We start from the raw sequence: 57,671 nt of genomic DNA, 5'->3' as shown, positions 1-57,671 counted from the left end.
TCCGGCTATCAGAAGTTCCGGATCGTGACGCTGCCGTTTGTCCTGTTCGCTACCGCACCGATTCTGATTACGCAGTTTGCGGGCAATATCAATAACTTCAACCTGATTTTCCTGCTGACGAACGGCGAACCGCTGAACGGCAATTATCAATACGCGGGCAGCACGGATCTGCTTGTAACGTGGCTGTACAAATTGACGCTGAACAACAGCCAATTCAATATGGCTTCGGCGATTGGCATTATTATTTTCATCATTATCGCAACGTTCTCGATTATTAACTACCGTCGCACGAAGTCGTTCAAAGAGGAGGATATGATCCAATGAGGGCTGGTCAATCGAGGAGCCGCTTTATTCGGCTGACGCTTAGCTACGTGGTGCTGACTGTCATCGCGATCTGTTGTCTTTATCCTGCTCTTTGGGTGCTGCTGTCTTCGTTCCGGCCGGGCACCTCGCTGTACAGCGATTCGTTTATTCCAAAGACGTTTACGCTGTCGCACTATACGGAGCTGTTCCATTCGAAGGTATTCCTATACGGCAGATGGTATTTGAATACGCTCAAAATTGCTTTCCTGTCCATGATCTTCTCGACGATTCTGTCGACGATGAGCATGTACGCGTTGTCGCGCTTCCGGTTCAAGGGGCGGAAAACCCTGCTGACAACCTTGCTTGTCCTGGGCATGTTCCCCGGTTTCATGAGCCTGGTGCCGGTGTATATTTTCCTGCTGCAGCTTAACCTGCTCGATACCCATACGGCGATTATCATCGTTTATTCCGCGGGTTCGGTATTGATGAACGGGTTTGTGATAAAAGGCTTCTTCGATACGATCCCGCGCAGCCTCGACGAGTCGGCAAGGATTGACGGCGCGAATCATTTGCAGATTTTCTACCGGATCATGCTGCCGCTTGCCCGTCCGATTCTGATCTATGTGGCGCTGACGACGTTTGCGGGAGCTTGGGTCGACTTTATTTTCGCCCGGCTGGTGCTTCGTTCGAAAGAGAACTGGACGCTTGCCGTCGGCATGTGGGATCTGGTCAGCTCGTACCAGAACTCGAACTTTACGATGTTTGCCGCGGGCGCCGTCTTGATTGCGGTTCCGATTACGCTGCTGTTCGTCTTCCTGCAGAAGTTCCTTGTTCAAGGGCTTACGGCAGGCGCTTCGAAAGGATAAAGGGCGATTATGGCTTATAGAGGTTGGTGCGCCCGTGCTGCGATTGCTGCCGCTTTGGCAGCTTCGCTTGCGGGCTGCTCGGCGAATAACGCTGGCGGCGGGAAGGTTGAGAGTGAGCCTGTTGCCTCGGCATCGCCGACGGCTGCCGCTGCTGTGAAGGAAGCTTCTGCGGAGCCGGTGGATGAACAGCCGGGCACCGTTTATTACGAGATTTTTGTCCGGTCCTTTTATGATTCGAATGGGGACGGGATTGGCGATCTGAACGGCGTAACGGCCAAGCTGGACTATTTGCAGCAGCTCGGCATCGGCGGGATTTGGCTTATGCCGATTAATCCTTCGCCAAGCTATCACGGTTACGACGTGACGGATTACCGGGCGGTCAATCCGGATTACGGAACGCTTGATGATCTGAAGAAGGTGACGGATGAGGCGCATAAGCGCGGCATTAAGGTCATCATGGATCTGGTTGTGAATCATACGAGCACGGAGCATCCGTGGTTTAAGGAGGCGCTTGCGGATCCGGATAGTCCTTATCGGAGCTGGTATCATTTTGTCGGGGCCGATGAGGATGCGAAGGCGGACGGTGCGGTTGGCGGCAATCCGTGGCATCTGGCGGCTGACGGGAAAAGCAAATATTTAGGCGTGTTCTGGGAAGGCATGCCGGATTTGAATTTTGACAATTCAGACGTAAGGGAAGAGCTTGTGTCCATCGGCCAATATTGGCTGGAGCAGGGACTCGACGGCTTCCGTCTGGATGCGGCCAAGCATATTTACGGCGATTATGCTTCCACCATTAATAGTACCGAGATTCAAGGAGCGAATAAAAAATGGTGGCAGGAGTTCCGCAGCGGCTTATCCGGCGTGAAGCCGGATGCGTACCTGGTAGGCGAGGTATGGGATTCGCCGGTTGTTATTGCCCCTTATTTGAATAAGGCGCTGGACTCGGCATTTGATTTCGATCTCGCCGGCAAGCTGATCAGCGCGGCTGACCGGGAGCGGGACTCGGATCTGGCCTTTACGCTTGGCAAGGCTTACGGGTTGTACGAGAAATCCTCCGGCGGAACTTATGTGGACGCGCCGTTTCTGAGCAACCATGATCAGACTCGGGTGATGACCGCATTGAACGGCAACGTTTCGCATGCCAAGATGGCTGCTGCCATGCTGCTTACCCTGCCTGGAAATCCGTTTATTTATTACGGCGAAGAGATTGGCATGGCCGGCGCCAAGCCGGATGAGTATTTGCGCGAGCCGATGGTCTGGTATGCGGATCCCGCTGGCGGGGAGGGGCAAACCAGCTGGGAAGCGAGCAAGTACAATACGGCCGGTTCGGCCGTATCGGTGGAGAGCGAGCAGCGGGATGCCCAGTCGCTGCTCGCTTGGTATCGGATGCTGCTCAAGTGGCGCAGCGAGGAGCCGGCTTTGCGCGATGGGGGAATCATCGCGTACAGCTTGAAGAACGCGGTACCGCAAGTATCCGCGTATGTGAGGGCAACAGCAGACGAGCGCGTGCTCGTGCTGCATAATTTGTCAGGCCAGCCGCAGAAGGCGGAGCTGGCCGAAGAGCACGGCTCATTCGCGAAGCTGAGCCGTAAGAGCGACAACGCCGCCGAGCTAAGCGGCGGCGTCGTGACGCTGCCGCCATACAGCAGCGTTATATTGAAGTAGACGAATCCGGTGCCTGAGGCACCGGATTTTTTATTGCTTAGGCGCGGGTGCCTCGCTAACCAATTGCCGCATTGGAAGTAGCAGGCAAAAAGCCTGCTGCCGCCCGGTCCGAGGTGCATGGCGGACAGCGGGAGAGCGAATAGCAGGCAAAAAGCCTGCTGTAACCCGGTCCGAGGTGCATGGCGGACGGGGTGAGGGCGAATAGCAGGAAAAAACCGAGTTACAGCGGTTGGGGCGAGAAGGCGTAGGGTAGAAGTAGCGAAATAGCAGGAAAAAACCGAGTTACAGCGGCTGGAGCCGGAAGGCGTAGGGGAAAAGTAGCGAAATAGCAGGAAAAAACCGAGTTACAGCGGTTGGGGCGAGAAGGCGTAGGGTAAAAGTAGCGAAATAGCAGGAAAAAACCGAGTTACAGCGGTTGGAGCCGGAAGGTGTGGGGTAAAAGTAGCGAAATAGAAGGCAAAAACCATGTTACAGTGGTTGGAGCGAGAAGGCTTGGGGTAAAAGTAGCGAAATAGCAGGAAAAAACCGAGTTACAACGGTTGGAGCCGGAAGGCGTAGGGTAAAAGTAGCGAAATAGCAGGAAAAAACCGAGTTACAGCGGATGGAGCGGGAAGGTGTGGGGTAAAAGTAGCGAAATAGAAGGCAAAAACCATGTTACAGTGGTTGGAGCGAGAAGGCTTGGGGTAAAAGTAGCGATATAGCAGGAAAAAACCGAGTTACAGCGGTTGGGGCGAGAAGGCGTAGGGTAGAAGTAGCGAAATAGCAGGAAAAAACCGAGTTACAGCGGCTGGAGCCGGAAGGCGTAGGGGAAAAGTAGCGAAATAGCAGGAAAAAACCGAGTTACAGCGGTTGGGGCGAGGGTGACAGGGGACGAAGTTAGCGGCAATGGTTTTAGGTGAGCGGCTGTCGGGTAAGCAGGCAGAAGGCTCCGAGGAGGAAACCGAACTAACTGGGGTTTGAAGCAACCGTTAGAGCGGTACAATAGTAGTCTGCGGGAAATGGCGCGAGACTCGGCGTGGGCTGTGGGAGGTGGCGAGCATTGAATACGAAAGCATTGCGGATTGTGACGCTCATTGTGTTCTTGATTAATGTTATTCTTATTTTTCTTGTTGATCTGTTTACGATTGAGATGATCCCGGATGGTACTTCCGGCAATGGGAATCCGGCGGATATCCTTTGGTTTGTTGAGCTGCCGATGTATCTGCTCTTATTGGCCGGTATAGCTTTGATCGTACATAGGGAACGGTATCTGGTTCAATACAATAGAGTCCGGGTATTGCTTATCCTGCTTGTCTTTTTTGCGGTATCGGTCCTGCTTCAAGTGGATAAAGCCCAGCGGATACGTGATCAGATAGACGGCCGAATTACGGAATTCGGCTGGTTAAACCAATATACCAACACGATCTATATCAACTTTTATTCCTTTCTTAGCGGCATCCTGCTGCTGCTTCTGATTCAAACGGTCGTTACCTTAATCCGCAATCGCTTCTATCGGGCAAGCAAGCCTGATAAAAAATAAGACGGACCAGCATGATGCTGTGTCCGTCTTTCCGCTTTAAACAAGCTGCTTCCAAATGCCGTAGCCGTACCCCGGGAGCCGCAGCCGCAGCTTCCCCGCTGCCGGCTCAAGCCGCTGCTCATCGCCGAGCAGCGACACCCAGGTGCCGCCGGCTGGCACGGCGGCAACAGCCTCGCGTCCTCGCGCATTCATCGCGACGAGGATGCGCTCGTCCCCATCGCGGCGTTCGTACACGATAACGCCGCCATCTTCGCCATCCGCTGCCTGCAGGAAGCGGATGTCCGCGCTGCGCAGCGCGGCGTGCTTGCGCCGAAGCGCAAGCGCCTGCTTGTAGAAAGCGAGCAGCTCCTGATTTTGCTGCTCCGGCTCCCACACCATGCATTTCCGGCAGTCGGGATCGCCCTCGCCGTTCATGCCCACTTCATCGCCGTAATAGATGCACGGCGTGCCCGGATAAGTCAGCTGGAACAGAGCCGCCAGCTTCATTGAATCGACTTCATCGCCGCAGATCGTCAGAAGACGCGGCGTATCATGGCTGTCCAGCAGGTTAAACGCCGTCTCCGTCACCTGCTGCGGATAAGCGGCCAGCTGCCGGCCGATGGCGTCGGCGAAAGCCTTCGCGCCAATCGTCTGATGCCCGAAGAAGTCCAGCACCGCGTTCGTAAACGGATAGTTCATCACCGCGTCGAATTGGTCGCCCTCCAGCCACATTATCGCGTCATGCCAGATCTCGCCGAGGATATACGCATCCGGCTTTACGGATTTCACCGCTTGACGGAACTCCCGCCAGAACTGGTGATCCACCTCGTTGGCCACGTCAAGCCGCCAGCCGTCGATTCCGATTTTTTCGATCCAATAACGCGCCACATTGAATAAGTAGGCCTTCACATCCGGATTTTCCGTATTCAGCTTCGGCATCATCGGCTCAAAGGCGAACGTCTCGTAAGTAGGGATGCCGTCCTCCACCCGAAGCGGCCATTCCCGTACATGGAACCAATTTGCATAGACGGATTTCTCGCCGTTTTTCAACAGATCCACAAACGGCGGGAACGTCCGGCCCGCATGGTTAAACACCGCATCCAGCAGCACCCGGATTCCGCGCTTATGACATTCCTCAACTAGCTCCTTCAGCTTCTCGTTTGTGCCAAAATGACGATCGACCTGCATATAGTTCTCGGTATCGTATTTATGGTTCGTTGTTGCTTCAAACAGCGGGGTGAAGTAGACGGCGTTAATGCCGAGCTCGGCCAAATAATCCAGATGGTCCAACACGCCTTGCAGATCGCCGCCGAAGAAGTTCGTAGGCGTTGGTTTGCCGCCCCATTCTTCCGTTAACTCCGGGTTCAGCGAAGGATCGCCGTTTGCGAATCTCTCCGGGAAGATCTGATAAAACGCCGCGTCCTTCACCCAAGCCGGAGGGGAGAACACATCCACCGGATTAATATAAGGGAAGTCAAAAAACGTATTCGGATTATCCGGCAGCTCGGCCGGAAAGCCGGTTTCCGTCAAGATCACCGTTTCATCGCCGTCCGTCAGGCGGAACGCATAACGAAGCCGGCGGAAGGGAGGCTCGATGGAAGCTTCCCAGTAATCAAAAAGCGCGTCGGAGGAGAGCACGGTCATCTGGACAACGGCAAACGTGCCGGCCCAGTTGTATTTGTCTCCGGCAATGAGCTCCACGCGCTCCGCGTCATTGCGTTTCGTACGAATCCTAATATGTAACGTCGTTTTGTCATAAGCGTAAGCCCAATTTTGTTTGGGTCTGTGATAGATCGCTTCGAGCAGCATAAAGGTAAGATCACTCCAATCGAATAATGGGGTAAAACAAGAAAAAGGCACAACCGGCTAATTATAAAAATCAGCGAGGTTGTACCTTTATAGGTAGCATTGCCTTTAAATTGTCGTTCGAACTTCCCTCATTATACTATGAACCGTCCGAACGAGCCACAGGCAATTCCGAATTTTTAATTTTTAAGCATGAACCGCGTCATGGCTTTGCGCTTCCAGGAAGCGTTCTGCATCCAGAGCTGCCATGCAGCCGCTGCCTGCCGCCGTAATCGCTTGGCGGTATTGACGGTCCTGCACGTCGCCGCATGCGAATACGCCAGGAATGTTGGTTTCCGAAGTGCCGGGCTTCACGATAATGTAGCCTTGCTCGTCGGTGTCGATTTGGCCGCCGAGGAATTTCGTGTTAGGCGTATGGCCGATCGTGATGAACACGCCGTCCGCTTCCACGAATTCTTCTTCGCCGGTTGCGTTGTTGCGTACTTTCAGACCTTTCAGGCCCATTTCGCCGGGAACGATCTCAAGCGGAGTTTTGTTCAGGTTCCAGCTGATTTTTTCGTTCGCGCGTGCGCGGTCCTGCATGATTTTCGAAGCGCGGAGCTCATCGCGACGGTTAACAACCGTTACTTCGGAAGCAAAGCGAGTCAGGAATACCGCTTCTTCCATTGCGGAGTCGCCGCCGCCAACGATGATCAGCTTTTTGCCCCTGAAGAAGAAGCCGTCGCAAGTTGCGCAAGTGCTGACGCCGCGGCCGATGTTTTCTTGCTCGCCCGGAATGCCGAGGTATTTCGCGGAAGCGCCAGTCGAGATAATAACCGTCTCCGCTTGAATTTCGCCGATGCCTTCAACGTCAAGCGTATAAGGGCGTTTGCTGAAGTCGACGCTTTTTACGGAGCCGTTGCGGAAGGAGGCGCCGAAACGCTGCGCTTGCTTGCGCATGTTGGACATCAGCTCGCTGCCAAGAATGCCTTCAGGGAAGCCCGGGAAGTTCTCGATTTCCGTTGTTGTTGTCAGCTGACCGCCTGGCTGCCAGCCTTCAATTACGAGAGGCTCCATATTTGCGCGCGCCAGATAGATCGCCGCTGTTAATCCGGCAGGGCCGGTACCGATAATGACTGTTTTGTACATGAAGAATTCCTCCACTCTATCTATATGATGTTGGCTTATGTCGCAATTTCTAGTTTAAAATTATTACAATCTGTAAACTTTGTCAATACAGTTCATCTTATTTTCATCTAGATGTATTATTGTAGAAAGATAGTGAACGGGAGGTGCTCCATTATGCCGAAAATACTCGTCGTGGACGACGATCCGAATATACGCGAGCTGGTCAGCTTGTTTTTGCGAAGAGAAGGATATGAAGTGATTGAAGCAACCAACGGAGAAGATGCGTTAACCCGTTTGGAGGCGGTCAAACCGGATCTCGCGGTTATTGACGTGATGATGCCCAAAATGGACGGCTGGGCCTTATGCGCGGAGCTGCGAGAGTCGTTCGACATGCCGCTCTTGATGCTGACGGCCAAGGGCGAGACGGCACATAAGGTGAAAGGCTTTGAGCTTGGCGCCGATGATTACGTTGTGAAGCCGTTTGATCCGCCGGAGCTGATCGTCCGGGTTAAGGCGCTGCTCAAGCGCTACCGCATTGCTTCCTCGCAGGTGGTGGAGCTGGGCGGATTGTCGATGAACCGCTCGGACTTCCAGCTCGTTGCGAACGGCGATAAGATTCTGCTGCCGCCGAAGGAATTCGAGCTCCTCTTCAAGCTGGCAAGCTATCCGGGCAAAACCTTCACAAGGGAGCATCTGATCGAGCAGCTGTGGGGGATGAACTACGAAGGGGACGAGCGTACGGTTGATGTACATATTAAGCGGCTTCGCGAGCGGTTTCCGGAGGAGGATTTCGGCTTCCGCATCGTAACGATCCGCGGCCTGGGCTACCGATTGGAGGAGCGGGCATGATCCGCAGCTTGTATGTGCGAATAGCGGTGACTTTTCTGGTCATCGTATTAGTAAGTATTAGTATTGCCTATTATACGGCGAACCAGCTTTTCAAGCGGGATCTTCAGGGGCAGAACGGCCTGGAGGAAATGATGATTACCCGGCTGGAGAAGCTGTATAACGATTCGTCTCCGCGGTCCTTGCCGATGTTCCTCGAGCAGGTCTCTAGCCTTCAGGAAATGTCGATCGTTGCCGTCAACCGGAACGGATTTGTTATTCAGGTCGGCCGGACGAGCCGCGCGATTGTGAATCATTTGACTTACAAGACGGTCGAGAACATATTTGGAGGCAAAACGGAACGGGTAAAGTATACCGACGAACATCAGAGCGGTCCGCCTTCGCCTCCGGCATACGGCCGACTGGCCCAATTCGGCAACACGGAATGGGCCGTCTTTATTACCCCGGATCATGTCCGGCAGGTCCGCAGCTTCCAGCGGAATACGTTCACCATTCTCATTACGCTGCTGGTGGTCGGTTGTATCCTGATTTTGTTTGCTGCCCGTTATCTGGTGAAGCCGCTCAAAATGATGACGGCCGCCACAACCCGCATTGCCAAAGGCGACTTTGGCGTACAGCTTCCGATGTCGCATAAGAACGAGCTAGGAGAGCTTGCGGACAGCATTAACAAGATGGCGCATAGCTTGTCGCAGCTGGAGACGATGCGCCGCGATTTCGTATCCAACGTATCGCATGAAATCCAATCGCCGCTTACCTCGATCGGCGGTTTTGCGGAGGCGCTGCGCAGCGAGGATTTGACGGAAGGGGACCGGAATCGTTATGTTGGTATTATTAAGCAGGAGAGCAGCCGTCTTTCCCGGCTGAGCGAAAATCTGCTGAAGCTGGCGTCGCTCGATTCCGAGCATCATCCGTATAAGCCGGTCGCCTACCGGCTCGACAGGCAGCTTCGCGACGTCGTCTTGTCCTGCGAGCCGGCCTGGCTTGCGAAGCGGCTGACGGTAGAGCTGTTAATGGAAGAGACCGTGATTAAAGCCGACGAGGATCAGCTGAGTCAGGTATGGATCAACCTGCTTACCAACAGCATGAAATTTACGCCGGAGGAAGGCAAAATCTCGTTCCAGCTGTCGGAGAAAAACGGCTATGCCGTTGTCCGGATCTCCGATACGGGCAGCGGAATTCCGGAGGAGGAACGGGACCGGGTATTCGAGCGTTTTTACAAAATCGATCCGTCGAGGGACCGTTCCCAGGGCGGAAGCGGGCTTGGCTTATCTATTGTGAAGAAGATTATCGACATTCATGGCGGAACGATCGAGATTGAGGACGCGGAGCAAGGGGCGGTATTCGTCGTCCGGCTGCCGCTGAATCCGTAAACCGCCAATGTGAGATCGAAAGGGTGACGGCCATGTTTTATGAGAAGAAGAGGCAGCAGGTACGCAAAGCCATTATTCCGGCAGGAGGACTCGGTACGCGATTCCTGCCCGCCACCAAGGCGCAGCCGAAGGAAATGCTTCCGATTATCGATAAGCCGGCTATTCAATATATTGTGGAAGAAGCGGTGCAGTCCGGCATCGACAGCATCATTATCGTCAGCGGGCGGCATAAGCGGGCGATCGAGGACCATTTTGACAAATCTTACGAGCTGGAAAAAGAACTCGAGGAACGCGGCAACGAAGAGATGCTCGCCATCGTCCGGGATATCTCGCATCTGGCCGACATCTATTATGTCCGCCAGAAGGAGCCGCTTGGACTTGGGCATGCCGTTTTATGCGCGCGGCGTTTTATCGGCGACGAGCCGTTTGCGGTGCTGCTTGGCGATGACATTCTGCGTTCCGAGCCGCCTTGCCTGCAGCAGATGATCCATCAGTACGAGGAGACGGGCTCCTCGGTTGTCGCCCTGATGGAAGTGCCTTGGGATCAGACGCATAAATACGGCATTGCCGCTTTTGATCAGGCTGATCCTTCCCATAACCGCATTCTAGACCTCATCGAGAAGCCTGCCCCGGGGCATGCCCCATCCAATTGGGCGGTTGTTGGGCGGTATGTGCTGGATCCGGCGATCTTCGAGTTATTGGAGCAAGCCAAGCCGGGCAAGGCCGGGGAAATTCAGCTGACGGACAGCCTTCAGCAGCTGAATCGTATCGCTCCGATTTTGGCGCATCGTTTTATGGGCAAACGCCATGACGTCGGCGATAAGCTGGGATTCGTGAAGGCGACGATTGATTTCGCCCTGGAGCGGGAGGATCTGTCGGAGGAAGTCCGCAAATATTTGCGAGAGCGTCTCGTTTGAGGCCATGAACGTAAAACACGCTGCTGTGAAGGGGGAAACCTCTGCGCAGCGGCTTTGTTGCTATTGCGTTCAACAGCAGCGACCAGACCATTTACCGGTGATGAGGCACGGGAGGCTGCTTCTAAAGGGTTGCGATGCGAAGCGATGAACGAACGGGTATGTGTATGGTGCCGATTGGAGTAAAATAGGCGATTTGCGACGTGCCGGATCCTGCTGAAGCGGGGTTCGGCTTTTTTGATGTTAAATTTGGAAAGGGTTGGAGAAACTTTTTTTATTTTCCGTAAAGGAAAAATGGAGATCATTTATTTTTTCATATAGAATAGATAAGAGATATAAAGAGATGAACACTCAAGTTGGAGGAGAATGAAATTGTATTGCCATCATTGCGTTAGGGAGCATGATGCGGATGCCGTATACTGCAGCAGATGCGGCAGGCTGCTGGAGCCACAGCGGAATTTGCAGCAAGGAACAGATGATCAGGCGGCAGCGTTGGAAGAATGGGATATCGCAAAGGACCAGGCAAGCTCAGCATTGGAGACGTCGCAGCCACCTTTAAAGCAGACTGGCCGGGGCAATTTGTTTATCGGACTGATTCCCGTCATTTTGTTCGTTGGCATTGCAGCGGTGCTGTTGTCCTATTACTTATATGAAGCTAAATTAAATAACCGTGTTCTGGATTGGCAGAATGCTGCAAGACAAGAAGCATTGGCGGGCAAATACGAGGAGGCATTCCGGCAGTTGAACAAAGCGGCGGATGCACGCCCGGATTTTAAGCCGGTGCAGGCGGATTTGAAGGTTGTGGAGGAAGCTTTATCGCTTGACCGTACGTTGACGGAAATTCAGCAGCGTCTGGACGATCAGGATCTGGGCGAAGCTTCTGTCCAGCTGGAGCAGGTGAAGTCGAAGCTGCGCGGCCGTGAGGAGCCGATTTTCGGCAGAGTGCGGGATCAGGTTGACGAAATGTCGACGAAGGTGACGGTGCTTCAAGTATCGGCGGAATACGAGAGCATGAACGGCATTGACGACCTTGCGGGCGAGTATAACCAGGTGAAGGGCTTGTCCGGCGAGGAGGCGCTTGCGCTGCGTCAGAAGATTGAAGCGAAAATTGCGGATATCAGCTATAACGAGGCCGATGCGATGCGGAGGAAGAAGAATTTCTCGGCGGCTATTACGGCAGCGCAAAAAGGGCTCATCTACGCGCCTGACAACGAGAAGTTGACTAAGCTTTACGACCGTATCGTAGTGGAAAAGAAAAATTTCGAGGATGCGGAGCAGCAGCGGATTGAGCAGGCGATGCAAAAGGCGGCGGAAGAGGATCTAATCAATCAGACGGCAGCGGTTAAAGTAAAGCATATCGATGCGCAGTTTGATCTTTTCGGCGACTTTAACGTGAAGGGGGAACTGCTCAACGCAGCTACCCGGCCGATTTACTCCGTTGTCATTGAATATACGGTTCATGATTCGGAAGGAAAAGTGATTACGACGGGCAAGGTGGATGCAACCCCTTCTTATATTGAGGCGGGGGACACGTTCAGCTTCTCCTTTGTTGTTCATCATGTGCAGGATGAGAAGGCAACAGTGGCTATCGATCATATGACTTGGTATTTGGATTAGGGGAATAGGTCATGAAAAAAGGAACATGGATTAGTCTCATCGCGTCTGCGGCGGTGCTCTGCGCGGGAGCGGGCACCGCTGCGTATATACATGCGGAGGTGCCGAAGCAGCTGAGCGGCCTGCCGCTGCTCGCTGATGCAAACGCAGGTGCGCCTAAATCGTTAAAGGATATTATATACGCAACGCAAAAGCTGGTTGTCATGATCGAAACCGAGGACGGAACGCAAGGCTCGGGTTTCGTCTATAACGATAAGGGCGACCTGATAACCAATGCCCATGTGGTTGCCGGGGCCAGCAAGGTTACGGTAAAAACGGCCGATGCGCGTGAGCTTGAAGGAGATGTCATCGGCATAAGTACGGAGACCGACGTTGCGGTTGTGCGGGTTGCCGGACTTGCGGGAGTAGAGCCGCTTGCGATGGTTCGCAAGGAAAAAGCGGAGATTGGCGACGAAGTAATCGCGATCGGCAGTCCGCTTGGCTTCCAGAATACCGTTACAACCGGCATTGTCAGTGGCTTAGGCCGGAGCTTCGAGATCAAGCCTTACACGTATAACGATCTGTACCAGATTTCGGCGCCGATTGCTCCGGGCAACAGCGGCGGGCCGCTGGTCGACAAGAAGACGGGCGAGGTTCTCGGCATCAACTCCGCCGGAATCGAGCAAAGCTCGATTGGATTCAGCATACCGATCGTTAACGTACTGGATATGGCCGAGGCGTGGTCGGAGCATCCGATGAAGACCTTGCCGGAATGGAAGCCGGCCGAGGAGGACAGTAACGTTAAGAAGGATGCGTCGATTACCGAGTATGCGGAATATTTGGTTACCCACTTTTACGATAGTCTTAATAATGCCGACTATGTTTACGCTTATTCCTTGCTTGGCGGCAACTGGAAGCTTGGCACCAGCTACGAGGTGTTCCGTCAGGGTTACATGATGACCCGGAACGTGGTTATCGACAACATCCATGTCACGAAGGAAAGCAACGACGAGGCGATCGTAACGGCAATCATTTCGGTTGATGAACGGGTGGACGGGGAATACCGGCTCAGCAAATATCAGGTAACCTACGATGTTGGCTACGAGAACGATCAGCTAAAGCTGATCAGCGGCAAGGGCAAAGTCATTAAGCAAGGGGAAGAGCAGGATAAGCCTGCCAAGGCTAAATGAGATTGAACGGGTTGAAGGAAAGGCCGCGGAGCATGGTTCCGCGGCCTTCCCGCTGTGGATGCAGGATTTGTTTGTTAGCATAGCACGAAACCCCGGATACCCGCGCGGCCTCATTTGGGTATTGGGGTGATCGGGCATTCGACAGATTGGGACAATCGGCTAATCGGGGCAATAAGCGGTAATCAGCTAGTCGCTACAAAGACCGCTCCGACTACATTGCACGGAATACAGTATAATGGAGCATTTGCATGCAGTATCACGGAATATCCTGCACAGAGTGCAGGATATTGGGGTGGGAGTGGGCTATATAGATTCAAATTGTAAGAATATAGTGCACTTTGTGCAGCGTAATTGTATCAGCCCTAACCTAGGGGCTGATTATACTGCATTTCGTGCAATGTGCATCTTACGCTTAGGTATAGAACGGTGAAGCTTATCTTCAAAGGAGGGTACCCGACCTTCGGATGGGTAAATGGGTCAGAAAGTGTAGCCGATAGGCTGACAACGGCCTATCGGCGCGAGAACGGCGCTGAACCGGGGCAATGTTGATGCATGAAAGGCGGAAATCCGCCTTCAGTGGACGAAATAGTCAGAAAATGTACAGTTGAAGGCTGAAAACTGCTTTTTAGGGCAAGGACCGCGCGGAACCGCCCAAAAAAAGCTGCAAGGCCGAATAGGGCCTTGCAGCTCGGATAAATCATGATTTCTCTTCCTTATCATAGGTGGCGAAGTGTTCGGCAACGTTCAGATGGGCAATGTCCTTCAGTTCCTTCGGCAATTCATCCTCTTCGTCAGACCGTCCGGTTACGTTGAAAAACAGCTCGACTGCAACCGTATCAAAGCGCTGTACCGGGAATGTCAGCAGCGTTTGCGGTATGATACGGCCGTTCAAGCGGAGGACACACTGGATTGGTCCGCCGATCGGAATTCCGCTTACCGAAGCAATCTGGCCGTTAAAAGAGAAGCGTACAACGCCGGTTAGTGCAAGCGAATCGCGAATGCTCATGCCAGGCCGGAACGGTACGCGATAAGCGCTCGTCACGTTCGGGAAGAAACGTCCGCCGTTAATGACGACTGTTACAAATGCCGGTCCTGGCCCTGGCGGGAACGGCGGGAAGAACGGCGGGAACGGCCCCGGCCCTGGCGGGAACGGCCCCGGCCCTGGTGGGAACGGCCCCGGCCCTGGTGGGAACGGCCCAGGCCCTGGCGGGAACGGCCCTGGCCCTGGTGGGAACGGCCCAGGCCCTGGCGGGAACGGCCCAGGCCCTGGCGGGAACGGCCCCGGCCCTGGCGGGAACGGCCCAGGTCCAGGAGGTGGCGGAGGCGGTCCAGGCATTAACGTCCGCGTGCCCCCGCAGCCGCAGTTGCTCACAACGGTGTTGTTGCCTTTCCCTTCGATATACTTATAAGTATAGCTGCTCATGCGTTTTGTCAGACTCCTTCGTATGACAGATTAGGCAATCATCCTGATCCATCTTATGCGGCGGATGCCTATCCGTGTGCACGAAGCAGCTGCTGCGGGGAGCATATTGAGACAAAAATAAACAAGGCTGCCCCAAAGGGACAGCCTTGTTCTATTGGAACAACTGCTTATTTAACAGCTGCTTCGTAACGTTTGCCAACTTCAGCCCAGTTTACAACGTTCCAGAACGCTGCAATGTAGTCAGGGCGTTTGTTTTGGTAGTTCAGGTAATAAGCATGCTCCCAAACATCCAGACCAAGAATAGGCGTTTCGCCTTCGAAGATCGGGCTGTCTTGGTTAGGCAGGCTCGATACTTTCAGCTTGCCGTCTTTAACGGACAGCCAAGCCCAGCCGCTGCCGAAGCGAGTTGTAGCTGCTTTTGCGAATTCAGCTTTGAACGCGTCGAAGCCGCCCAGTTCGCTGTCGATAGCTGCAGCAAGTGCGCCGGTTGGAGCGCCGCCGCCGTTAGGGCCGATAACTTCCCAGAACAGGGAGTGGTTTGCATGGCCGCCGCCGTTGTTGCGTACAGCCGTTTTGATTGCGTCCGGAACGATTGCCAGGTTGTTAGCCAGCAGTTCTTCCAGGGACTTGTCTTGCAGCTCAGGAGCTTGCTCCAGAGCAGCGTTCAGGTTTGTAACATAAGTGTTGTGGTGACGACCGTGGTGGATTTCCATTGTCAGAGCGTCGATATGCGGTTCAAGAGCGTCTTTAGCGTAAGGCAAAGCAGGTAATTGATGAGCCATGATTAACAGCCTCCCATAAATAGGTTATGTAAAACTCTTCTCATATTATCCCTTATCCGAGTACATAAATCAACATTAATGTTGCGAAAGTCGAATGGTGACGGACAAAGTCGTACAAGATGTAGAATGTCACGTAAGTCATGGAAATATGCAAAAACGTTAGAAAACGAGCCGAATCCAGAGCAAACAGCCAATAAATACATGTAAGCGCTTAAAATAAAGCGTTTTCAACGTAATTTAGCAAATTTCTTTAAAATTTTTAAGTTATTTTTAAGACTAAAGGAGGATTTCGTTAAAAAATGTCGTAAAATATATAAATGCAGCACTATGACAAGGTATAGAAGGTGTATAATTAATGAACGTTCGTTCCTTCCAGTTGTCTGACTACAGACCTGTCACTACACTCCTTGAGGAAGTATTGTCTGAAGAGTGTTACGAACAAACGATGGAAGCTTTTGCGCGTCAATTGTCATGGGACAGTGAGCTTGTACTTGTCGCTGTCGAACAGTCGGAAATTGTAGGTATGATCATCGGCACGATTGATAATAACAAGGGTTATTACTATCGTATCGCTGTTCATACGGAGTATCGCCGCCAAGGAATTGGCAAGGGCCTTATACAAGCTTTGCGGCAGCGCTTCGAGCAGCGCAACGTTTCCAAAATATTAATTACCGCCGACGAGCATAATGAACCGGTGTTGCCGTTATATGAAGCGATGGGTTATGCTTCGAACGACTTTTTCCGTTCATTCCAAAAATTAAGTATTGTAGCAGGCTAAACGGCTTCCAAATTCAGCCTATTAGCCATATTGTGCAGGGCATATCTGCATCGCCATTGCTTTTGGCGGTCAGATATGCTTTTCTATTTAAAAGGACTATTGTTTGGAACATACGAATAGGGCGTTTGATCCGCCCTTGGCCCGTTTCACAATAAGTAAGGAGAGGCGTCATGGACATTTATCGGCACTGCGTTATCAAAAGCTTCAAGCACGACGGTCATATTCACCGAACATGGCAGCGCAACTACCTTGTGCCGGCGGAACGGCTTGCGCCGGTGCACCGGGATAACCAAATCATTGTGCTTATAAATCGTCAGACGCCAATATTGGAATCCGACGGCAAGCAATGGATCAGCCGCGTGCCCGCGGTATCGTTCTTTCTTCCGGGTGAATGGTTTAATGTCGTAGCGCTGCTGGAAGACAGCGGCATCCGTTACTATTGCAATATCGCATCTCCACCCTATTTGCAGGGGGATGTGCTTACTTATATCGATTATGATCTGGACGTGATCCGGACGACCGAAGGCAACCGTTATGTCGTGGATCAGGACGAGTACCAGATGCACAAGCTGGCTTACCATTATCCGCAGATGGTGGAGGACAAGGTTCAGCAAGGACTGGCAGCGCTGCTCAAACGGATGGATGAGGGAGCGGTGCCTTTCCACGATGACATTGTCCAAAGCTACTATGCTGACTGGCACGGCACTTGCGGGGAAAGTGAGGGGTAGGCTGTGAGTGTATCCCCTTCGGATCTGAATGAAACCGCCCCGCGGGAAGCTCGCGAAAAGCCGCATTGGTTCAAGGAAGTGCTGGAGTGGGCGAAGACCATTACGATTTCTTTTCTGATCGTTATGGTGCTGCACCTGTTTGTCTTTAATCTATCGACTGTCGAAGGTCATTCCATGGAGCCGACGCTTCAGGACCGGGAGTGGCTGTTCGTGAATAAAGCGGCTTATCTGATCGGTAATCCCAAGCTTGGGGATATCGTTATTCTCGAGGATCCTTCCGCTTACGGCACCGAAAAAGATTATTTGGTGAAGCGGGTTGTTGGCATGGCGGGCGACCGCATTGAAATTTACAATAAACAGCTGTACCGCAACGGGGAAAAGGTATCGGAGGCTTATACCGATGTCGAAATCGAGGATCTGGACTTTATGCCGGTTATTGTCCCGAAAGGGCAATATTTCGTTATGGGGGACAACCGCCATGCGAGAGCCAGCAAAGACAGCCGGATATTCGGCACCGTACCGCGTTCCATGATCCACGGCAGAGCGGATTTTATATTATGGCCTATCAAACAGGCAAAGGCGTTATAGGCTTTGAGAATTGCTCTTTAAGCATATGCTTTTCGAAGTAAGAATTGCTTCGCAATTCTTTAAGCGTACGCTTTCGAAGTAAGAATTCCTTCGCAATTCTTTAATCGTACGCTTTCGAAGTAAGAATTGCTTCGCAATTCTTTAAGCGTATGCTTTCGAAGTAAGAATTGCTTCGCAATTCTTTGTAGGAGATGGTCGAATGAAGGAAGTAACGATTTATACGGACGGCGCCTGCTCGGGGAACCCGGGGCCGGGCGGCTGGGGAGCGGTTCTGTTCTACGGTGTCCACCGGAAAGAACTTTCCGGGGGCGAGAAGCATTCGACGAACAACCGGATGGAGATTCAGGCGGTTATTGAAGCGCTGAGCCTTCTGAAGGAGCCGTGCAAAGCAAAGATATACAGCGATTCCGCTTATGTCGTGAACTGCTTCCAGAAGGGCTGGATTCATGGCTGGATGCGCAATGGCTGGAAGAACAGCAAGAAGGAGCCGGTAGAGAATCAGGATTTGTGGAAAATCCTATGGGATCTGATGAAGCGCCATCAGGTGGAATACATCAAAGTAAAAGGGCATAGCGACAACGAGTGGAATAACCGGTGCGACGAGCTTGCCCGCGAAGCGATTAGACGGTTGTGAATTTAAAGGAAGGGAGCCGGGTGCTGATGGACGGCAGCCGCTGGATATTGTTGAAAGAAGAATTACGCGAAGCGGCGGCAAGCCTTGGCATCGACAAGATTGGCTTTGCTTCCGCCGATCCGTTTACCGAGTTGAAAACAAGGCTGATCCGGCATCGCGAGCTTGGCCGCGAGTCGGGCTTCGAGGAGCCGGATTTGGACAAGCGGACCAATCCGGCTCTGCTGTTTGATAATCCGCAATCGATCATCGCGATTGCCGTCGCTTACCCGGCGAAGCTGCCTAATCCGCCAAAGTCGGAACCGGGAGCCCGGCGCGGTATTTTGTCGCGTTCCGCTTGGGGCGACGATTATCATAAGGTGCTGCGGGACCGGATGGCGAGGCTTGAGGCCTGGCTGAAGGAACGCGTTCCTGAAGCTCGGTTCGAGAGTATGGTCGATACGGGCGCCTTGTCGGACCGGGCGGTTGCCGAGCGTGCCGGAATCGGCTGGAGCGCGAAGAACTGCTCGATCCTAAGCGAGGACCTAGGCTCATGGATTTACCTTGGCGAGATGATCACGAATATTCCGTTCGAGCCGGATACGCCGGTGACGGAGGGCTGCGGGGAGTGCACCAAATGCATCGACGCATGCCCGACGGACGCGCTGGTTGGTCCGGGACAACTGGATTCGAATAAGTGCATCTCGTTTATTACGCAAACCAAAGGCTTTATCTCCGATGAATACATGCGCAAGATCGGCAACCGGCTGTATGGCTGCGATACCTGCCAGACGGTCTGCCCCGTGAACCGGGGCAAGAACTGGACCCATCAGCCGGAGCTCCAGCCGGATCCGGAGCTGGTCAAGCCGCTGCTCGTGCCGCTGCTGACGATCGGCAACCGGGAATTCAAAGAACGTTACGGCCACACTTCCTCCGCTTGGCGCGGCAAGAAGCCGATTCAGCGCAACGCGGTTATCGGTCTGGGCAACTTTAAAGAGAAGAGCGCCGTGCCGGATTTGATCGGCGTGCTGAAGGACGATACGCGTCCGGTGCTGCGCGGAACGGCTGCTTGGGCACTCTCCCGGATAGGCGGCGACGAAGCGATGGAAGCCTTGATCGAGGCGCTGCCGAAGGAGTCGGACGAGGAAGCCAGAGCCTATTTGGAGCGTGCGATTGCCAGTCTGGAGGCTGACCGCCTTAGAGCGGAAGAAGGAGCTTCCATCCCGCGCGAAAGCTAGGAAAATTTACTTCCGCGGGACGTTTGCGAATGCCTGCTTTACATGCTATTATAGGGGTCATTATAGACTATAGGCTGGATTAGTAGAAAGGGCCGGGTGAGTTCGTAATTATGTGGAACATCATTATTCCGATTGTAACTTTAATCGTAGGGGTTGCAGGCGGATTTTTTATCGGGGTATTCTACCTGCGCAAGCAGCTTGAGAAGATGCAAAGCGACCCTGAAATGATTCAAAAAATGGCCAAACAAATGGGCTACAACTTGAACAAACAGCAAATGAATCGTGCACAGCAAATGATGAAAAATCAGAAAATGCCACGAAAATAAAGTGCGGTCAGTTGGTAGTAGCCGGAGAGGTGGTACGAAATGGCGGGGATGAAAGACTACGTCAATTCGGCGGTATCGCGCAACCGGGAGCAAATCGAGCATCATGTTAAAGAAATCTTGAAGCTGGTTGGCGAAGACGTCGAAAGAGAAGGGCTGCTGGAGACACCGGCTCGCGTTACCCGGATGTATGAAGAGATTTTCGCGGGCTACGAGGTAGATCCGCGCGAGGTGCTGGGCGTTACCTTCGACGAGCAGCATGAAGAGCTTGTTATTGTCAAAGACATTGTTTATTACAGCCAATGCGAGCATCATATGGCGCCGTTCTTCGGGAAGGTGCACATCGGATATATTCCAAGCGGCAAAATCGCCGGTCTCAGCAAGCTTGCAAGACTGGTTGAAGCGGTATCGAGAAGACTCCAGGTGCAGGAGCGGATTACGACGCAGATTGCGGACATTATGCAAGAAGTGCTGAAGCCGCAGGGCGTGATGGTAGTCGTTGAAGGCGAGCATCTGTGCATGTGCGCCCGCGGCGTGAAAAAGCCGGGCAGCAAGACGGTTACGTCGGCCGTTCGCGGCGTGTTCTCGGACAGTGCGCTTCGTTCGGAGTTTCTGTCTCTGCTCAAGCAATAGCAGGTTTAAAAATAAAAGGCCACTGCGGCATCAAATTGTGTTTCGAACACTTGATGCTGCGGTGGCTTTTTTGAAATATAAGAAAGTATAAGTTTTTTTATACTGTGCTTATATTTCATTCGCGAAACGTAGGCTGCCCCTCCTAAGGACGGCACAGCCGTTTACGCTTGTCATCCTATAAGGGCTGTATGCTAAGTGGTTTTCGTATTGTCTTTGGCAGGATGTAATTCCTGGAACTGCTGATCAACCTGACCGAGGAAAAGGGCCGCGCGCTGGATGTATTCGGTTGGCGAAGCGCGGAAGAGCATTTCGTGCTGGCCGTTTGGTACGATCCAGGAGCGGGACAGCGGATTCGTCTGATCCGCCGCTATCTGCTCGGCTAACTGGTAAGGAGCTTTGGCATCGCTTGTGCCATGCATAATGTAGAGCGGTATATTAAAGGATTTCGTTAATATTTGATCAACCGGTACTTGCTTCAGGCTTGTGCCCGACCAGGTTGGGAGCAGCATTTCGATCAACTGCTTGGACGGGAACTTCGGAAGCGGCAAAATTTGCGTCACGTTATGGAACATCGTATCGGCCGTTGCCAGGAAGGTGCTGTCCAGAATCATCGCGTCGATATCCTTCGTCTGAAGCGCGGCCTGGAGAGCCGTGCCCGCTCCCATCGAGAAGCCCCATACGACTATCTCTTGGGCGCCCCGGGACTTGGCGAAGTTGACGGCTGCGAGCAGCTGCTGCGATTCTTCAATCCCTGCGGTAGCCGGCGCTTTGTATTTCTGCGAGGCATAGCCGTAATCAAAAAGCACCACATTATAGTGAAGCCCGTGAAGCAGCTTGGTCAGATCATACATGGGTACCCAATCTTCTTCGCGGTTCGCGCCGTAGCCGTGGCTAAAAATAACGGTGCGTTCCGATTTTGCCGTGGAGCTTGCCAGAACAGCGTCGGAATCATTGTCCGAGGCGGGTACATACCAGCCGCTGACAGTTGTTTTTCCGCTGGCGCTCGGGAATAAAATATCTTCGTAATCGAGGCCGGCAGCGGCCTTCGGGTTGGAAGTAAGCGGGGCTACATAAGGATAAGTCAGCATCCAGGCCACATATCCGTAGAAGACGAGAACAAGCAGTAAGCATAAAGCCGTGAATGAAGCAACCAGCGCGATGAAGAAATGCTTGCGCGTCTTCGCTTGCGGTCGCTGTTTCTGCAGTCCGCCATCAAGCGGAAAAGGCTGCAGCGTTTGAGGAAAGCCGGTTTCAAGCGGCATTGGTGTCATCATTGTTGTGCTCATCGCATCGTCCCTCCCTCACTACTAACTATGTAAGCGCTATTACATATCTAGTACTTTTATCGTAGACCCGTAGGGTTAGGCCTGTCAATTGATGTCGACGTAATGTTAAGCATTTGTAATCAGGCTGTAATGAAAGATCTTTTCTTTACCATTATCGCTGAATTAAGGTATACTGAATGATAATAAGTTTCATTGTACGAAACCAAAATTTGAGCGGATTAAGGGAGGGCGGACTGGATGGAAGAAGGCAAATCAAATGTACGTGCGGTTGAGCGGGCGCTGGATATTTTGCTCTGTTTCATAGAGGGAACGGATCTGGCAATGTCAGAGATCGCAGATAAGGTAGGCCTGCACAAAAGCACCGTCCACCGCATGCTGGCAACGTTGGAAGACCGCGGCTTCGTAGAGCGTGATCCGTCGTCCGAGCGTTATCACCTCGGGATGCGGATGTGGGAGCTGTCGGCGCATCTGTCCCGCTCGGATGACCAGTCCGTCATCTGGCAGCCGGAGATGGAGCGTTTGCGCGACCGGCTCGGGGAGACGGTTAGTATATATGTACGCGACGGATCGGAGCGCGTGCGGATTCAGGCGGTCCAAAGCAATCAGCCGGTTCGGCGGGTAGCGCCGGTAGGCGCAAGGCTGCCGCTTTATGCCGGTGCATCCAGCAAAGTGCTTATCGCGTATTCGGACCGCTTTGTGCAGGAGCAGATTTTTGGCGATCCGGCTTGGCTGCTCGCGATCGATCTTGACCAGTACAAGCAGCAGTTGGAGGAGATCGTGCAGCAGGGCTATGCGACCAGCTTCGAGGAACGCGAGCCGGGGGTAGCGGCGCTGGCAGCGCCAATCTTCAACCGGCATGGCCAGGTAGCCGCGGCATTGTCCGTGTCCGGACCATCCAGCCGTCTAACGATGGAGACGATGCGCGAGTATTCGACGGTTCTAATCGAATTCGCAAAGCGTATGGGCACTATGATCAAATAAATTTAAGATACGCAATATAATAAAACGGGCAGTCCATCCGGAGAAGATGGGCTGCCCGTCTTATTATATTGCGTGGTTACGTTGATAGGATTCCGCTTAAGCTTATTAAACTGCTAAAGTGCAGTTAAAAACCGCATTAAGGTAGTAGTAAGTCTGTCCTAATGCGAAAATGCAGGTAAAAATCAGAAATGGCGCTTGTGGGACCAGCATCATGCTGATTTACCTGCACTTTTACATCAGATAGGTGGGGAGAGGTTTTGGGCCTTAATAACCTGCACTTTTACAGGTTGATCAGCAAATAGAAGAGGCTGCCCCATCGCGGGGCAGTCCCTGAACTTTACGGGCGCGCGGCCAGTCCCTACATAATTTGGCGGAGCACGGTTTGCAGGATCCCGCCGTTGCGGTAGTAGTCGACGTCGACCATGGAGTCGAGACGGACGGTGACGTCGAACTCGGTTACCTTGCCGTCTTCGCCGGTCGCTTTGACATGGACTTTCTGACCGGGCTTCACGTCATTCGACAGACCCGAAATATCAATCGTCTCGCGGCCCGTCAGGCCAACGGTCTTCCAGCTTTGGCCTTCAAGAAACTGAAGTGGAAGCACACCCATGCCAACCAGGTTGGAACGGTGAATCCGTTCGAAGCTTTCGGCGATAACCGCTTTGACTCCTAGCAGCAAGGTGCCTTTTGCCGCCCAGTCGCGGGAGCTGCCCGTGCCGTATTCCTTACCCGCGATGACGACAAGGTTCGTTCCGTCCTTCTGATACTTCATCGAAGCGTCATAGATGGACATCACTTCGTTTGTCGGCAGATAGGTCGTAACGCCGCCCTCCGTACCGGGCGCGACTTGGTTGCGGATCCGGATGTTCGCAAACGTGCCGCGCATCATGACCTCGTGATTTCCGCGGCGGGAGCCGTAAGAGTTGAAGTCCGCCCGTTCAACATTGTGGTCGGTCAAATATTTGCCTGCCGGGCTGTCGGCTTTGATGTTACCCGCGGGGGAGATATGGTCCGTCGTTACGGAATCGCCAAGCAGAGCCAATATGCGTGCCGAAGGAATATTTTCAATGTCGCCGACATCCTCGCTCAGATTCTCGAAGAACGGAGGGTTCTGGATGTAAGTCGAATCCGGATCCCATTCGTAGCTTTCGCCCTTAGCTACTTCAAGTGCGTTCCAGCGTCCATTTTGCGTGAAGACGTTGGCGTATTTATCACGGAACATTTCGGGACGGACGGCCGATTTGATCGCTTCATGCACCTCTTCATTGGTCGGCCAAATATCCTTCAAGAAAATCTGCTTGCCGTCTGCGCCCGTGCCGATCGGGTCCTTTGACAGATCGATATTTACCGTGCCGGCAAGAGCGAAAGCGACGACAAGCGGCGGCGACGCCAAATAGTTGGCCCGGACCTGGGCATGAATGCGGCCTTCGAAGTTCCGGTTGCCGGAAAGCACCGCCGCCACCGTCATATCATTGTCGGCGATCGCTTTGCTCACCTCATCAGGAAGCGGTCCGGAGTTGCCGATGCAAGTGCCGCAGCCATAGCCGGTGAGGTGGAAGCCAAGCGCCTCCAGAGGCTCCATTAGACCCGCGCGCTCGAAATATTCCGTTACGACCAGCGAACCCGGCGTAAGAGAGGTTTTGACGTAAGCCGGCACTTTTAATCCGAGCGCTACCGCTTTCTTGGCGACAAGTCCGGCGCCCAGCATAACGCTTGGGTTAGACGTATTGGTACAGCTGGTTATGGCGGCAATGACAACGGCGCCGGTGCCCATTTCGCTCTCCCGGCCGTCTTTATGGTGAACCTTCACTCTTTGATTTTTATTTTCTTCGCTTAAGCCATAGCCGCCTTTATCAACGGACAGGTTGATAATATCGTTAAAAGCTTCCTTGAGATGAGTGAGCTCCACGCGGTCCTGCGGACGTTTTGGTCCCGCAAGGGATGGCACAACGGTGGATAGATCAAGCTCCAGCGTGTCCGTAAACACCGGATCCGGCGTTTCATCGGTACGGAACATGTCCTGTGCCTTATAGTAAGCCCGGACCAACTCAATCTGCTCTTCATCCCGTCCCGTATCCCGCATGTACCGGAGCGTTTCCTCATCCACCGGGAAAAAGCCGATCGTCGCCCCGTATTCAGGCGACATATTCGCCACCGTTGCGCGGTCGGCCAAGCTGATGTTCGACAGGCCGGATCCGTAAAACTCGACAAACTTGCCGACAACGCCTTTTTTACGAAGCATCTGAGTAACCGTTAAAGCCAGGTCGGTTGCGGTGGAGCCTTCGGCTAAACTGCCGGTCAGCTTAAAGCCGATAACCTCCGGCATGACAAAATAGAGCGGCTGCCCCAGCATCCCGGCTTCCGCCTCGATCCCGCCTACACCCCAGCCCACAACGCCAAGGCCGTTGATCATCGTGGTATGGGAGTCGGTGCCGACCAGAGAGTCCGGAAATACAACCGTGTCTTCGCCAATCTTCTTGATTGCGGCGACAGAGGCCAGATACTCCAGATTGACCTGATGCACGATACCGGTGTCGGGAGGCACCGCCCGAAAATTATCGAAAGCCGTCTGCGCCCATCGAAGGAAGCGGTATCGTTCTTCGTTGCGTTTGAATTCAAGCTTGATGTTGTATTCGAGCGCTTCCGGAGTACCGAAGGAATCGATCATAACCGAGTGGTCGATGACAAGGTCAACCGGAACGAGCGGATTGATCTTTTTTGGATCGCCGCCGGCACGCTTGACGGTATCGCGCATCGCGGCCAGATCGACGACGACAGGGACGCCGGTGAAATCCTGCAGGAGGATGCGCGCTGGAATAAACGGAATTTCTTTATCGATCCGGCCGTTAGCCCAAGAAGCAATCTGCTTCACATGCTCTTCGGTTATCGCACGGCCGTCGAATTGGCGGACAGCGGCTTCCAGCAGCACTTTAATGGAGAAGGGCAGCTTCGATACAGGGCCCAGCCCTTGCTTCTCCAGCCCCGCGATCGGGTAATACGCATAGGTTTTGCCGGCAGCATCCAGCGTGCTGCGCTGCGCAAAAGGGTTGTTCGTGGACATTTTCTTACCTCCTAAAAAAATGCGAAAATAGGCTGTGAGATGCTTTCGTAAGCATGCGCTGAAGTTGTACGCAATGCCGGATATTTTGCCGTCTCTGGTAGTGTTCCCAAGCCCCCTGGCGATTGTTACATGAAATCTTACATTTGCTCATATAATGAACCAGCAAATACAGGAATGGGAGGGGTAGCCATGTCTACGCGATCGGATCAATCAAGGAATCATCCCGACAAGCAGCGGCCAAGCAAAGCTCTAGTGCTCCAGCCGGCGGCGGTACGCACAAGTCAGCCGTCCGGGTTCTTAATGAAGGCGGATGAGCCGGAACCACCGCAGCGTCCTTCTGGCGAGGCGCCGGAATATGCCGCCCGTGAACAGCGGAGCAGCAATCATCAACTACCAACCGCCGGGCTACCCGTCCAGTCCGCACCTACAAAGTCTGCCCAGCCGTCTGCCGGACATACCGCCGGCAAGCAGGCCGGGGCGAAGCTTTCCTCATTGCTCCGTTCCACCGAGCAGTCGGTCGCCGGGAAAAGGGAGAAAGCCGGGGAGTGGAAGTCCGTTATATCCCAATATGTGAACTTATATAATAAAGCCGAGACAGATCAGCATTATGCCGCTCTCGATGATTATATCGAAGACAAAGACCACTGCCAGAGGCTTCGTTACCGGCTGGAGCGGCTGCGGGAGAGAGATCTGTACCGCGGCGTGCTTCCCGCGAGGGGAGAGACCAAAGCGGAGCTCATCAAAGTCAACGAATCTTTCGCCGAAGTATCCGTATTGGTGAAGCTTCATATTAAAAGGCAGATGGAGCAGTCAGGGCTTTATTATCTGGAGGAGCGGACCGAAGTCGAGCGGTTATGGCTGAATCAGTCGGGAGGCGCCTGGCGCATCTTCCGGATCGAGCCCGTCATTGCCGAGCGGAGGCCGCGGTTTGGCGTTTCCGAGTATACCGCAGCGATGGAGGAAGAGCTGGATCAGACCCATGAAGCCTCCGTCTTCCGTTCAACTCCTTTTTTAAATTTGGATCAATATCCCCAGTTGAAGCAGCGGGTCAAAGGCATTCCTTACCGCCGCGAGCTGGCCGCAGCTTATGCCGACAGATGGTGGAATGAAGGGAACCCGGCTTACGAGGAGTTCGAGGTGAATTGCACTAACTATATTTCCCAGTGTCTCTTTGCAGGCCACGCGCCTATGAACTATACTGGTAAAAGAGAAAGCGGCTGGTGGTACAAGGGCCGAAACGGCGGCAAGGAATGGTGGAGCTACAGCTGGGCGGTATCCAATGCGTTGACTAGTTACTTGTCTGGCAAACGCAGTTCCGGACTGCACGCAACCGTTGTTCATTCGGTGGAAGAGCTGCAGCTTGGCGACGTCATTACGTACGACTGGAACGGAGACAACCGCTATCAGCACAGTACCATTATTACCGCCTTCGATGCGGCCGGCATGCCGCTCGTGAACGCGAATACCGTTCCGAGCCGCCACCGGTTCTGGGATTATCGCGATTCCTATGCTTGGACCGAGCAAACGAGATACCGTTTTTTTCATATTGCGGACCACTTCTAAAAATAACATACCGGAGGATACCTAATGGGGCAGAAAGTACACTTAGGGTTGATTTACGGAGGGAAGTCGGGAGAGCATGACGTGTCGCTGCGGACGGCATTTGCGGTGATGGGAGAGCTTGATTACGCAAAATATGAAATAACGCCTTTTTATATTACCAGGCTAGGCGAATGGAGAGTGGGATCGATGCTTGGCGGGCAGCCGGGAGCAATCGACGAGCTTCGCCTTGAGCCGGTGGACGGGGCACCGGTGCCGGTTATACCGGACCTTCCGCTCGCCCCGCTCCTCGACCGCTTGGCCGGCGGTGCGCTGGCGGGCGGGGGACAGCCGATTGATGCTGTTTTCCCGCTGCTCCACGGTACCTTCGGAGAGGACGGGACGATTCAGGGTCTCCTCGAAATTGCGGACATCCCTTATGTCGGGGCGGGGGTTCTGGCCTCCGCTGCAGGGATGGACAAGATTACGATGAAGAAGATATTCGCCTACGAGGGTCTGCCGCAATGCGTCTTCCGGTATTTCAACCGGGCGCAGTGGGAGAAGGACGCCTCTTTTTTTATTATGGAATGCGAAGTAGCCTTAGGTTACCCTTGTTTCGTAAAGCCGTCCAACCTCGGGTCCAGCGTAGGCATAACCAAGGCCAAAAACCGCGAGGAGCTGATCGCGGCCATCGATTTCGCTTTCCGGTTCGACCGCAGGGTTATCGTAGAGGAGTTCGTGGATGCCCGGGAGATCGAGGTAAGCGTGCTTGGCAATGACGACCCGAAGGTATCCGTGCCGGGGGAAATTGCTCCGTCCAATGAATTTTACGACTACAAAGCGAAGTATGTGGACGGCAAGTCCACCATTCATATTCCGGCGAATATTCCGAACAAGACCGCGGAAGCGGTACGGGATATGGCGCTCCGTGCTTTTCTGGCGATTGACGGGGCTGGGCTGTCGCGAGTTGACTTTTTCCTTCGCAAGACGGACGGCCGGCTGTTCGTTAACGAAGTGAACACGATGCCGGGCTTTACGCCAATTAGCATGTACCCGCTTATGTGGAAGGAGTCGGGCCTGCCGTACAAGGATTTGCTGGATAAGCTGATCGAGCTGGCGTTCAAGCGTTATGCGGATAAACAGACGATCGATTACGGGGGCAGCGGCGGCAACTAAACGAATCTTTAGTTCAGACTATAAGGAAAAGAGGGATTGGGATGGGTTTCGCAACAGAGTTTAATTCCGTGTGCAAATTCAAATCGGAGCAAGAGCTGTATGAATTGCTTGAATACGGTAGGGGCAAAATGGTGAAGAGCGGGTTTCGCGTCTTCCCGACCGGCCAGAAAGTAATCGCGTATACGCCTAATAACGAAGCGATTGCGATCGTTCGCATCCTCGCCTCGATTGCGGAAATTAATTTCCAAGGCGAGGAAGTGACGGAAGTGGAGATGGAGCTGGTGCGCAAGCTGACGGAAGAGGAGGCGCGCATTCAGACGGCTCTCGCGTACGAGATGTTTTTCGGAGAGAGGGTATAATGGAATATGATCGTCCGGTTCGGATTTGTCGCCATGAGCACGATTATAGAGAATGCTTCACCTTCTCGGACGATGACGTTTGCGAACTTCAGCAAGCTCAATGACCGGGAAGCCGGAATAAGGAAGTTGGAGCGGATTGCGGAGGAAAATCTGCATAACACGCTTCGGATCATGAAGCATGCCAATGCCCATGATATCCATATGTACCGGTTCTCGTCCAAGCTGATTCCGCTCGCAACGCATGAGGATCTTCTGGACTGGGACCCGTTCCCCGTCCTTCGTCCGCCCTTGAAAGAGATTGGCGATTATGCGAAAAAGACGGGGATGAGGACTTCCTTCCATCCCGATCATTTCTGCGTATTCAGCACGAATCGGCCTGATGTCCTGGTCAAATCGGAACGGGATCTCGATTACCATATTCGGATGCTTGAAGCGATGGAGCTGCCGGAGACGGTGAAATGCAATATCCACATGGGTGGAGCCTATGGCGATAAGAAGCTGTCCGGCGAGCGTTTCGTCCAGCAGTTTGGCGCATTGTCTGAACGGTACAAGCATCGGGTTACGCTCGAAAATGACGATAAAACGTTTGATGTGAGGGAAACGATTGCGGCTGCCGAAGCCGTTGGCGTTCCCATGGTCCTCGACATCCACCATCATGCGGTGAACAGCGGGGATGTCGCAATGGACGAGCTGTCCGGCGGATTGTGGCCGCGGATTGCCCGTACGTGGACGCTGGAGGAGCAGCGTCTTGGCCTTGAAGAAGGCGGGCTTCCGCCCAAAATCCATGCTTCAAGCCCCAAAAGCCTATCCGATCCGCGGGGGCATGCCGATTACGTGGAGCCGGAGCCGCTGGTGCAGTTTCTCCGGAGCATTGCGGCTGCAACGCCGCGGATCGACTGCATGCTGGAGGCGAAGCACAAGGATGGAGCGCTGCTCAAGCTGATGGAGGACTTAAAGGAAATGGCCGCGCAAGGAAACGGAATCCGGATCCTGGACGGCGGTACCGTGCAGATCGACCCTTAAGCGATAACACCGTCAAGTACCGCCGGAACAGGACGGCATTGACGGTGTTATTTTGTGAACGGATGATACATAGTTTCTAGAGACATCATGAGCGGGAAAGCGGTGAAGGTTACGTGTTGGAATGGATTCTGCTGGTGCTGCTTGGCGTTGTTGCAGCGATGTTTGGCAGTATAGTCGGTCTAGGCGGCGGCATTATTATCGTACCGGTGCTTATGCTGCTGGGACCGCAGCTGACGGGAGGCGAGATTAGTCATGCAACGGCGGTGGGCACCTCGCTGACGATGCTTATTATTACGGCGCTTGCCTCTACGCTAAGCTATGCGAAGAAGAAGCTGGTAGATTTCAAGAGCGGCTGGATGTTTTTTATTACAAGCGGACCTGCGGCTATGATCGGTTCGGCGCTGACCAGCCGGTTTCAAGGTGCCGCTTTTTCGCTGTCCTTCGGTGTTTTTATGCTGCTTATGGCAGGGCTGCTCGTTGCGCGCGATTACTTAAAGCCCATCAACCGGGAATGGCCGATCCAACGTACGATAGTAGATGCCAAGGGGCAGGAGCATACGTACGGTTACGCGATTGTTCCCGCGCTGGCCATCGGGTTTGCGGTGGGGCTGATATCCGGTTTGTTCGGCATAGGCGGCGGCTCCCTGTTTGTTCCGCTTATGGTGCTCTTGTTCCGCTTCCCGCCGCATACGGCGACCGCAACGTCTATGTTCGTCATCTTTCTTTCATCGATACTGGGGAGCGGGATACACGGCTGGCTGGGAGAGATCAATTATTGGATCGTGCTGGCGCTTGTGCCGGGAGCATGGATCGGCGGCAAGCTGGGAGCGATGATCGCAGGGCAGATGAGCGGAAAAGGGCTGCTTTGGCTGCTGCGGATAACTCTTTTGCTGCTGGCCGCCCAATTAATCTACGAGGGTTTGACGAAGCTTTAACACTACGGTAATATTTTAAAAATATACGAAGTATACATTTTCTCTATACAACTTGCGCGAAACTTGCAGGGGAAGTCGTTCGTATAAGAAATGAACATGCAATTTTTTTAGAACCATTGAAAAGTTAAAAGGCTATGTTTGGTAAAATTATGATGAGAGTAGAGTGATGGACTGTGACTGTAAGTGATCAGCAGGGCACCGTCGTCGGAGGCAAAAGCTTCGCCGCCGTGGCGATTAACTGCGCGGCTAAAGCTGGAGAATGGATTAAGTCTAAGCTAGGAAACTATGAGAAGCTTGATATAAAGTATTCCGCTCATGATTTGGTGACGGAAGTGGACAAAGGCTCGGAGACGCTGATCAAGCGTCTTGTGCTGACGCATTTCCCTCATCATTCCTTCCTCGGCGAGGAAGGCGTTGAACCGGGGCCGGAAGCATCCGCACGCGCGCTGGAGGAAGTAAGCGAAGCCGAATATTTGTGGATTGTCGACCCGATTGACGGGACGACCAATTTTGTGCACGGCTTTCCGTTCTTTGTAGTCTCCATTGCGCTTGCCCATAAAGGCGAGGTTATTCTTGGCGTTGTCTACGATCCGATGCGCGACGAATTGTTTATTGCAGAGAAGGGCAAAGGAGCTTACGTGCACGGCAAGCGGATGAGCGTTTCCCAAGAGGATAGCCTGAAGACGAGCCTTATCGCTACGGGCTTCCCGGCGGATCTGGATTATGCGCTGCCGCTTAACATGAAAGGGCTGCAGGCGCTGGCGCCGCAAGTCCGCAATATCCGCTCGGGCGGTTCGGCAGCGCTTCATATGGCGTATGTCGCGGCCGGACGGTTAAGCGGCTTCTGGGAGATTGGCCTGAACAGCTGGGACCTGGCGGCAGGCGCGCTGCTGATTCAGGAATCAGGCGGAATCGTAACCGATACGCTTGGGCAGCCGTACAACTTAGGCGTCCGCAACGTCGCAGCGTCCAATGGCAAGGTGCATCAGTCTTTCCTTGACGCTCTTGCGGCAGCGGATGCGGTGAAATAACAGTTTGCAAAAACCGGCTATCGGCGATAGCCGGTTTTTTTCCTATGCACCGGCAGTGCCAGTGCCATTTCTTTAGCGGGATAAACCTGGACCGCCAGGTGTTTGAAACGCATGAAATCATTCACTTTTGGACACAGTTTATGAATAATGCCTATAATTTTTAGGACATCAAGGAGTGTAACCTTTTGCTTAAATCCTCCATGATTCGCAACTCGGTTCTCTATATCTTCATTGTAATCGTCATATCCATCCTGATATATGTACCCGCAACAATTGGGCTTGCCGACAATTCGGATTTTAACAGGACAATGAGAGCTTTTGGGCTGTCATCAATCAGTGGGATCAAGTATTGGAGTGCTGATTATCTGTACCAATTATCCAGCCCCGTCAGCGTTTTTCAATATTTCAAAAATATATTCTTACCCGTTAGAGATAACCCTGCGGAATATTACTCAACGCAATTTTTGTTTACGAAAATAGCGCTATTCTTTAACTCCTTAGCCAGCAAGCTTTTCCATCGTGCGCCTAACTTATTTCACCTATTCTTTCAGACCGTACAGTATATTCTCATTTACGCCTTTGCTTTTTTTTTGTTTTTGAAGGAAAAGTGGAAGGACAATGCGTACGCCGATATTGCAGTTAAAGCAATTTTTGCTTTGATTTTTCTAGATTGCGGCTATTTGGTTTATTTTAACTCTTTTTACGGAGAATCAACGACGCTTATTTTTCTTATTCTATCGTTTGCCTTGCTTCTGCATCTTGAAAAAAATAAGAACAGCTATTGGGTTTATATAGGCTTAATCCTGTCTCTTTTTATTTTTTCCGGATCCAAATCGGCCAACTTTCCTTCCACTTTGTTGCTGTGCGTTCCTCTTGTTTATTACGTGATCAAACATGAAGGATTGAAGAAGAAAATCGCGGTCTGCGTTCTAGTCATCGGCATGCTTATTGCATCCTACAGCTACGTTAAGTTAACGCCGCAATGGATGAAAAACGATACGTCCTTTCAATCTGTTTTTTTCGGCGTATTATACAATAATCCGTCGCCGGAGAAGGCTATTCAAGACTTGGGGTTGCCGCGGGAGCTGTCCGGGTTCGAATCCATGAACGCATACAACCGGCAATCCTTGCATCCTGAGAAAAATGATATTGATTTTCAAACGTTGTTTTTTAGTCGCATAAGCCAACTCGAAGTTTTAAAATACTACTTCACGCATCCTGCCTTTTTTGCTGAAAAGCTTGATATAAGCGCAGAGGCAGCCTTGCCCCTTCGGCCTACTTATTTAACCAACATTCATTTATCTTCCCAGCAAGCGGACTTATTGTTCGATGATCGAATGAATGTATGGGAGAGCATTAGAAAGCGTTTCTCCGGCTCAGCTTCTCTGTTTCTAGGTCTTATCCTTGTCCTTTCTGCAGCTAATGTGGTTGCCCTGCTGCGGAGAAAGGCCAGCATATACAGCATCCTGCTGCGGTTGGCGCTGATGGGGGCCGCAGCGGGGCAATTCATTGTCCCCATTGTAAGCAACGGTAACGCGGATTTGCAGAAGCACATGTTTTTATTAAATGTGCATTTGGATATTCTGATTATCGTTTTGCTGCTGGACAATCTTGATTTTAAGAGTCGAACGTTCTGGCGTGTAGGGATTGTCACCGCTGCTTTTTTGATCGTCATTTCCTTTTATTCGAGCAGACCGGAAATGCTGACGCTTGGCCGTATAGCTGGCAAGCCCATTCAATGGTATGTTTTGGAGAAGAATGACGGTTGGGCAAAGGTGATTGCTAAAGACGCTTTATTTCGCAGCGCGTATGATGAAACATCTAACGATTATACGAAAGCAAGCATTCATGAAAGTTTGAACGCCGTTTATATTAATGAATGGTTTACGCATGATGAGCGGAATCGCATTGGTTATGCAGAATATTACGCGATATGCGGCCACAATAATCCGCAGCAGGCAGAAGCAGGGGACCGGCCCCATTACTTTTTTTCGCCCATTAAATATGCCGCTCAGAACAGTGACCGGGCATTTCGGCAAACCTATTCGGCATATTTAACATTGCCGTCAGTAGACGATGTGAAGCAGCTTTTTGACCTATCTAAGACCGCTTCGGTATTACCCGTCGATTATTGGCTTTCCACCCCTTATTACGGCAGCACCAACAAATCGCGAATCGTTTCTTCCGATTATCAGGTCTATCATCGCAAGGTGGATAAGGAACTGGGGATACGGCCGGTTATGTGGGTTAGACTCTGAACCAATGCAAAGAGCTGGCTAATTTGTCACCTTATTCCGATATTCCTGTGGCGTGATGCCAAAATGCTTTTTGAACAGCTGGATAAAGTAGCTTGGCTTCTGATAGCCCAGCATAACCGAGATTTCATAGATTTTCTCATCCGTCTGGGCAAGCAGGTCGGCCGATTTCTCCATCCTCGCGCGCAGCAGGTATTCGCTGATGCCTTCGCCCGTCTCCGTCTTGTAAATCTTCGACAGGTAGGAGGGATTGAGATAAACATGCGCCGAGATGGAGTGAAGGGAGGCCTGCTCCAGATGATTGTGAATGTACTCCTGCACCTTGCGGATAATGCCGGAGCGGGAATCCTTATCCTCCGAATTGACCGATTTCCGGTAGGAATCGATTGTCCGGGCCGTCCATGCGCGCAGTTCGTCAACCGTATGAATCGGGCTGCCGTTTGCAAACGCGTGGAAGTCATCCCCAATCATATCGGACAGCCATTTTTTGTTTTTATGCGCCAGGGCGGCTAGCGTTGCGGCAATCGAGAAGTAGGCTTCCAGCACATGCTCCTGGGACCCCCGCCATTCCTCCTCAATCTCGCGGAAGATCGCTTCAAGCTTCTCGCCGGCGGCATCCCATTGGCCAAGCTCCAGCATCTGCAGCACGGATGGCGGGCGGTACAGCTCGCCAAGCAGCTGCGGGGTGCCGCGCGTCGGCTCCTTTGCGAGCGACACAAACAGCTCTTGCTCGCTGCCGATGAACTGGCGGAAGTTCGTAATGGACGTCTGATAGAGAGGGCCGACATCTTGCGGGAATGTGCCTCTTTTGCTCGTAAGAATGGAGATGCCAACCTTGAGGTACGATTTCACGACATGCTGGAGCTGGAAGGCGTGGCTCTCAATCCATTCATCCAGCTCGCTTGTTAGGGTTGAACCGGCTTTGGCTTTCAGGAGACAAACGATAAAACCGTTCGAATCCTTGCAATGCCACATATCCAGCTGGTCGCCGAATACTTCCTCCGCGATATTGGAAAGCGCATAATCGATTAAGGCCTCGCTTTCTCCGTCATCGTAGAGACGATCTTCATCGTCAATCCGGAGCAGCATCACATGGAAATCGTCGTTCTCTTGGAACGGTACCGTGTAAGTGGCAAGTTTTTTGGACAAGCGCTGCGGGGACAATGACTGCTTGCCGCTCAGCATATCCAGAAGCAGATATTCTCTCAGCTTCGGCAGCTGCTCCCGCAAGGAGTACATCGCACGCTGCATCGAGCTGATCTCCAGCCACTCCTGTTCAAGCTCCTTGATTGCGCGGCGGACCGAAGTCAGCAGCTCGTCGTCCGAAGCCGGCTTCAGCAGATAGTCGCTGGATTTCAGCTTCAAAGCCTGCTTCGTATATTCAAAGTCGGAGTAACCCGATAGCAGAATGCATTTGGTATGCTTCCAGTTCTGCTTGATTTCCTGAATGAGCTCCAGTCCTGTCATGCCCGGCATGCGGATATCCGTAATCACGACATCTATGGCATGCTCATGCAGCAGCCCAATGGCTTCCGGACCGGAATAAGCTTTATGGACAATATCAACGCCGGCTTCCTCCCATGGCAGCATATCTGCCAGATCGTCGGCAAGTATCGATTGGTCGTCTACAATTAGTAGTTGGCGCATTTGTTGTTCCTCCTAAAAGAATTGCGAAGCAATTCTGCTTCGTAAGGATATGCTTTAAGAATTGCGAAGCAATTCTGCTTCGTAAGGATATGCTTTAAGAATTGCTTACGTCATTGGTTCCCGTCACTATCATTAGGCCAATACAGCTCCACGGTAAGTCCGCCGTCATCGCCGCGGATCAGCCGGACTCCGGCTTCCTGTCCGTATTGCAGAGTCATCCGCTGGCGTGTATTCCACAGGGCGCAGCCCTTATCCTCCGTTGGAGGCATCGACATTTGCAGCTTTAATTGGGCCAGCTGCTCTTCCGTTACGCCAACTCCGTTGTCGGTGACGGTTATAACGTTGTACCGGTCGTTTTGCGAGCCGGTAATTCGCACCTCGCCGCCGCCGATCGGCTCGAGGCCGTGCAGAACGGCATTTTCGACGATTGGCTGGAGGATTAAACGCGGAATTTCAAGCTCCTCCATCGCTTCCGGGATCGTAATGACATAGGTCATATCCTGGACGTTCATCGCCTGGATCGCCAGGTAGCTCTTCACCAGCTCCACTTCCTCGCGCAGGTAAGCCAGCTGCCTTTCGGACCTTGTTGTATACCGGTAATACCGGCTGAGATGCAGCGCCAGCTCCATAACGGATTCTTTTTCCCCAAGTCTCGTAAGACTGCGGATCAGAGAGAAGCAATTATAGAGGAAATGCGGATTAATCTGCGACTGCAGCTGCTTCAGGTTGGCATCCCTTGAACGAATCTGCTCCAGGTACACGTTCTGGATAAGCTGCTCGATCTGGGAGGCCATGTCATTAAAGCTGACGAGCAGGAAGTGGAACTCGTTGTTCGGATGGAACACCTTCAGCTTCGGATATTCGCCTTTCTTCAGCTTTTTCACGCCGCGAATCAGCTCCCGGATCGGAACCTGCACATTCGTATACAGCACATAGGCCGCAATCGTACTGCCGATAAGAAGGAACACGATGCAGATGTAAAAGAGATTGCTGTTTGCCGTAATCGGTCTGACAACGTCATCGATAGGCAGGTAGTCAAAAAGATACCAGCCAAGCTCGGGCATGTATACGCTGTTGACGGTATATTCGATGCCGTCAAGCTTAATGCGGGTATACTGCGATTCCGACAGCTTTTCCAAATTCACCTCGGCAAGCAGCTTCTTCTGCAGCCCGGTATCGGAGCCGTTAACCGCGAGAATCTTCCGGTCCGGCGAGGTGAAGAAGACATCTCCCTTGCTGCCCGCCTTGAAGCGCTCAAGCGCTTTCACTAATTCGTCAGCGGCGAAGCTGACTTCGACGATAACTCCCGCATTGCCGGAGGAGCTGTCGTAGGGCTCGCTGAGAAACCTTACAAACCTTGGATTGTTCTGATAATAGGGGGCAACGTTCTCGGTATATTTCCAGACCTTTGAATAGTTTTTCGCTACGAGATCCTTATCGTATCCCAGGTGAAAGTCGGTTGAAACGAAGGTATTCGTGGCCGGCGCATAGATGCTGATCGTTGTATCCCAATCGGAGGAGGCATTAATGAGCCGAAGCTTGTCGGCAATGCGAATTTTCTGATCCGTTTGCTCATATAGGGTGGATCTCCAAAAATTCGAGGGTACGGACGTTAATATCCTCGGTTATCATAAGGCCGCTTTTCGCCAGCCGTTCCGCAGTCTCATCGGTCTGGGCCGCAAAGTAGGACAAGTCTTTGTGCATGGAGATTTCTACTTCATTCATCACAACGTCCATGCTTGTCTTATTCGAGAACCAGTAGAGAGCGATAATCGGAATGAGCAGCAAAACGATGATGCCGACTATTTTTGTAAACGTATTCAATCGCAGCGACATGATTGTCCGTCTCCCCGCATCAAAGTGAATGAAAACAAAAAATCCGGGTATCGTTCTAAAATCATTGGCGCAGACTTGGCGATTCCCCGATTGCTATACTTACTATACATCATGATGAAACGCTGTCAATCGACAAATAGAATCGCGGAAAGGACAATGGGGATGGGGACAACGACAAAGGCGATAGCCGGCAATGAGGTCTTGCGACAGGAGACCGACAAATCAAAATCGAGAGGATTTCTGAAGAGGACATGGCCGCTTCATATCATGCTGCTTCCGGCGGTAATCCTGCAATTTATATTCGTGTACGTGCCTCTCGGAGGATTGGTTATCGCTTTTCAAGACTACAAACCGTACGATGGCATTTTCCATTCCAAGTGGGTAGGGCTTGAGCATTTCAAATTTATGTTCGATTATCCGGACATTAAGCAGGTTATTACGAACACGGCGCTGATCGCCGGACTAAAAATTATTTGCGGCATTATCGTGCCGTTTGTGTTTGCTCTTTTGCTAAACGAAGTCAGCTTTAATCCTTTCAAGCGTACGGTGCAGACGCTGGTCTATCTGCCTTACTTTATCTCCTGGGTATTCCTGGGGGGGATCCTGAATGACATGCTGGCGTCGGACGGGATTATTAACTCGGTGCTTCATAACTGGTTTGGCGTGAAGGAGTCCATTCTGTTCCTGGGCGACGGGAACTGGTTCCGGTTTGTCGTTGTGCTTAGCGATGTCTGGCAGCAATTCGGGTACGGCACAATCGTGTACCTCGCGGCGTTGGCGGGCGTGAATCCGGCACTCTACGAAGCAGCGGAAGTAGACGGCGCGACCCGCTGGAAGCAGACCTGGCATGTAACGATTCCATCGCTTCTGCCGATCGTAATCGTAGTGGGGACGCTGGCGCTTGGCAATATACTGAACGCGGGCTTTGACCAGATCTTCAACTTGTATAACCCGCTTGTCTACAGCAAAGGCGACATTATAGACACGTTCGTGTACCGCACGGGTATTCTGAACGGGCAGTACAGCTTGGCCACGGCCGTAGGTATTTTCAAATCGCTGATCGGTTTTGTGCTCATTATCGTCGGTTACAAGCTCGCCCAAAAATATGCGGATTATAAAATCTTCTAGAAAGGGGGACCTGCGCACATGTATCAAAAGACATTCGGTTATCGGGCTTTCTCGATATTCAACTATTTAATCCTGGCTCTTGCGGGCCTGTTGTGTATTATACCTATCATTCATATACTCGCGATCAGCTTTAGTGCCAGCGCTCCCGCGAATGCGCATCTGGTCGGCATGTGGCCGGTGGATTTCAATACCGAATCGTATACGAAAACAATGAACAATCCGAACTTCCTCCGGGCGTTCTGGATCTCGATCGGGCGTACGGCGCTTGGCGCATCCATTACACTGGCCGTTATCACGCTTGGCGGTTATGCGCTGTCGAAGGATACGACCGCTTTTAAGGCCCGCACTCGGTACGCTTGGTATTTCGTATTTACGATGTGGTTCAGCGGCGGTATAGTACCTCTTTACATCGTCATTCGCAATCTTCATATGATGAATACGATTTGGGCGCTTGTTCTTCCGGGCTCCGTTGCCGTATTCAACATGATTCTCCTGATGAACTTCTTCCGCGCCACGCCAAAGGAGCTGGAGGAAGCGGCCTTTATCGACGGAGCGGGACATTTCTCGATTCTGTTCCGGGTCTATCTGCCTCTGGCTATGCCGGCGATTGCTACCATGTCGCTCTTTACGATCGTTGGCAACTGGAATGCGTGGTTTGACGCTTTGCTCTATATTAACGACTACCGCAACTATCCGCTTGCAACCTTCCTGCAGACGATTATCGTACAGCAGGACTTCAGCAAGCTGAACCCGGACGTGAATGAGCTGAAGAACATTTCCCAGCGTACGGTGAAGGCGGCTCAAATCTTTATCGGGATGCTCCCGGTTCTGGTTGTGTATCCGTTCCTGCAGCGGTTTTTCGTCAAAGGGATTGTTCTTGGCGCGGTAAAAGAGTAGAAATTAAGAAGATAACAAAATGGCATGTTACTCAAAATTATGGTATTTCTATCAGTAATAACCAAGACTATAGTATTACTTGAGAGTGAATAAAGCGCTCTCATGCTATAATAATCATTTTACGGGGGGAAAAAAATGCGTAATTCAATGAAAAAGCTTATGCTCGTTTCGTTGACTGGCGTGCTTGCGGCAAGCCTTGCGGCATGCGGATCAAACAACAATAATAACGGCAACAAGCCGTCTAACGACCCTGCGGCAACGAACTCCGGCAACGCGGCGGCAACAAACAATGCAGGCTCGGACAACGCGGGCAGCGGTGTGGACGAGACGGGCTGGGACGGCAAGAAATACGTAGAGCCGATCACTCTGACAACGGTGAAAGGCGTAGGTACGAACTACTTCTTCAAAACGGGCGAAACGATGGAAAACAACGTTTTGCAAAAGTATATGAAAGACAACCTTGGCATCGATGTGAAATACGACTGGGTTGTAACGGATACAAACGACGCTTACAAAACGAAGCTTCGCCTGATGCTCTCCTCCGGCGAGAAAATGCCTGACGTTATTACGTACCGCGGCGATATGGAAACCGTTAATATGCTGATTGATTCCGGTCAATTCATGTCAGTTAACGAGCTGTTCGACAAGTATGCCGGCGACGAGTACAAAAAAGCGGCGGCGCTGAACCCCGATACCTTCCTTCCGGTAACGCGCGACGGCGAGAAAATGGCGCTTCCGGTTCTTGATTATGCTTACAACGACGATATGGTGCTGTGGCTGCGTCAGGACTGGATGGATAAATTGGGTCTTCAAGCTCCAAAAACGGTTGCAGACCTGGAAGCCATCATGGATGCATTCACCAACAAAGATCCGGACGGCAACGGCAAGCCGGATACATTCGGTATGGCACTCGGCTTCAAAAACGGCTTCCTGAACTGGATGACGGACGTAAGCTGGCTGTTCGGCGCTTACGGCACAATGCCAGGCCAATGGAACAAAGCGGCTGACGGCACCTTGACATACGGATCCGTGGATCCGGCTGCCAAGCAAGCTCTGGCAACGCTGAAAAACTGGATGGATAAAGGCTGGATCTCGAAGGACTCCGGTCTGAAGGATGACACTTCAGGCTCCGAATTCTTCACGAAAGGTCAAGCGGGCGCAATCGTAGGACGTAACTGGCTGCCGGACTGGCCGTTTGGCGATCTGATCAACAACGTTCCCGGCGCGAAATATAAAGCTTATCCGATCCCTGCCGGTCCAGACGGTAAAATCGGCGCCCAAAGCGGCAACCCGTCCGTTAACGGCTGGATGCTGATCAACAAAAAGGCGGCTCATCCTGAAGCGCTGCTCCGCTACTACAACTTCTTCTTCGATAACTGGGCGAACCCGCAAAAAGGCAGCGAGTTCGAAAACGGCTTCGCGGAAGGCTACGACTGGGCTAAATTGCCGGACGGCACGATCACGAAGGATCCGCAAAAATATCCGGACCTGTTCCCGAACTATGCGGACCGCACGCATCTCGTAGAGCCAATCTACTACTCGCTGACATTCGAAGGCGCTCGTCAACCGGCTCTGTATGCAGACACTATGATTAAGCTGTATAACGGCGAAGCTCCAACAACGCCATACGAAGAGCAGACAAAAGCTGTTCGTAAACCGGAAAACCTGGAAGCGATGAAGATTGTTATGGATCAAAAAGATATCCGCATGAAAAACTACTTCCAAGGTCCTCTGACGGAAACGATGAAGTCCAAAAACGAATTGCTGAACAAGCTGGTTAACGAATCGTACTCCAAAATCATCTACGGTCAAGCACCGCTAGATTCGTTCGATACCATGGTAGAGAACTGGAAAAAATCCGGCGGCGACCAAGTAACGAAGGAAGTTAACGATTGGTACGCTTCGGCTTCGAAGTAAGCTAGCAACAGGATAAGGAACGCCATATTTACGCCAGGCGTTCCTTTTCTTTTGCCGGTTATCCTTTTTTGAAAATAATGAAAACGTTTACAACTAGAACAGTCACCCTGGTCATCTTGCTCGAGAGGGGAAAACAGTGTTGACTAGAAAAAGAACGAGAAGGTTATTGTCGTTAGTGATGTCGGTCGTTATTGTCTTAGGCTATGTGCCGTCTGCCGTATTTGCGGCTTCGGATCCGGCTGCGGCAGCCACTAATGCTGCCGCGCCGGATGTTGCGGGGCATTGGGCTTCGCAGCAGATAACGGATTGGACATCCAAGGGCCTCGTTAACAGCTATCCGGACGGAACGTTTAAGCCGGAGCAAGGCATTACGCGCGCGGAATTTACGAAACTGATTAACAGCTTGTTTGGTTTTACGGCAAAAGGAGAGAACAGCTTCTCGGATGTAGTGGCAAACGCGTGGTATGCCGATCCGGTGTCGATCGGGAAGAAAGCAGGCTTTATTAACGGCTATCCGGATGGAACCTTTAAACCAAATACGCCAATTACAAGACAAGAGGCGGCAAAAATGGCTGCAGGACTGTTCAGATTGCCGCCAGTAACAGGCGCTGATCCGCTTGTAGCGTTTAATGATAAAGCGCAAGTTGGCGCATTTGCGGTAGAGCCGCTGGGCCAATTGGTAAGCGGGGGTTATTTGAAGGGCTTCCCGGACGGGACGGTTCAGCCGCTTAAGTCGATTACGCGTGCGGAAGCGGTTGTTCTGTTAAGCCGCCTTGCAGGCGAAGTGTATGTGAAGGCGCAAACGTACAAGGATCAGAAGCTGGCAGGCAACGGGCTGGTGAACCTTGACGGCGTAACGATCGAAAATTCGGCGATTGGCGGAAATCTTTACTTGACCGCAGGGATTGGCGAAGGCGATTTTACGCTGAAAAACACGGAAGTAAAAGGAACCATCTATATCAGCGGCGGCGGCGTGCATAGTATTCACCTGAATAATGTTCAGACGCCGAATATCGTTGTTGATAAGAAGGAAGGTCCGGTCCGCGTCGTTGTTGACGGCTCGGAGGTCGGAACGATGGATTTGAATTCCGATACGGTACTGGAAACGAAAAATTCGGATATCGGCCATTTGAACAACCAAACGGATGGTTCTACCTTAAACGGCAATAAGCTTAACAAAGGCAAGTCGCAAGTAGATAGTCAAAATGGCGGCGGCAGCGGCGGAAGTGCAAGTCCATCGCCATCTTCATCGCCAACTCCAAGTCCGGACGAGTGGGAGCTCGTATGGAGCGATGAGTTCGACGGAAAAGGCAGCAACCTTGATACCAATGGCGTAAACCTCGACAAGTGGGGGTATCAGCTTGGCACGGGTTCGCAATACGGCCTTGACGGCTGGGGCAACAACGAGCAACAAAGCTATGAAGCGGATAATGTGAAGGTAGAAGACGGCAAGCTTGTGATTACGGCTCAAAAAGAAGCAAACGGCAATAACAAGCCTTATACATCAGGCCGCATTTTCACTCAGAATACGTTCACCAAAGCCTATGGCAAGTTTGAAGCGAAGCTGAAGCTGCCGAAGGGGCAAGGCTTCTGGCCAGCGTTCTGGATGATGCCGGCAACAAGCGAATACGGCACATGGGCGTCCTCCGGCGAGATCGATATTATGGAAGCGGTCGGCAGACTGCCGGGCGAAGTTTCCGGAACGATCCATTACGGCAAAGCAGCTCCGGGAAACCGTTATACGGGCAACAAATATAACTTCCCTAACGGAACGGATTTTAGCGGCGAGCATGTGTATGCCGTTGAATGGGAGCCGGGCGAAATCCGTTGGCTGGTAGACGGAGTTGTCTATCAAACGCAGAACAATTGGAACAGCTGGGGCATTGACCAACCGGCCAAATATGCTTATCCGGCGCCTTTTGATAAGCCGTTCTATATGATTTTGAACCTGGCGGTTGGCGGTAACTTCGACGGCGGCAAGATGCCGCTGGACGACAACGCCCGGACGATGGAAGTTGATTATGTCCGCGTCTACGATAAGAAAGGCGGGTATGGGGCGGAAGGCCTTGAAGAGCCAAAGGTTGAACAAGAGGCGCTGCCTGCTAATCATAAACCGGCCATTGACGGCAACTACGTGCATGATGTCCATTTCGCGAATGGCTTTAAGACCGTAGCAACGGACACAGATACGCTCGATCCGGAAAAATGGAACTTCGTGCATGTCCCTACTTATAACGGCAATGGCTCCATCGGAACCGACGTTATTGGCGGCAAAACGTATGCCAAAGCGGACATTACAGCCGGAGGCTCGCAGGACTATTCCGTGCAGCTGATTCAGAACGTTACCGTAGGCAAAGGCAGATACTACAAGCTTTCCTTTGATGCCAAATCCAGCACGAACCGGACAATGTCAGCCAAGATCGGCGGCGGCGCCGACCGCGGCTGGGCAACGTATTCCGACGTCTTGTCGGCAAGCTTGACCGATGAATTCAAGACGTACAGCATGACGTTCCAGATGGCTGCCGATACGGATGTTCTGGCTCGCCTGGAGCTAAATATCGGCCTGAACACCAACCCGGTCTGGATCGGCAACGTGAAGCTGGAGGAAGTGGACGCACCGGATCCGTATAACGAGGATGCGGCGAAAGAGCCGATTGGCGGCAACCATATATACAACGGTACCTTTGATCTTGGACGTCTGGACCGCCTGACTTATTGGCATTTCAATACATCGGACGGTGCGGCGGCAACGGCCTCCGTTAATCCGGAAGACCGCGAATTCAAGGCGAATATTACAAGCGGCGGAACAGGCGCTTCTTCCATTACCCTGCTGCAAAAAGGCGTCAACTTGATCCCGAACAACGATTATCAAGTGAAATTTAAAGCAAGCGCAGCCTCCGGCCGTACGATTAAGGTTGGCATTCAGAAGCAGGACGGCACGAATGTGGTCGACCCCATTGAGGTAAACCTGACTAGCGAATCCGCTGTGCAAACGGTGAACTTCAACTCCGCGGCAGCCGCCGACGACAAAGCGATTCTCGTCTTTATGCTTGGCGGCAGCGATGCGGATGTCACCATTGATAATGTGGCGATGACCCGTCTGACCAACAATGGCATCGGCGATTTGCCGCTCTCCGAGCAGTTCCCGCTGAAGAATGGAGACTTCTCGAACGGCAAAGCATCGTGGAACCTGCACGTGCAAGGCTTTTATGACGGCTGGGATAAAGTGACCGGCTATAACGAAGAAGCAGGAAGCATGAAGGTTAACGTAAGCAGCGTTGGCAACAATCCTTGGGATGTCATGCTGATGCAAAACAATTTCAGTCTGCATAAGGACAACACGTATGTCGTATCCGTTGATCTCAAATCCTCGGCTCCACGCGACGCTGAAATTGTCATCGATAATGCTACGGACCGTCTGCTCTCGAAGATGGTTCATTTGACGGCAGACTATCAGACCTTTACGTATGAGCTGCCCGTTACTACAGATACGTTAGCTTCCTTTAAAGTGCTGCTCGGCAAGCAAGCAACAAATCCGGCAGGCGCGCATGATGTCTACGCGGACAATGTACGCGTGGAAATCAAAGGCGCCCGCGAGAAAGCCTTCCTATTAAAGAACGGTTACTTCACGGACGGCGAAGCGAACTGGTCGAAACATATCCAAGGCGTATATGACGGCACTTCGAAGGCAACGTTTGATTTTACGGGCGGCAGGGCAAAGATCAATATCGAGAATGTAGGCGCCAATCCTTGGGATGTGATGCTCTTCCAAGAGCCGCTTCCGGTGAAGAAGGATAATACCTATATCGTAACTTTTGATGCAAGATCTACAATGGCCAAAACCATTGAGGTTATTGCGGAGAACGGCACTTATACCCGTTATATGAATCAAAAATTAACGCTAGGCGAAACAACGAAGAGCTACTCCTTCGAGTTTACGATGCCTAAGGATGATACGGTAGGCTTGAAGTTCCTCCTAGGCAAGAATGGCGATGCATTGGCCGCTCATGACGTCTTGATCGACAACGTCCGCTTCGAGCGGAAAGGCGCCAAGGAAGCATTGGGAGAAAAGGTATCGCTTGCAAATGATATCCGACTCCCTTCCGCTCCAATCGTTACGCCTGATGTAACGGACAACAGCCTGGGCAAGGACATTACGCTGACCTTTGCATCCCAGTCAGGCTGGAGCAGTTCAATTAAGGCCATCACAGTGGACGGAAAAGCTCTTGCGGCAGAAGATTACACGGTGGGAGCAAACAGCATTACGATTAAAGCAAGCGCATTTGCAACGGCAGGCGATCACGTTATCGTTATTGCGGCATCCGGTTACGAGCTGGGTCAAGTGACGCAAACCATTGAAGGGCAGCAAATGTGGAGCCTGGTTTGGTCTGACGAGTTTAACGGAAATGCTGCTAATCCCGATACCAACGGCGTCGACTTGACGAAATGGGGCTATCAGGAGGGCAACGGCTCCGAATATGGCGTTGCGGACTGGGGCAATAACGAGCAGCAATACTACCGCAAGCAAAATATTGCCGTTGATCCGGAAACAGGCAACCTGGTTATTACCGCGAAAAAAGAGACGTTTAACGGCAAGCCGTATACGTCCGGCCGTCTCTGGACCAGCCATACGTTTACGAAAGCCTACGGCAAATTCGAGGCCCGGATGAAGCTGCCGGAAGGAACAGGCCTTTGGCCGGCCTTCTGGATGATGCCGAGTGACAGCGAATACGGCGGCTGGGCGGCCTCCGGCGAGATCGATATTATGGAGGCGAGAGGCCGTCTGCCGCATGAAGTCGGCGGAACGATCCATTACGGCAAGAACGCACCGAACAATAAAGCAACGGGTGCGGCGTACACCTTCCCTGAAGGCGAATCGATCTCCGGCTATCATACCTACTCGGTAGAGTGGGAGCCGGGCGAGATCCGCTGGTATGTGGACGGCAATCTTTATCAGGCGGTTAACAACTGGAACAGCTGGGGAGCCGATCAGCCGGATAAATACGCTTATCCTGCGCCGTTTGATAAACCGTTCTATATTATCCTGAACCTGGCCGTTGGCGGTCAATTTGACGGCAATCGTCTTCCGGCCGACAGCAATCTGCCAGCCCAAATGGAAGTGGATTATGTTCGCGCCTACGAACTGACGGGCCGTCCTTACCGTACGCCGGTAGAACCGGATTCGAAGGACGAGATTCCGGCTAATGCGAAAGCGATTGTCGATCAGGACTTCGAGCATGGCCTGACCGATATTGCGGATTCCACGCAGACGCTTGACGCGAACTACTGGAACTTCCTGCATACGCCGGACTTTGGCGGGGCAGGCTCTGCTGTCGTTGATACCATAGGCGACGATAAGTTCGCCAAAGTATCGATTACCAGCGGCGGCAACCAGAATTACGCTCTGCAATTGATTCAGTATGCAACCATTACGAAAGGCCATGCTTACAAAATCAGCTTTGACGCCAAAGCATCGGCTCCAAGAAACATCAGTCTGAAGGTAGGCGGCGATGCGGATAACGGCTGGGGCGCTTATTCGGATAATTTCGATGCCGCGCTGACAACCAATCTGAAGCATTATGAAAACCGCTTCCTGATGAATAACGATACCGACCTTGCCGCGCGGCTTGAGCTTAATCTTGGCCTCAATACCAATACGGTATGGATCGGCAATATCAAGATCGAAGAGGTTGACGCGGTATCCGAGCAAAACGGGGCGAAAGCGCCGCTTGGCAACGGCCAGCATGTGTACAACGGCAATTTCGATCTTGGATCGATGGACCGCATGACTTATTGGAACTTTGAAACTTCAGGCGACGCGAATGCTTCGGCTTCGGTTGACCCTGAAGCAAGACAACTCGAAGCAGCCATCGCAAACGGCGGAGACCGCCCTTCGGACATTACGCTGACGCAAAAAGGAATCAATCTGCTGCAAAACGATTCCTATCAGCTGAACTTCAAGGCTTCTGCGGAATCGGGGCGTTCCATTAAGGTTTCATTCGTAAGCAAAGACGGCCATACGGTCTATGCTTCGAAGGACTTTGCCATCGGCACGGCAATGGGCAATCAGGAGTTCGCTTTTACGATGCTGGTTGGCGTAACGGATGAGGAAGGGCAGCTTGTCTTTGGACTAGGCGGCAATGACGCGGATGTTGCAATCGACAACGTCTCCCTGATTCGCACGACGAATAACAACTTCGACTTCACGGGCGTGGATCTGTTCCCGCTGAAGAACGGCGATTTCTTCGCCGGCCTTCTGAACTGGGAGCAAAATACGCAGGATGGCGGAGCTGCGCAATTTTCCGCGGAGAATGGCGCCGCGAAAATCAATGTCACCAGCCTGGGCAACCAGCCTTACAGCAATATGCTGATTCAAGGCGGCATGAGCTTCAAGAAGGGCTTAACCTATACGCTGGAGTTTGACGTAAAAGCCTCCGTGGCACGCGACCTGCAGGCGACATTGGAAAATGCCTCGTACGTCCGGAGATTTGATTCCGGCGCGCAAGCGGTTGGCACGGACTGGACGCATATGAAGTTTACGGTTCGTCCTACAGCCGACGAGCTGCTTGCTCTTAAGATCATGCTCGGCAAAACACCGGGTGGAGCAGTTGGTACCGTATGGATCGACAACGTTGTGCTAGAAGTGGAAAATGCGCCGGTGAAGCGTCCGCCAACGATGGTAGCGGACAGCACGGATAATCTCGCTGGCCAAGAGATCACGATTCCTTTTGCGGATGATGCTGCCTGGAGAGGCGCTATTACATCGGTATCCGTAAATGGTGCGGCTCTTAAGGCTTCGCAATACACCGTTGCAGCAGGTACGTTGACGCTTCATGCGGACGTCTTCTCCGTTGACGGCAACTACCAGGTGAAGGTAGCTGCCACCGGATACGGCGATACTGTTCTGACGCAGCAAGTTTTCTCCGGAGATGGCAACCTCGTATTGAACGGCAGCTTTACGAACGGTACGGCTAACTGGGAATCGTGGAAAGGAGCCGATGACTACTCTTCGATTTCGGTAGAGGACGAGAAGGTGGCAATCCAAATCAACTATAACGGCGGTTTGGATCCTCAATGGAGCGTTCCGTATACGTGGTCCACGCAGTTCATGCAATCCGGCATCAAGCTGAAAGCCGGCAAAACGTATGAATTAAGCTTTAAAGCCTGGTCGACCGTTAACCGCCCGATTCTGGTCGAACTGACAGGTTACAGCGGCAATCAGCAGGTGCTGTTCAATCTTACAGGAGACTCTTCTACGGTCTACACGAAAGTATTAAAGCCAACCGCCGACATGACGCTGACGGTGAAATACTTGCTTGGTAACGTGATTAGCGGGGACATCACAACACCATCCGGCGAGCATACGATTTATATCGATGAAGTAGCCGTCCGCGAGAAGGTGTCCCCGCCAACGGTGGCAGCGGATTCGACGGATAATAAGCTGACCTATCCGATCGAACTGACCTTTACGGATAATGCAGCTTGGAGAAGCGCGATTACGGGCATTACGATTGACGGGGCGTCCGTGAATACAGGCCAATATACGGTTGCAGCAGGCAAAATCACGCTTGACGCATCCCTGTTCCCATCGATCAAGACGTATTCGATCGCCATCCTGGCTAATGGTTATGCGGCAGCGGAAGTGTCGCAGGAAGTGAAGACCAATGCGAAGAACATCGCGCTTGGCAGCACCGCAACCGCATCGACGAACAATCAGCCTGCGTCTAACGCGATTGACGGCAAGGCCGGAACAAGATGGGAGAGCGCTGCACAGGACCCGCAGTGGATCTCGCTTGATCTGAAGAAGCTTTACAAGCTGGACAGCATAACGCTGAGCTGGGAAGGGGCTTACGGCAAGACGTATACGGTTCAAGTCTCTTCGGCGGAAACGCCGGGCGATAACGACTGGACCACCATCTTTACCGAGCCTTCCGGCAACGGCGGTATCGACAATATTACGCTGCACGGCGAAGAAGCACGCCATGTGCGGATCTACGGTACGGCAAGAGGCACGCAATGGGGCTACTCGTTATGGGAGGTTGAAGTATACGGCAATCCGTCGAATCCCGATCCGGTATTGCCGCTTGGCCCAGCCTTGACAGCGGATTCGACCAATAATAAGGTTGGCAATAGCATTGACCTTGCCTTTACCGGCGATTCCGCATGGGAAAGCACAATTACGGCCGTTAAAGTAAACAACGCCGCTCTTGCGGCCAGCCAGTACACGGTTGCGGCAGGCAAAATCACGCTGAACTCAACCGTATTCGCTGCGGCAGGCAGCTATACGATTACGGTAACGGCAGCCGGTTACGCGGACAATGAAGTAACGCAAGCCATCGCGGCGGATGTGAACCTCGCTCTTGGCAAGACGGCGGTTGCTTCCTCCGTACAAGGCGCATTCCTGGCGGCTGAAGCTACAGACGGCGATCCCGGCACAAGATGGGGAGCGGATTGGACAACAAACACGGATAACCATCCGGAGTGGATTTATGTGGATCTTGGTGCCGTAGAGTCCTTCAGCAAGCTTGTTCTGAACTGGGAGGGAGCTTACGGCAAGTCGTTAGACATTCAAGTGGCTCAACCGGGTGCGGATCTGACGGATAACGCGAGCTGGACGACGGTTCATACGATTGACGGGCAGTCCCTTAGCGGAGCAGGCCTGAAGCAGACGATTAACCTGGCTGCTCCTGCGCAAGGTCAATATGTACGAATCTACGTAACGGAGAAGGGCTTTGCTCCATACGGTCCTTCGTTATACGAGATCGAGATCTATAACAGCTGATAAGTTGCTAGAGCTAAGACCCCGCAAATTGCGGGGTTTTAGCTTTTTTATGCGGCGCAAGGGTGCGCGCAAGTGGAGCAATAAGATCCTGGCAGGGTCTTATCAGCAGTGCGATCAGTGGAAAAGGTGAGCATAAGACCCTCGTAGGGTCTTATCTGCATAACAGACCGTAGGCAAATGCCTGTTGAGGTGGCCCGCCCACGCAATTAAGCCCTGTCAGGGCCTTATTTGAAGAGCGATCAGTGAAAAAGGTGAGATAAGGCCCTGGCAGGGTCTTATCTGCATAACAGACCGTAGGCAAATGCCTGATGATGCGGCGCTGCAACGCGATAAGACCCTGGCAGGGTCTTATCAGAAGAGAGAGAAGTGGAAATGGCGAGCTTAAGACCCTCGGAGGGTCTTATCTGCATATCAGGGCGGCTAAGTGTGTGTGCTTATGCATGGAATAGATAAAAAAAGCTGTCCCCACAGTGCGGGGACAGCTTTTTTTATCTATTAAAGTTTCGAGAAGGCATGCTCCGCTGCTGCAAGAGTAGTCTCGATATCTTCTTTGGTATGGGCAGTGGTCAGGAACCACGCTTCATATTTGGAAGGGGCCAGGTTGATGCCCTGCTCCAGCATAAGCTTGAAGAAGCGGCCGAATATCTCACCATTGGTATCCTGCGCTTCATCATAGTTGGTCACCGGATGGTTGCAGAAGTGGGTCGAGAACGAACCTCGGATCTGGTTGACCGTCAGCGGAATGCCGTGCTTCGCTGCCGAAACGCGCAGACCGTCTGAGAGCGTTGTCGCCAGATCGTTCATGCGGTCATAGACGCCTGCTTCCTGAAGCACCTCGAGGCATGCGATTCCGGCGGAGATGGAAGCGGGATTACCCGCCATGGTTCCTGCCTGATAGGCTGGGCCCAGCGGAGCAACCTGCTCCATAATCTCCTTGCGGCCGCCATAAGCGCCAATCGGGAGTCCGCCGCCGATGATTTTGCCAAGTGCGGTAAGATCCGGTTCAATGGCTTTGAAATCGGGGAACACATTAAACGTCTGCGTAGTGCCGTAGTGGAAGCGGAACGCCGTAATAACCTCGTCATAAATAACAAGAGCGCCGGCTTCGCGAGTCATTTTGCAGAGGCCTTCCAGGAATCCCTGCTTCGGCATAACCATGCCAAAGTTGCCGACAATCGGCTCCACCATAACGGCGGCCGTATCGTCGCCCCAGCGCTCCAGCGCTTCCTTCAGCGCATCCAGATCATTAAACTGCACTGTAATCACTTCATGAGCAATGCTTGTCGGGATTCCGGCGCTGTCCGGAATGCCAAGCGTAGAAGGGCCGGAGCCTGCCGCAACCAGAACCAAATCGGAATGACCGTGGTAGCAGCCGGCGAACTTGATGATTTTATTGCGCTTCGTGAACGCGCGCGCAACCCGGATGGTTGTCATGACGGCCTCGGTACCGGAGTTAACGAAGCGGACTTTATCCAAAGAAGGAATCGCTTCCTTCAGCATGCGGACCATCTGGATTTCAAGCTCGGTAGGCGTACCGTACAAAGTTCCGTTCTGAGCTGCCCGGACAATCGCTTCGGTAATATGAGGATGGGCATGTCCCGTAATGATCGGACCGTAAGCCGCCAAATAATCGATATAGCGGTTATCGTCAACATCATAGAAGTAGGCGCCTTCCGCGCGCTTCATAAACACCGGCGCACCGCCGCCAACCGCTTTGTAAGAGCGGGACGGGCTGTTGACACCTCCAACGATATGCTGCAGCGCTTCCTCGTAAAGCGCCTCTGAACGTTTGCGTTGCATAGACATGAAAGAAATCCTCCGTAGTTCGTAATATGTAAGCCGTTTGCGTGCGCAAGCAGCCTGAATGAAGAAAAATCGACACTTCCCATTATCGCGCAGTCGGAGCAAAAAGCAAAGTCATGCTGCGCGCCAGTGTTACGCGAAGCTTTTAATCACATAAATGACTCGAACGTTTAAAGATTAACCACGGGTAGATACTACGTTGAATTTTATACAGCAGAATGTAACTCAAAAAAGCATTGTGCTTCGCTTCATTGGATTTCCTCCAATGAAATTGTCCTGTAATGTGAGGAAAGACAGGTTTTGAGTTTATTTAATTGGAACGAATCCAACGTAAAGTAACACCTTATTAAATTCGAGGTGATTTTGCTGTGCAAAATCCAGCGTCGCGGGGAAAGGATGGTCCTTGCCAAAATACCTTCCGATCCGGCAAATCATCTCTGTTGAGCAGGAAACGTATAGTCTCACGAATCATCTCTGTTGCTCAAGAAAAAGGACCTTACCATTTCGCCAGCCAGCCAGCGAGTGAGTGATAAGATCCTTTTTTATCTAACTTCTATTTATAAAGCTAACTCCCTTTATCTATATCCCTATTGTGTTGTGCTACTATTAGTAGTAGTGGTATCCGTTCCGTTCTCGGCGCCCGGTGATGGGGATGGCGTGGTCTCTGTATCGTCCTTCGCCAGTGTCTCTTGAACCGTTGCTTTCAGTTCATCCAGGTCTTTGACGCCTATTACGGCTGCGCCGCCTACATGCTCTTCGGCGATCTGGTCCATTGGAGGAACCTGCTGTGTGCCTGCCAAGTGGGAATCTACGCCCAGCTGGCCTAGCTTCAGCATATCGGTAACCTGGAGGTTCGTCTCGATGTAAGGCGATACGCTGTCCAGAATCTTTTTCATCTGGACGATGTTCCAGCCCGATTTAAGCTTGTCGGCTACAGCGCCTAAAAATTCGCGTTGGCGCTCGGTACGGGTGAAGTCGCTCATCGCGTCGTGGCGGAAGCGAACGTATTGCAGGGCTTTGTCGCCGTCCAGCAGCTGGTAGCCTTTTTTCAGATCGATATCATATTTATTTTTGTCGGCATTGTCTGTATAATGCATGTCCTTCTCAACGTCGAAGTATACGCCGCCGATCGAGTCGACTAAGGCTTTGAATCCTTCAAAATCCGTGTACACATAATATTGAATGTCGAGACCAAGCAGGTCGCCAACGGTCTTCATGGCCAGCTGCGGACCGCCAAGCGTAATGGCCGTGTTGATCCGGCCTTTGCCGTGACCCTCGATATCAACGTAAGTGTCTCGGAGGACGGAGAATAGATGCGCTTTTTTCGTAACCGGGTCAAATGATGCAATCATGATTGAATCGGACCGCGGCACCTGATTTTCTTCCAAACCGCGGGCGTCGCCGCCGAGAAGCAGAATATTGACGCGTTCCTTGCCCTCCCATTTCGGAGGCGCCTCAGCAGTGGTGTTGTTTTCGAATTGGCCAAACCGGGAATCTTCTTTGTTCTTGCTGAAATTGTCTAACGAATTATATACGCCGGTACCCCAGTAAACCAGGCCAGCGATGGCAATAACTATAACTACGAGAAAACCGCTAAGTACCCATTTCCAAGGTTTTCTTTTCTTTTTAGCTTTTGTAGCCATGACTGTAGTAGTGCTCCTTTCAGCAACTCATCCTGCAAAAGTGTGTAAACCCAAATCAGACAGGCGAACCATCGCTCCCGAATCGATGATGCCTGCCATTTACGCACAACAATAACTAATGTAATATTACATATCATAAAATTATAAAGCGGAACGATAGATAGACGCAAGTTTTATCGTTTCCCTTGGAAAAAACTCATAATTCCCCGGGAAATGTCGACCGTTCATAACGGAGAGGAGATTATTCGAGCTTATGCTGGCGATTGATGTCAAAGATCTGCGAAAGCAGTTTAAAGTACAAAAGAACAGAGAAGGGCTGTCCGGCGCGCTGAAAGACCTGTTCAAACGGGAATACAACGAGGTTACAGCCGTTAAAGATATATCGTTCCAAATTCCGCAAGGAGAAATTTGCGGTTATATCGGCGAGAATGGCGCAGGCAAATCGACTACGATTAAAATGCTGACCGGCATTCTGGTACCGACATCCGGACAACTAAAGGTGAACGGATATGTTCCCTACAAAGAACGCGAAAAATTTGTCGGAGGGATTGGCGTTGTTTTCGGCCAGCGCTCCCAGCTTTGGTGGGATATCGGTGTTATTGAGTCTTTCCAGTTGCTGCGCAAAGTATATCGGGTATCCGAGCAGGATTTCCGCAAAAGACTGGACAACCTCGTAGAACGCCTCGATCTTGGCGATCTGCTGAACCGTCCTGTCCGCAAGCTGAGCCTCGGGCAACGGATGCGCTGCGAGCTTGTTGCCTCGCTGCTCCATAATCCGTCCATCCTGTTCCTCGATGAGCCAACTATCGGTCTGGATATCGTGGTGAAGACGGAAATCCGCGAGTTTCTGAAGGATCTGAACCGCGAAGAGGGGACCACGATTCTGCTTACGACTCATGACCTTCAAGATATCGAAGCCTTGTGTTCGCGTGTCATTATGCTGGATGACGGCCGGATTATTTACGACGGCGGACTGGAGGAGCTGAAAAACCGCTGGAGCAAAGGACGCGAGATCCAGTTCCAATTCGGCACGCCAACGTCGCTTGCGAAGCTGCAGCTGCTTACGGCAGGACTGGATGTCACCTGGACGATGAACGAGCAGGGCGCCTCGATGTGGCTGCCTCATACGATTAACGTATCGGATGCGCTTGGCGTAGTCGTAGGCGGAGCGGATATCCGGGATATCAAAATCCTCGAGACCAACACCGACGATATCGTGCGCGAAATTTATCGCTCCGGTTCAGCGTCGGCATCTGCCGCCGCAACGCTGCTGGAAGCCGAGTCTCCAAAGCAGGAGGCCGAGGCGGAGCCTGAGAAGGAGACTTCTCTCCGATGATGAGCGCTTACGTAGATTTTATTCGAATCCGGTTTCTGACCATGCTGGCTTACCGCGTTAATTATTATAGCGGTATCATTATTTATGCGATTAATATTGGAGCGTATTACTTCCTCTGGAAAGCGATTTTCGGCTCGGCCGAGACGCTTCAAGGCTTTACGCTTGCTCAAATGACGACGTATATTGCCGTGTCGTGGATGGCGCGCGCCTTTTATTTCAATAACCTGGACCGCGAGATTGCCAATGATATCCGGGACGGCAGTATCGCCATGCAGCTGATCCGGCCGTATTCCTATTTGCTCGTCAAAATGATGCAGGGACTTGGCGAAGGCTTGTTCCGCCTGATCCTCTTTATGGGTCCCGGACTTGTTATCGTCTGTCTGCTGTTCCCGGTCAAGCTGCCGAAGGATCCGGCCATATGGATTGTTTATTTCATTATGCTGCTGTTCAGCTTGTTCATTAACTCGCAGCTTAATATTTTGACCGGCCTTGCGGCCTTCTTCGTGGAAAATAACGAGGGAATGATGCGGATGAAGCGGGTGCTTGTCGACCTGTTCTCCGGCGTTCTTATACCAATCGCTTTTTTCCCCGGCTGGCTGAAGGGGACGATGGAATGGCTGCCCTTCCAGGCGATTACGTATTTGCCAAGCGCCGTGTTTACCGGGCGTACCCCGATGAGCGAAGCTTGGGGAGTTCTGGGAATTCAGGCGTTGTGGTTCGCTATTTTGCTTGTGCCCATTATGTTTACTTGGCGTGCGGCCCGCAAGCGGCTGTTCGTGCAAGGAGGTTGATCGGTTATGCTGTATGCAACGTTATTCTGGGAATACATTAAAAACTACGCCAAAACCCGTCTGACCTACCGCGCCGACTTCTGGGTAGAGGTTCTGTCCGACTTGATGTTCCAAGGGATGAACCTCGTCTTCATCCTTGTCGTGTTCCAGCATACGCCTTCGCTTGGCGGCTGGTCGGAGTCGGAGGTTATTTTCGTATACGGCTTCTTTATGATTCCGTACGGAATCTTCTCCACCTTCTTCGGGATGTGGAACTTCAGCGAGCGTTATATTGTAAAAGGGGAGATGGACCGCATCCTGACGCGTCCGGCCCACAACCTGTTTCAAGTGCTGCTCGAAAACGTGGATCCGCCGTCCCTGATTGGCTCCGTGGTAGGGGCGGTTATCATGGCTGTCTGCTGGAATGATCTTGGACTGGCGTTCCATTGGTATTATGTCTTGATTATGCTGCTGTTCGTGCTTGGCGCCGTGCTTGTGTATGGCGGGATCTATACGGCGCTGTCGGCGATATCGTTCTTCTCGGATGCGCCGACTGGCATCGTACCGCTTATTTACAACGTACAGAACTATGGCCGTTATCCGGTCAACATTTATAACAAAACGATTCGGTTCGTCCTGACCTGGCTGCTTCCGTTTGCCTTTGTAGGCGTTATTCCGGCATCGTACTTCCTGGAGAAAAAGGCGGATGACCTGTCTCAGCTGGCCTGGTTTACGCCGGTTATGGGCGTTATCGTGTTCGGGCTGGGGCTGGCGCTGTGGAATCATGGCGTCAAGCGGTATCGCGGCGCGGGCTCGTAGGCCAAGCAGGTTAAGGCAGGTATTGGAGGTTTAGTGGTTTATGAGTTCGATAGAAGTAGGCAAAAAAGCGCCGGATTTCAAGCTGCCGGCATCAAACGGCGAGACGGTGAAGCTAAGCGATTACCGGGGGAAAAAGGTTGTCCTCTATTTCTACCCGAAGGACAATACGCCTACCTGCACGCAGCAGGCTTGCGATTTCCGCGATGCGTATCCCGCTATGGCGGACAGTAATACGGTCGTGCTTGGCATCAGCCCGGATCCGGTCAAGTCGCATGAGAAGTTTATCGGCAAGCAAAGCCTGCCGTTCTTGCTCCTGTCCGACGAGAATCACAAGGTATGCGAGAAGTACGGCGTATGGCAGATGAAAAAGCTGTACGGCCGCGAGTACATGGGCGTTGTCCGCTCCACCTTCCTCATTAATGAGAAAGGCAAGCTTGTCCGCGAGTGGCGCGGCGTAAAGATCAAAGGCCATGTCCAGCAGGTTGCGGACGAGGCCGCAAAGCTTTAACGATTGGAAGACGGGTCCTAAGGGGCCCGTCTTTTTTTGTGTGCGCGAGGCGCCTTCATGGCGTTTGGCTTGGTGGCCGGCGGTAGGCGGAAAAACAGTGTTTCAGACGTATAACCTCTCACCAACTCCATACTGCCGCCACTTCCCTTGCTGTAACACGGAAAAACCGACTTGCGGAAGGCGGAGTGGTTGTGCTGAGGGAGAAAGCAGCTAAATAAGAGGAAAAAACCGTGCTGCAGCGGATGTGGTGGAATGGCGAGAGGTGAAAGGGAGCAAATAAGAGGAAAAAACCGTGTTGCAGCGAGTGTGGTGGAATGGCGAGAGGTGAAAGGGAGCAAATAAGAGGAAAAAACCGTGCTGCAGCGGATGTGGTGGAATGGCGAGAGGTGAAAGGGAGCGAATAAGAGGAAAAAACCGTGCTGCAGCGAGTGTGGTGGAATGGCGAGAGGTGAAAGGGAGCAAATAAGAGGAGAAAACCGTGCTGCAGCGGATGTGGTGGAATGGCGAGAGTTGAAAGGGAGCGAATAAGAGGAAAAAACCGTGCTGCAGCGGATGTGGTGGAATGGAGAGAGGTGAAAGGGAGCAAATAAGAGGAAAAAACCGTGCTGCAGCGGATGTGGTGGAATGGCGAGAGTTGAAAGGGAGCGAATAAGAGGAAAAAACCGTGCTGCAGTGAGT

44 protein-coding genes (1 of these 44 running past the window's edge) are annotated in these 57,671 nt (G+C 52.3%); 32 read left to right on the top strand and 12 right to left on the bottom strand.

Going from position 1 to position 57,671, the window contains the following annotated elements; genetic code table 11:
• The 4 genes from WFK81_RS27185 to WFK81_RS27170 all read left to right on the top strand — a co-directional run.
• Positions 1-324, top strand: partial view of a carbohydrate ABC transporter permease gene (locus WFK81_RS27185; RefSeq protein WP_336790137.1) — the end only. The gene continues 984 nt to the left of window position 1, outside the view; only the last 324 of its 1,308 coding nucleotides appear in the window; its start codon lies beyond the left edge, outside the window; the stop codon is at positions 322-324.
• Positions 321-1,169 carry a sugar ABC transporter permease gene (locus WFK81_RS27180; RefSeq protein WP_336790136.1) on the top strand — a complete coding sequence of 283 codons (849 nt, stop codon included), beginning with the start codon at positions 321-323 and terminating at the stop codon, positions 1,167-1,169. Before WFK81_RS27185 ends, WFK81_RS27180 begins: the two co-directional genes overlap by 4 nt.
• 9 nt (positions 1,170-1,178) lie before the next feature.
• Entirely contained in the window at positions 1,179-2,834 is a 1,656-nt protein-coding gene (locus tag WFK81_RS27175; RefSeq protein ID WP_336790134.1) for an alpha-amylase family glycosyl hydrolase, read from the top strand.
• A 1,039-nt stretch (positions 2,835-3,873) separates the two neighbouring features.
• Positions 3,874-4,353, top strand: a complete 480-nt coding sequence (locus tag WFK81_RS27170) for a hypothetical protein (RefSeq protein WP_336790132.1) — start codon at positions 3,874-3,876, stop codon at positions 4,351-4,353.
• A gap of 36 nt (positions 4,354-4,389) precedes the next feature.
• Here the strand turns inward: WFK81_RS27170 and WFK81_RS27165 are convergent, their stop codons facing one another.
• Both WFK81_RS27165 and trxB read right to left on the bottom strand, forming a co-directional pair.
• The gene (locus WFK81_RS27165; RefSeq protein ID WP_336790130.1) at positions 4,390-6,141 is read right to left on the bottom strand and encodes an alpha-glycosidase; all 1,752 of its coding nucleotides are present in this window, start codon (positions 6,139-6,141) and stop codon (positions 4,390-4,392) included.
• A 183-nt stretch (positions 6,142-6,324) separates the two neighbouring features.
• Entirely contained in the window at positions 6,325-7,266 is a 942-nt protein-coding gene (gene trxB / locus WFK81_RS27160; protein ID WP_336790128.1) for a thioredoxin-disulfide reductase, read from the bottom strand.
• 153 nt (positions 7,267-7,419) lie between these two features.
• On the opposite strand from trxB, the gene WFK81_RS27155 reads away from it, so the two are divergent.
• From WFK81_RS27155 to WFK81_RS27135, 5 genes are all read left to right on the top strand, one after another.
• A complete protein-coding gene (locus WFK81_RS27155) occupies positions 7,420-8,094 on the top strand; it encodes a response regulator transcription factor (RefSeq protein WP_336790126.1) in 675 nt (224 codons plus the stop codon).
• On the top strand, positions 8,091-9,461 hold the full coding sequence (locus tag WFK81_RS27150) for a HAMP domain-containing sensor histidine kinase (protein ID WP_336790125.1): 1,371 nt from the start codon (positions 8,091-8,093) through the stop codon (positions 9,459-9,461). Before WFK81_RS27155 ends, WFK81_RS27150 begins: the two co-directional genes overlap by 4 nt.
• 32 nt (positions 9,462-9,493) lie before the next feature.
• Positions 9,494-10,378, top strand: coding sequence for a UTP--glucose-1-phosphate uridylyltransferase GalU (gene galU / locus WFK81_RS27145; protein ID WP_336790267.1), 885 nt, complete (start codon positions 9,494-9,496; stop codon positions 10,376-10,378).
• Positions 10,379-10,741: 363 nt separating this feature from the next.
• Positions 10,742-11,992 carry an FxLYD domain-containing protein gene (locus WFK81_RS27140; protein ID WP_336790123.1) on the top strand — a complete coding sequence of 417 codons (1,251 nt, stop codon included), beginning with the start codon at positions 10,742-10,744 and terminating at the stop codon, positions 11,990-11,992.
• A gap of 11 nt (positions 11,993-12,003) precedes the next feature.
• Positions 12,004-13,158 (top strand): S1C family serine protease, encoded by a 1,155-nt coding sequence (locus WFK81_RS27135; protein ID WP_336790121.1) that lies wholly within the window; start codon positions 12,004-12,006, stop codon positions 13,156-13,158.
• Positions 13,159-13,855: 697 nt separating this feature from the next.
• Here the strand turns inward: WFK81_RS27135 and WFK81_RS27130 are convergent.
• Both WFK81_RS27130 and WFK81_RS27125 read right to left on the bottom strand, forming a co-directional pair.
• On the bottom strand, positions 13,856-14,581 hold the full coding sequence (locus WFK81_RS27130; protein ID WP_336790119.1) for a hypothetical protein: 726 nt from the start codon (positions 14,579-14,581) through the stop codon (positions 13,856-13,858).
• A gap of 167 nt (positions 14,582-14,748) precedes the next feature.
• Positions 14,749-15,363 carry a superoxide dismutase gene (locus tag WFK81_RS27125; RefSeq protein ID WP_116394081.1) on the bottom strand — a complete coding sequence of 205 codons (615 nt, stop codon included), beginning with the start codon at positions 15,361-15,363 and terminating at the stop codon, positions 14,749-14,751.
• 355 nt (positions 15,364-15,718) lie between these two features.
• On the opposite strand from WFK81_RS27125, the gene WFK81_RS27120 reads away from it, so the two are divergent.
• The 7 genes from WFK81_RS27120 (at position 15,719) to folE (ending at position 20,261) form a co-directional block, all read left to right on the top strand.
• Entirely contained in the window at positions 15,719-16,141 is a 423-nt protein-coding gene (locus WFK81_RS27120; protein WP_336790117.1) for a GNAT family N-acetyltransferase, read from the top strand.
• Positions 16,142-16,311: 170 nt separating this feature from the next.
• Positions 16,312-16,869, top strand: a complete 558-nt coding sequence (locus tag WFK81_RS27115; protein ID WP_336790115.1) for a DUF402 domain-containing protein — start codon at positions 16,312-16,314, stop codon at positions 16,867-16,869.
• Positions 16,870-16,872: 3 nt separating this feature from the next.
• Complete coding sequence (gene lepB / locus WFK81_RS27110) at positions 16,873-17,457, top strand: signal peptidase I (protein WP_336790113.1); 585 nt, start codon at positions 16,873-16,875, stop codon at positions 17,455-17,457.
• Between the two features lie 199 nt (positions 17,458-17,656).
• Positions 17,657-18,091, top strand: a complete 435-nt coding sequence (gene rnhA, locus WFK81_RS27105) for a ribonuclease HI (RefSeq protein ID WP_336790111.1) — start codon at positions 17,657-17,659, stop codon at positions 18,089-18,091.
• A gap of 26 nt (positions 18,092-18,117) precedes the next feature.
• A complete protein-coding gene (queG, locus tag WFK81_RS27100; RefSeq protein WP_336790265.1) occupies positions 18,118-19,305 on the top strand; it encodes a tRNA epoxyqueuosine(34) reductase QueG in 1,188 nt (395 codons plus the stop codon).
• Positions 19,306-19,415: 110 nt separating this feature from the next.
• Positions 19,416-19,631: a YneF family protein gene (locus WFK81_RS27095; RefSeq protein WP_015842433.1), complete on the top strand. Its 216-nt coding sequence runs from the start codon at positions 19,416-19,418 to the stop codon at positions 19,629-19,631.
• Positions 19,632-19,670: 39 nt separating this feature from the next.
• Positions 19,671-20,261, top strand: coding sequence for a GTP cyclohydrolase I FolE (gene folE / locus WFK81_RS27090; protein WP_116394087.1), 591 nt, complete (start codon positions 19,671-19,673; stop codon positions 20,259-20,261).
• A 191-nt stretch (positions 20,262-20,452) separates the two neighbouring features.
• On the opposite strand, the gene WFK81_RS27085 is transcribed toward folE, so the two are convergent.
• The gene (locus WFK81_RS27085) at positions 20,453-21,547 is read right to left on the bottom strand and encodes an alpha/beta hydrolase (RefSeq protein WP_336790108.1); all 1,095 of its coding nucleotides are present in this window, start codon (positions 21,545-21,547) and stop codon (positions 20,453-20,455) included.
• 237 nt (positions 21,548-21,784) lie between these two features.
• Here WFK81_RS27085 and WFK81_RS27080 point away from each other — a divergent pair, with 237 nt between their 5' ends.
• Positions 21,785-22,528: an IclR family transcriptional regulator gene (locus WFK81_RS27080; RefSeq protein ID WP_336790106.1), complete on the top strand. Its 744-nt coding sequence runs from the start codon at positions 21,785-21,787 to the stop codon at positions 22,526-22,528.
• Between the two features lie 358 nt (positions 22,529-22,886).
• Here the strand turns inward: WFK81_RS27080 and acnA are convergent, their stop codons facing one another.
• On the bottom strand, positions 22,887-25,589 hold the full coding sequence (acnA, locus tag WFK81_RS27075; RefSeq protein WP_336790104.1) for an aconitate hydratase AcnA: 2,703 nt from the start codon (positions 25,587-25,589) through the stop codon (positions 22,887-22,889).
• A 189-nt stretch (positions 25,590-25,778) separates the two neighbouring features.
• On the opposite strand from acnA, the gene WFK81_RS27070 reads away from it, so the two are divergent.
• The 7 genes from WFK81_RS27070 (at position 25,779) to wsfD (ending at position 33,910) form a co-directional block, all read left to right on the top strand.
• Entirely contained in the window at positions 25,779-27,152 is a 1,374-nt protein-coding gene (locus tag WFK81_RS27070; RefSeq protein ID WP_336790102.1) for an amidase domain-containing protein, read from the top strand.
• A 24-nt stretch (positions 27,153-27,176) separates the two neighbouring features.
• A complete protein-coding gene (locus tag WFK81_RS27065; protein ID WP_336790101.1) occupies positions 27,177-28,304 on the top strand; it encodes a D-alanine--D-alanine ligase in 1,128 nt (375 codons plus the stop codon).
• A gap of 41 nt (positions 28,305-28,345) precedes the next feature.
• The gene (locus WFK81_RS27060; RefSeq protein ID WP_015842440.1) at positions 28,346-28,663 is read left to right on the top strand and encodes a hypothetical protein; all 318 of its coding nucleotides are present in this window, start codon (positions 28,346-28,348) and stop codon (positions 28,661-28,663) included.
• 6 nt (positions 28,664-28,669) lie between these two features.
• Positions 28,670-29,686, top strand: a complete 1,017-nt coding sequence (gene uvsE / locus WFK81_RS27055) for a UV DNA damage repair endonuclease UvsE (RefSeq protein ID WP_336790100.1) — start codon at positions 28,670-28,672, stop codon at positions 29,684-29,686.
• 116 nt (positions 29,687-29,802) lie between these two features.
• Positions 29,803-30,621, top strand: coding sequence for a sulfite exporter TauE/SafE family protein (locus WFK81_RS27050; protein WP_336790264.1), 819 nt, complete (start codon positions 29,803-29,805; stop codon positions 30,619-30,621).
• A gap of 173 nt (positions 30,622-30,794) precedes the next feature.
• Positions 30,795-31,652: an inositol monophosphatase family protein gene (locus tag WFK81_RS27045; RefSeq protein ID WP_336790098.1), complete on the top strand. Its 858-nt coding sequence runs from the start codon at positions 30,795-30,797 to the stop codon at positions 31,650-31,652.
• A 185-nt stretch (positions 31,653-31,837) separates the two neighbouring features.
• A complete protein-coding gene (gene wsfD / locus WFK81_RS27040) occupies positions 31,838-33,910 on the top strand; it encodes a glycan biosynthesis hexose transferase WsfD (RefSeq protein WP_336790096.1) in 2,073 nt (690 codons plus the stop codon).
• A gap of 18 nt (positions 33,911-33,928) precedes the next feature.
• Here wsfD and WFK81_RS27035 read toward each other — a convergent pair whose 3' ends face one another.
• From WFK81_RS27035 to WFK81_RS27025, 3 genes are all read right to left on the bottom strand, one after another.
• Complete coding sequence (locus WFK81_RS27035) at positions 33,929-35,554, bottom strand: response regulator transcription factor (protein ID WP_336790094.1); 1,626 nt, start codon at positions 35,552-35,554, stop codon at positions 33,929-33,931.
• Positions 35,555-35,664: 110 nt separating this feature from the next.
• Positions 35,665-36,822: a sensor histidine kinase gene (locus WFK81_RS27030; RefSeq protein WP_336790092.1), complete on the bottom strand. Its 1,158-nt coding sequence runs from the start codon at positions 36,820-36,822 to the stop codon at positions 35,665-35,667.
• Positions 36,823-37,126: 304 nt separating this feature from the next.
• Positions 37,127-37,390 carry a hypothetical protein gene (locus WFK81_RS27025; protein ID WP_336790090.1) on the bottom strand — a complete coding sequence of 88 codons (264 nt, stop codon included), beginning with the start codon at positions 37,388-37,390 and terminating at the stop codon, positions 37,127-37,129.
• A 162-nt stretch (positions 37,391-37,552) separates the two neighbouring features.
• Between WFK81_RS27025 and WFK81_RS27020 the strand changes: the two genes are divergently transcribed.
• The 4 genes from WFK81_RS27020 to WFK81_RS27005 all read left to right on the top strand — a co-directional run bounded on the left by WFK81_RS27020 (position 37,553) and on the right by WFK81_RS27005 (position 50,114).
• Positions 37,553-38,518 carry an ABC transporter permease gene (locus WFK81_RS27020; RefSeq protein ID WP_373312760.1) on the top strand — a complete coding sequence of 322 codons (966 nt, stop codon included), beginning with the start codon at positions 37,553-37,555 and terminating at the stop codon, positions 38,516-38,518.
• Positions 38,519-38,536: 18 nt separating this feature from the next.
• Positions 38,537-39,415: a carbohydrate ABC transporter permease gene (locus WFK81_RS27015; protein ID WP_336790088.1), complete on the top strand. Its 879-nt coding sequence runs from the start codon at positions 38,537-38,539 to the stop codon at positions 39,413-39,415.
• 135 nt (positions 39,416-39,550) lie between these two features.
• Positions 39,551-41,332, top strand: coding sequence for an extracellular solute-binding protein (locus WFK81_RS27010; protein WP_336790086.1), 1,782 nt, complete (start codon positions 39,551-39,553; stop codon positions 41,330-41,332).
• A gap of 136 nt (positions 41,333-41,468) precedes the next feature.
• Complete coding sequence (locus tag WFK81_RS27005) at positions 41,469-50,114, top strand: hemoblobin-interacting domain-containing protein (RefSeq protein ID WP_336790084.1); 8,646 nt, start codon at positions 41,469-41,471, stop codon at positions 50,112-50,114.
• A 495-nt stretch (positions 50,115-50,609) separates the two neighbouring features.
• Here WFK81_RS27005 and WFK81_RS27000 read toward each other — a convergent pair whose 3' ends face one another.
• Together WFK81_RS27000 and WFK81_RS26995 are read right to left on the bottom strand one after the other, a co-directional pair.
• A complete protein-coding gene (locus WFK81_RS27000; protein ID WP_336790082.1) occupies positions 50,610-51,920 on the bottom strand; it encodes a glutamate-1-semialdehyde 2,1-aminomutase in 1,311 nt (436 codons plus the stop codon).
• Positions 51,921-52,504: 584 nt separating this feature from the next.
• Positions 52,505-53,560: an LCP family protein gene (locus tag WFK81_RS26995; RefSeq protein WP_336790080.1), complete on the bottom strand. Its 1,056-nt coding sequence runs from the start codon at positions 53,558-53,560 to the stop codon at positions 52,505-52,507.
• A gap of 253 nt (positions 53,561-53,813) precedes the next feature.
• On the opposite strand from WFK81_RS26995, the gene WFK81_RS26990 reads away from it, so the two are divergent.
• Genes WFK81_RS26990 through bcp form a run of 4 tightly spaced genes read left to right on the top strand, consistent with a single transcriptional unit; the run spans position 53,814 to position 56,993 of the window.
• Positions 53,814-54,896 carry an ABC transporter ATP-binding protein gene (locus WFK81_RS26990; protein ID WP_336790079.1) on the top strand — a complete coding sequence of 361 codons (1,083 nt, stop codon included), beginning with the start codon at positions 53,814-53,816 and terminating at the stop codon, positions 54,894-54,896.
• On the top strand, positions 54,893-55,687 hold the full coding sequence (locus WFK81_RS26985) for an ABC transporter permease (RefSeq protein ID WP_336790077.1): 795 nt from the start codon (positions 54,893-54,895) through the stop codon (positions 55,685-55,687). Before WFK81_RS26990 ends, WFK81_RS26985 begins: the two co-directional genes overlap by 4 nt.
• Positions 55,688-55,693: 6 nt before the next feature.
• Positions 55,694-56,485 (top strand): ABC transporter permease, encoded by a 792-nt coding sequence (locus WFK81_RS26980; RefSeq protein WP_336790075.1) that lies wholly within the window; start codon positions 55,694-55,696, stop codon positions 56,483-56,485.
• 40 nt (positions 56,486-56,525) lie between these two features.
• On the top strand, positions 56,526-56,993 hold the full coding sequence (gene bcp, locus WFK81_RS26975) for a thioredoxin-dependent thiol peroxidase (RefSeq protein ID WP_336790073.1): 468 nt from the start codon (positions 56,526-56,528) through the stop codon (positions 56,991-56,993).
• Between the two features lie 17 nt (positions 56,994-57,010).
• On the opposite strand, the gene WFK81_RS26970 is transcribed toward bcp, so the two are convergent.
• Positions 57,011-57,671, bottom strand: a 661-nt coding sequence (locus WFK81_RS26970; RefSeq protein ID WP_336790071.1) for a hypothetical protein, incomplete at its 5' end; no start/stop codon positions are given.

The organism is Paenibacillus sp. MMO-177, from assembly GCF_037147795.1.
Classification (GTDB): domain Bacteria; phylum Bacillota; class Bacilli; order Paenibacillales; family Paenibacillaceae; genus Pristimantibacillus.
This window is presented reverse-complemented; position numbering and strand designations above follow the sequence as displayed.

Excerpts from the sequence above, each read along its gene's own strand:
- acnA (WP_336790104.1), bottom strand. The coding sequence starts at position 25,589 with ATGTCCACGAACAACCCTTTTGCGCAGCGCAGCACGCTGGATGCTGCC.
- WFK81_RS27120 (WP_336790117.1), top strand. The coding sequence starts at position 15,719 with ATGAACGTTCGTTCCTTCCAGTTGTCTGACTACAGACCTGTCACTACA.
- WFK81_RS27080 (WP_336790106.1), top strand. The coding sequence starts at position 21,785 with ATGGAAGAAGGCAAATCAAATGTACGTGCGGTTGAGCGGGCGCTGGAT.
- WFK81_RS27060 (WP_015842440.1), top strand. The coding sequence starts at position 28,346 with ATGGGTTTCGCAACAGAGTTTAATTCCGTGTGCAAATTCAAATCGGAG.
- bcp (WP_336790073.1), top strand. The coding sequence starts at position 56,526 with ATGAGTTCGATAGAAGTAGGCAAAAAAGCGCCGGATTTCAAGCTGCCG.
- WFK81_RS26985 (WP_336790077.1), top strand. The coding sequence starts at position 54,893 with ATGATGAGCGCTTACGTAGATTTTATTCGAATCCGGTTTCTGACCATG.
- WFK81_RS27130 (WP_336790119.1), bottom strand. The coding sequence starts at position 14,581 with ATGAGCAGCTATACTTATAAGTATATCGAAGGGAAAGGCAACAACACC.
- WFK81_RS27115 (WP_336790115.1), top strand. The coding sequence starts at position 16,312 with ATGGACATTTATCGGCACTGCGTTATCAAAAGCTTCAAGCACGACGGT.
- WFK81_RS27165 (WP_336790130.1), bottom strand. The coding sequence starts at position 6,141 with ATGCTGCTCGAAGCGATCTATCACAGACCCAAACAAAATTGGGCTTAC.
- queG (WP_336790265.1), top strand. The coding sequence starts at position 18,118 with ATGGACGGCAGCCGCTGGATATTGTTGAAAGAAGAATTACGCGAAGCG.
- rnhA (WP_336790111.1), top strand. The coding sequence starts at position 17,657 with ATGAAGGAAGTAACGATTTATACGGACGGCGCCTGCTCGGGGAACCCG.
- WFK81_RS27135 (WP_336790121.1), top strand. The coding sequence starts at position 12,004 with ATGAAAAAAGGAACATGGATTAGTCTCATCGCGTCTGCGGCGGTGCTC.
- WFK81_RS27065 (WP_336790101.1), top strand. The coding sequence starts at position 27,177 with ATGGGGCAGAAAGTACACTTAGGGTTGATTTACGGAGGGAAGTCGGGA.
- WFK81_RS27150 (WP_336790125.1), top strand. The coding sequence starts at position 8,091 with ATGATCCGCAGCTTGTATGTGCGAATAGCGGTGACTTTTCTGGTCATC.
- WFK81_RS26995 (WP_336790080.1), bottom strand. The coding sequence starts at position 53,560 with ATGGCTACAAAAGCTAAAAAGAAAAGAAAACCTTGGAAATGGGTACTT.
- WFK81_RS27010 (WP_336790086.1), top strand. The coding sequence starts at position 39,551 with ATGCGTAATTCAATGAAAAAGCTTATGCTCGTTTCGTTGACTGGCGTG.
- WFK81_RS27025 (WP_336790090.1), bottom strand. The coding sequence starts at position 37,390 with ATGTCGCTGCGATTGAATACGTTTACAAAAATAGTCGGCATCATCGTT.
- WFK81_RS27070 (WP_336790102.1), top strand. The coding sequence starts at position 25,779 with ATGTCTACGCGATCGGATCAATCAAGGAATCATCCCGACAAGCAGCGG.
- galU (WP_336790267.1), top strand. The coding sequence starts at position 9,494 with ATGTTTTATGAGAAGAAGAGGCAGCAGGTACGCAAAGCCATTATTCCG.
- WFK81_RS26990 (WP_336790079.1), top strand. The coding sequence starts at position 53,814 with ATGCTGGCGATTGATGTCAAAGATCTGCGAAAGCAGTTTAAAGTACAA.
- trxB (WP_336790128.1), bottom strand. The coding sequence starts at position 7,266 with ATGTACAAAACAGTCATTATCGGTACCGGCCCTGCCGGATTAACAGCG.
- WFK81_RS27140 (WP_336790123.1), top strand. The coding sequence starts at position 10,742 with ATGAAATTGTATTGCCATCATTGCGTTAGGGAGCATGATGCGGATGCC.
- WFK81_RS27180 (WP_336790136.1), top strand. The coding sequence starts at position 321 with ATGAGGGCTGGTCAATCGAGGAGCCGCTTTATTCGGCTGACGCTTAGC.
- WFK81_RS27155 (WP_336790126.1), top strand. The coding sequence starts at position 7,420 with ATGCCGAAAATACTCGTCGTGGACGACGATCCGAATATACGCGAGCTG.
- WFK81_RS27125 (WP_116394081.1), bottom strand. The coding sequence starts at position 15,363 with ATGGCTCATCAATTACCTGCTTTGCCTTACGCTAAAGACGCTCTTGAA.
- WFK81_RS27015 (WP_336790088.1), top strand. The coding sequence starts at position 38,537 with ATGTATCAAAAGACATTCGGTTATCGGGCTTTCTCGATATTCAACTAT.
- WFK81_RS27020 (WP_373312760.1), top strand. The coding sequence starts at position 37,553 with ATGGGGACAACGACAAAGGCGATAGCCGGCAATGAGGTCTTGCGACAG.
- WFK81_RS27095 (WP_015842433.1), top strand. The coding sequence starts at position 19,416 with ATGTGGAACATCATTATTCCGATTGTAACTTTAATCGTAGGGGTTGCA.
- WFK81_RS27000 (WP_336790082.1), bottom strand. The coding sequence starts at position 51,920 with ATGTCTATGCAACGCAAACGTTCAGAGGCGCTTTACGAGGAAGCGCTG.
- WFK81_RS26980 (WP_336790075.1), top strand. The coding sequence starts at position 55,694 with ATGCTGTATGCAACGTTATTCTGGGAATACATTAAAAACTACGCCAAA.
- WFK81_RS27035 (WP_336790094.1), bottom strand. The coding sequence starts at position 35,554 with ATGCGCCAACTACTAATTGTAGACGACCAATCGATACTTGCCGACGAT.
- folE (WP_116394087.1), top strand. The coding sequence starts at position 19,671 with ATGGCGGGGATGAAAGACTACGTCAATTCGGCGGTATCGCGCAACCGG.
- uvsE (WP_336790100.1), top strand. The coding sequence starts at position 28,670 with ATGATCGTCCGGTTCGGATTTGTCGCCATGAGCACGATTATAGAGAAT.
- WFK81_RS27175 (WP_336790134.1), top strand. The coding sequence starts at position 1,179 with ATGGCTTATAGAGGTTGGTGCGCCCGTGCTGCGATTGCTGCCGCTTTG.
- WFK81_RS27085 (WP_336790108.1), bottom strand. The coding sequence starts at position 21,547 with ATGAGCACAACAATGATGACACCAATGCCGCTTGAAACCGGCTTTCCT.